The 55504-nt window shown below is 73.7% G+C and carries 53 protein-coding genes, 4 tRNA genes and 2 pseudogenes (1 of these 59 cut by a window edge); 11 read left to right on the forward strand and 48 right to left on the reverse strand.

Annotated features, from left to right (window positions below):
• The 3 genes from ACTWQH_RS15610 to pyrR all read right to left on the reverse strand — a co-directional run.
• The coding region (locus tag ACTWQH_RS15610) for a dihydroorotase (RefSeq protein ID WP_443287141.1) at nt 1-1241 on the reverse strand (1241 nt) is incomplete at its 3' end.
• Entirely contained in the window at nt 1238-2254 is a 1017-nt protein-coding gene (locus tag ACTWQH_RS15615) for an aspartate carbamoyltransferase catalytic subunit (protein WP_443287142.1), read from the reverse strand. The genes ACTWQH_RS15615 and ACTWQH_RS15610, both read right to left, overlap by 4 nt.
• A gap of 100 nt (nt 2255-2354) precedes the next feature.
• Nucleotides 2355-2942, reverse strand: a complete 588-nt coding sequence (gene pyrR / locus ACTWQH_RS15620; protein WP_443287143.1) for a bifunctional pyr operon transcriptional regulator/uracil phosphoribosyltransferase PyrR — start codon at nt 2940-2942, stop codon at nt 2355-2357.
• A gap of 197 nt (nt 2943-3139) precedes the next feature.
• Between pyrR and bldD the strand changes: the two genes are divergently transcribed.
• Nucleotides 3140-3640 (forward strand): transcriptional regulator BldD, encoded by a 501-nt coding sequence (bldD, locus tag ACTWQH_RS15625; RefSeq protein ID WP_443287144.1) that lies wholly within the window; start codon nt 3140-3142, stop codon nt 3638-3640.
• Nucleotides 3641-4451: 811 nt separating this feature from the next.
• Here bldD and nusB read toward each other — a convergent pair.
• The 14 genes from nusB to rpsD form a co-directional block, all read right to left on the reverse strand.
• Nucleotides 4452-4877, reverse strand: coding sequence for a transcription antitermination factor NusB (nusB, locus tag ACTWQH_RS15630; protein ID WP_443287145.1), 426 nt, complete (start codon nt 4875-4877; stop codon nt 4452-4454).
• A 2-nt stretch (nt 4878-4879) separates the two neighbouring features.
• A complete protein-coding gene (gene efp / locus ACTWQH_RS15635) occupies nt 4880-5446 on the reverse strand; it encodes an elongation factor P (protein ID WP_443287146.1) in 567 nt (188 codons plus the stop codon).
• Nucleotides 5447-5496: 50 nt separating this feature from the next.
• Nucleotides 5497-6621 carry an aminopeptidase P family protein gene (locus tag ACTWQH_RS15640; protein ID WP_443287147.1) on the reverse strand — a complete coding sequence of 375 codons (1125 nt, stop codon included), beginning with the start codon at nt 6619-6621 and terminating at the stop codon, nt 5497-5499.
• Nucleotides 6622-6713: 92 nt separating this feature from the next.
• Nucleotides 6714-7409: an AAA family ATPase gene (locus ACTWQH_RS15645; protein WP_443287148.1), complete on the reverse strand. Its 696-nt coding sequence runs from the start codon at nt 7407-7409 to the stop codon at nt 6714-6716.
• Nucleotides 7410-7592: 183 nt separating this feature from the next.
• Nucleotides 7593-8705 (reverse strand): 3-dehydroquinate synthase, encoded by a 1113-nt coding sequence (gene aroB / locus ACTWQH_RS15650; protein ID WP_443287149.1) that lies wholly within the window; start codon nt 8703-8705, stop codon nt 7593-7595.
• Nucleotides 8702-9226 carry a shikimate kinase gene (locus ACTWQH_RS15655; RefSeq protein ID WP_443287150.1) on the reverse strand — a complete coding sequence of 175 codons (525 nt, stop codon included), beginning with the start codon at nt 9224-9226 and terminating at the stop codon, nt 8702-8704. The genes aroB and ACTWQH_RS15655 overlap by 4 nt, the downstream gene beginning before the upstream one ends.
• A complete protein-coding gene (gene aroC / locus ACTWQH_RS15660; protein ID WP_443287151.1) occupies nt 9223-10407 on the reverse strand; it encodes a chorismate synthase in 1185 nt (394 codons plus the stop codon). Before aroC ends, ACTWQH_RS15655 begins: the two co-directional genes overlap by 4 nt.
• 130 nt (nt 10408-10537) lie before the next feature.
• Nucleotides 10538-11407, reverse strand: coding sequence for a shikimate dehydrogenase (locus tag ACTWQH_RS15665; protein ID WP_443287152.1), 870 nt, complete (start codon nt 11405-11407; stop codon nt 10538-10540).
• A complete protein-coding gene (gene mltG / locus ACTWQH_RS15670; protein ID WP_443287153.1) occupies nt 11407-13125 on the reverse strand; it encodes an endolytic transglycosylase MltG in 1719 nt (572 codons plus the stop codon). The genes ACTWQH_RS15665 and mltG overlap by 1 nt, the downstream gene beginning before the upstream one ends.
• Before the next feature lie 105 nt (nt 13126-13230).
• Nucleotides 13231-13695: a Holliday junction resolvase RuvX gene (gene ruvX, locus ACTWQH_RS15675; RefSeq protein WP_443287154.1), complete on the reverse strand. Its 465-nt coding sequence runs from the start codon at nt 13693-13695 to the stop codon at nt 13231-13233.
• Nucleotides 13696-13735: 40 nt separating this feature from the next.
• Nucleotides 13736-16402 carry an alanine--tRNA ligase gene (gene alaS / locus ACTWQH_RS15680; RefSeq protein WP_443287155.1) on the reverse strand — a complete coding sequence of 889 codons (2667 nt, stop codon included), beginning with the start codon at nt 16400-16402 and terminating at the stop codon, nt 13736-13738.
• On the reverse strand, nt 16402-16692 hold the full coding sequence (locus ACTWQH_RS15685) for a DUF6167 family protein (protein ID WP_443287156.1): 291 nt from the start codon (nt 16690-16692) through the stop codon (nt 16402-16404). The genes alaS and ACTWQH_RS15685 overlap by 1 nt, the downstream gene beginning before the upstream one ends.
• 7 nt (nt 16693-16699) lie before the next feature.
• Nucleotides 16700-17125 carry a DUF948 domain-containing protein gene (locus ACTWQH_RS15690; protein ID WP_443287157.1) on the reverse strand — a complete coding sequence of 142 codons (426 nt, stop codon included), beginning with the start codon at nt 17123-17125 and terminating at the stop codon, nt 16700-16702.
• Between the two features lie 193 nt (nt 17126-17318).
• Entirely contained in the window at nt 17319-17930 is a 612-nt protein-coding gene (gene rpsD / locus ACTWQH_RS15695; RefSeq protein ID WP_443287158.1) for a 30S ribosomal protein S4, read from the reverse strand.
• A 55-nt stretch (nt 17931-17985) separates the two neighbouring features.
• Between rpsD and ACTWQH_RS15700 the strand changes: the two genes are divergently transcribed.
• Complete coding sequence (locus tag ACTWQH_RS15700) at nt 17986-18843, forward strand: DUF2470 domain-containing protein (protein WP_443287159.1); 858 nt, start codon at nt 17986-17988, stop codon at nt 18841-18843.
• A 9-nt stretch (nt 18844-18852) separates the two neighbouring features.
• Here ACTWQH_RS15700 and ACTWQH_RS15705 read toward each other — a convergent pair whose 3' ends face one another.
• The 3 genes from ACTWQH_RS15705 to ACTWQH_RS15715 form a co-directional block, all read right to left on the reverse strand.
• Nucleotides 18853-20214 (reverse strand): replication-associated recombination protein A, encoded by a 1362-nt coding sequence (locus ACTWQH_RS15705; RefSeq protein WP_443287160.1) that lies wholly within the window; start codon nt 20212-20214, stop codon nt 18853-18855.
• A 43-nt stretch (nt 20215-20257) separates the two neighbouring features.
• Nucleotides 20258-20923, reverse strand: a complete 666-nt coding sequence (locus ACTWQH_RS15710; protein ID WP_443287161.1) for a vitamin K epoxide reductase family protein — start codon at nt 20921-20923, stop codon at nt 20258-20260.
• A 67-nt stretch (nt 20924-20990) separates the two neighbouring features.
• On the reverse strand, nt 20991-21704 hold the full coding sequence (locus ACTWQH_RS15715; RefSeq protein WP_443287162.1) for an MBL fold metallo-hydrolase: 714 nt from the start codon (nt 21702-21704) through the stop codon (nt 20991-20993).
• Between the two features lie 235 nt (nt 21705-21939).
• Here ACTWQH_RS15715 and ACTWQH_RS15720 point away from each other — a divergent pair, with 235 nt between their 5' ends.
• Together ACTWQH_RS15720 and ACTWQH_RS15725 are read left to right on the forward strand one after the other, a co-directional pair.
• Nucleotides 21940-22812, forward strand: coding sequence for a peptidylprolyl isomerase (locus ACTWQH_RS15720; protein WP_443287163.1), 873 nt, complete (start codon nt 21940-21942; stop codon nt 22810-22812).
• A 198-nt stretch (nt 22813-23010) separates the two neighbouring features.
• Nucleotides 23011-24240, forward strand: a complete 1230-nt coding sequence (locus tag ACTWQH_RS15725) for a DUF349 domain-containing protein (RefSeq protein WP_443287164.1) — start codon at nt 23011-23013, stop codon at nt 24238-24240.
• A gap of 52 nt (nt 24241-24292) precedes the next feature.
• Here ACTWQH_RS15725 and ACTWQH_RS15730 read toward each other — a convergent pair whose 3' ends face one another.
• From ACTWQH_RS15730 to pgsA, 15 genes and pseudogenes are all read right to left on the reverse strand, one after another.
• Nucleotides 24293-26758 carry a RelA/SpoT family protein gene (locus ACTWQH_RS15730; protein ID WP_443287165.1) on the reverse strand — a complete coding sequence of 822 codons (2466 nt, stop codon included), beginning with the start codon at nt 26756-26758 and terminating at the stop codon, nt 24293-24295.
• Between the two features lie 227 nt (nt 26759-26985).
• Entirely contained in the window at nt 26986-27537 is a 552-nt protein-coding gene (locus ACTWQH_RS15735) for an adenine phosphoribosyltransferase (protein ID WP_443287166.1), read from the reverse strand.
• A 9-nt stretch (nt 27538-27546) separates the two neighbouring features.
• The gene (gene secF, locus ACTWQH_RS15740) at nt 27547-28779 is read right to left on the reverse strand and encodes a protein translocase subunit SecF (protein ID WP_443287167.1); all 1233 of its coding nucleotides are present in this window, start codon (nt 28777-28779) and stop codon (nt 27547-27549) included.
• Between the two features lies 1 nt (nt 28780).
• Nucleotides 28781-30610, reverse strand: coding sequence for a protein translocase subunit SecD (secD, locus tag ACTWQH_RS15745; protein ID WP_443287237.1), 1830 nt, complete (start codon nt 30608-30610; stop codon nt 28781-28783).
• A gap of 124 nt (nt 30611-30734) precedes the next feature.
• Nucleotides 30735-31214 (reverse strand): preprotein translocase subunit YajC, encoded by a 480-nt coding sequence (gene yajC / locus ACTWQH_RS15750; RefSeq protein ID WP_443287168.1) that lies wholly within the window; start codon nt 31212-31214, stop codon nt 30735-30737.
• A gap of 161 nt (nt 31215-31375) precedes the next feature.
• Nucleotides 31376-32437 (reverse strand): Holliday junction branch migration DNA helicase RuvB, encoded by a 1062-nt coding sequence (gene ruvB, locus ACTWQH_RS15755; RefSeq protein WP_443287169.1) that lies wholly within the window; start codon nt 32435-32437, stop codon nt 31376-31378.
• A 294-nt stretch (nt 32438-32731) separates the two neighbouring features.
• Nucleotides 32732-33364 carry a Holliday junction branch migration protein RuvA gene (ruvA, locus tag ACTWQH_RS15760; RefSeq protein ID WP_443287170.1) on the reverse strand — a complete coding sequence of 211 codons (633 nt, stop codon included), beginning with the start codon at nt 33362-33364 and terminating at the stop codon, nt 32732-32734.
• Nucleotides 33361-33963 (reverse strand): crossover junction endodeoxyribonuclease RuvC, encoded by a 603-nt coding sequence (gene ruvC / locus ACTWQH_RS15765; protein ID WP_443287171.1) that lies wholly within the window; start codon nt 33961-33963, stop codon nt 33361-33363. Before ruvC ends, ruvA begins: the two co-directional genes overlap by 4 nt.
• Before the next feature lie 163 nt (nt 33964-34126).
• Nucleotides 34127-34879, reverse strand: coding sequence for a YebC/PmpR family DNA-binding transcriptional regulator (locus ACTWQH_RS15770; RefSeq protein WP_443287172.1), 753 nt, complete (start codon nt 34877-34879; stop codon nt 34127-34129).
• Between the two features lie 70 nt (nt 34880-34949).
• The gene (gene pdxT / locus ACTWQH_RS15775; protein ID WP_443287173.1) at nt 34950-35540 is read right to left on the reverse strand and encodes a pyridoxal 5'-phosphate synthase glutaminase subunit PdxT; all 591 of its coding nucleotides are present in this window, start codon (nt 35538-35540) and stop codon (nt 34950-34952) included.
• 32 nt (nt 35541-35572) lie between these two features.
• Nucleotides 35573-36487, reverse strand: coding sequence for a pyridoxal 5'-phosphate synthase lyase subunit PdxS (gene pdxS, locus ACTWQH_RS15780; protein ID WP_443287174.1), 915 nt, complete (start codon nt 36485-36487; stop codon nt 35573-35575).
• Between the two features lie 184 nt (nt 36488-36671).
• Nucleotides 36672-37223, reverse strand: a complete 552-nt coding sequence (locus ACTWQH_RS15785) for a hypothetical protein (protein WP_443287175.1) — start codon at nt 37221-37223, stop codon at nt 36672-36674.
• A gap of 72 nt (nt 37224-37295) precedes the next feature.
• Nucleotides 37296-38519 carry a glycosyltransferase family 4 protein gene (locus tag ACTWQH_RS15790; protein WP_443287176.1) on the reverse strand — a complete coding sequence of 408 codons (1224 nt, stop codon included), beginning with the start codon at nt 38517-38519 and terminating at the stop codon, nt 37296-37298.
• A complete protein-coding gene (locus tag ACTWQH_RS15795) occupies nt 38516-39424 on the reverse strand; it encodes a phosphatidylinositol mannoside acyltransferase (protein WP_443287177.1) in 909 nt (302 codons plus the stop codon). Before ACTWQH_RS15795 ends, ACTWQH_RS15790 begins: the two co-directional genes overlap by 4 nt.
• A gap of 163 nt (nt 39425-39587) precedes the next feature.
• Nucleotides 39588-40218, reverse strand: a pseudogene (pgsA, locus tag ACTWQH_RS15800) (phosphatidylinositol phosphate synthase); the annotation flags it as partial.
• A gap of 272 nt (nt 40219-40490) precedes the next feature.
• Between pgsA and ACTWQH_RS15805 the strand changes: the two are divergent.
• Nucleotides 40491-42143 (forward strand): hypothetical protein, encoded by a 1653-nt coding sequence (locus tag ACTWQH_RS15805; protein ID WP_443287178.1) that lies wholly within the window; start codon nt 40491-40493, stop codon nt 42141-42143.
• 24 nt (nt 42144-42167) lie between these two features.
• On the opposite strand, the gene ACTWQH_RS15810 is transcribed toward ACTWQH_RS15805, so the two are convergent.
• The 4 genes and pseudogenes from ACTWQH_RS15810 to ACTWQH_RS15825 all read right to left on the reverse strand — a co-directional run.
• On the reverse strand, nt 42168-42728 hold the full coding sequence (locus ACTWQH_RS15810; protein ID WP_443287179.1) for an HIT family protein: 561 nt from the start codon (nt 42726-42728) through the stop codon (nt 42168-42170).
• Between the two features lie 33 nt (nt 42729-42761).
• Entirely contained in the window at nt 42762-44741 is a 1980-nt protein-coding gene (gene thrS, locus ACTWQH_RS15815; RefSeq protein ID WP_443287180.1) for a threonine--tRNA ligase, read from the reverse strand.
• 180 nt (nt 44742-44921) lie between these two features.
• Nucleotides 44922-44996: transfer RNA gene (locus ACTWQH_RS15820), tRNA-Val, on the reverse strand.
• Nucleotides 44997-45045: 49 nt separating this feature from the next.
• Nucleotides 45046-45459: pseudogene (locus tag ACTWQH_RS15825) on the reverse strand (SRPBCC family protein); the annotation flags it as partial.
• Between the two features lie 283 nt (nt 45460-45742).
• Between ACTWQH_RS15825 and ACTWQH_RS15830 the strand changes: the two are divergent.
• A complete protein-coding gene (locus ACTWQH_RS15830) occupies nt 45743-46156 on the forward strand; it encodes an SsgA family sporulation/cell division regulator (RefSeq protein ID WP_003959770.1) in 414 nt (137 codons plus the stop codon).
• A gap of 168 nt (nt 46157-46324) precedes the next feature.
• Here the strand turns inward: ACTWQH_RS15830 and ACTWQH_RS15835 are convergent, their stop codons facing one another.
• Nucleotides 46325-46534, reverse strand: a complete 210-nt coding sequence (locus ACTWQH_RS15835; protein WP_443287238.1) for a hypothetical protein — start codon at nt 46532-46534, stop codon at nt 46325-46327.
• Nucleotides 46535-46671: 137 nt separating this feature from the next.
• Nucleotides 46672-47073, reverse strand: coding sequence for a hypothetical protein (locus tag ACTWQH_RS15840; RefSeq protein ID WP_443287181.1), 402 nt, complete (start codon nt 47071-47073; stop codon nt 46672-46674).
• A 92-nt stretch (nt 47074-47165) separates the two neighbouring features.
• On the opposite strand from ACTWQH_RS15840, the gene ACTWQH_RS15845 reads away from it, so the two are divergent.
• Entirely contained in the window at nt 47166-47690 is a 525-nt protein-coding gene (locus ACTWQH_RS15845; RefSeq protein WP_443287182.1) for a DsbA family protein, read from the forward strand.
• On the opposite strand, the gene ACTWQH_RS15850 is transcribed toward ACTWQH_RS15845, so the two are convergent.
• Genes ACTWQH_RS15850 through ACTWQH_RS15860 form a run of 3 tightly spaced genes read right to left on the reverse strand, consistent with a single transcriptional unit; the run spans nt 47666 to nt 50454 of the window.
• Nucleotides 47666-48508 carry a GNAT family N-acetyltransferase gene (locus ACTWQH_RS15850; RefSeq protein ID WP_443287183.1) on the reverse strand — a complete coding sequence of 281 codons (843 nt, stop codon included), beginning with the start codon at nt 48506-48508 and terminating at the stop codon, nt 47666-47668. The genes ACTWQH_RS15845 and ACTWQH_RS15850 overlap by 25 nt on opposite strands.
• 13 nt (nt 48509-48521) lie before the next feature.
• Nucleotides 48522-49346, reverse strand: coding sequence for an aminotransferase class IV (locus ACTWQH_RS15855; protein WP_443287184.1), 825 nt, complete (start codon nt 49344-49346; stop codon nt 48522-48524).
• Entirely contained in the window at nt 49321-50454 is a 1134-nt protein-coding gene (locus ACTWQH_RS15860) for a chorismate-binding protein (RefSeq protein WP_443287185.1), read from the reverse strand. Before ACTWQH_RS15860 ends, ACTWQH_RS15855 begins: the two co-directional genes overlap by 26 nt.
• Nucleotides 50455-50586: 132 nt before the next feature.
• Between ACTWQH_RS15860 and ACTWQH_RS15865 the strand changes: the two genes are divergently transcribed.
• From ACTWQH_RS15865 to ACTWQH_RS15875, 3 genes are all read left to right on the forward strand, one after another.
• Nucleotides 50587-50659: transfer RNA gene (locus ACTWQH_RS15865), tRNA-Gly, on the forward strand.
• A gap of 22 nt (nt 50660-50681) precedes the next feature.
• Nucleotides 50682-50752: transfer RNA gene (locus ACTWQH_RS15870), tRNA-Cys, on the forward strand.
• A gap of 1 nt (nt 50753) precedes the next feature.
• Nucleotides 50754-50828: transfer RNA gene (locus tag ACTWQH_RS15875), tRNA-Val, on the forward strand.
• Between the two features lie 211 nt (nt 50829-51039).
• Here the strand turns inward: ACTWQH_RS15875 and ACTWQH_RS15880 are convergent.
• The gene (locus tag ACTWQH_RS15880; RefSeq protein ID WP_443287186.1) at nt 51040-51213 is read right to left on the reverse strand and encodes a hypothetical protein; all 174 of its coding nucleotides are present in this window, start codon (nt 51211-51213) and stop codon (nt 51040-51042) included.
• A gap of 334 nt (nt 51214-51547) precedes the next feature.
• Here ACTWQH_RS15880 and ACTWQH_RS15885 point away from each other — a divergent pair, with 334 nt between their 5' ends.
• Nucleotides 51548-52678, forward strand: coding sequence for a serine/threonine-protein kinase (locus ACTWQH_RS15885; protein WP_443287239.1), 1131 nt, complete (start codon nt 51548-51550; stop codon nt 52676-52678).
• Here ACTWQH_RS15885 and ACTWQH_RS15890 read toward each other — a convergent pair.
• The 3 genes in view from ACTWQH_RS15890 to cobT are tightly spaced (at most 44 nt apart) and all read right to left on the reverse strand, a layout consistent with a single transcriptional unit that may run on beyond the window.
• Nucleotides 52675-53517, reverse strand: coding sequence for a TrmH family RNA methyltransferase (locus ACTWQH_RS15890; RefSeq protein WP_443287187.1), 843 nt, complete (start codon nt 53515-53517; stop codon nt 52675-52677). The genes ACTWQH_RS15885 and ACTWQH_RS15890 overlap by 4 nt on opposite strands.
• Nucleotides 53514-54758: a uroporphyrinogen-III C-methyltransferase gene (cobA, locus tag ACTWQH_RS15895; RefSeq protein WP_443287188.1), complete on the reverse strand. Its 1245-nt coding sequence runs from the start codon at nt 54756-54758 to the stop codon at nt 53514-53516. The genes ACTWQH_RS15890 and cobA overlap by 4 nt, the downstream gene beginning before the upstream one ends.
• 44 nt (nt 54759-54802) lie before the next feature.
• A protein-coding gene (gene cobT / locus ACTWQH_RS15900) for a nicotinate-nucleotide--dimethylbenzimidazole phosphoribosyltransferase (protein ID WP_443287189.1) crosses the window boundary here: on the reverse strand, nt 54803-55504 show its final stretch. It continues 1188 nt past the right edge of the window; 702 of the gene's 1890 nt are visible here — the last part of the coding sequence; its start codon lies beyond the right edge, outside the window — the gene reads right to left on this strand; its stop codon occupies nt 54803-54805.

Below are 55504 nucleotides of genomic sequence, written 5' to 3' on the forward strand. Positions count from 1 at the left end.
GTGTACGGGCTGTTGCGGCTGCGGGAGACGTGGGCGGCCGGGTCCACCGCGGCGCGGTGGGAGGGGTCGAGGAGGGTGAGGTTCGCGGGCTCGCCCGGGGCGATGGCGCGGCCCTGGCCGGCGACGCGGCCGATGGCGGCGGGCCGGCGCGACATCCGGTCGGCGACGCCGGCCCAGTCCAGCAGCCCGGTGTCGACCATGGTGTGCTGCACGACGCGCAGCGCCGTCTCCAGGCCCGTCATGCCCATGGCGGCGGCGCCCCACTCGCAGTCCTTGTCCTCGTGGGGGTGCGGGGCGTGGTCCGTGGCGACGCAGTCGATGGTGCCGTCGGCCAGCGCCTCGCGCAGCGCCAGCACGTCCTCCCGGGTGCGCAGCGGCGGGTTGACCTTGTAGACCGGGTCGTAGGAGCGGACCAGCTCGTCGGTGAGGAGCAGGTGGTGCGGGGTGACCTCGGCGGTGACCTGCCAGCCCTTGGACTTCGCCCAGCGGACCAGCTCCACGGACCCGGCGGTGGACAGGTGGCAGACGTGCAGGCGCGAGCCGACGTGGGCGGCGAGCAGCACGTCGCGGGCGATGATCGCCTCCTCGGCGACGGCGGGCCAGCCGCCCAGGCCGAGCTCGGCGGAGACCACGCCCTCGTTCATCTGGGCGCCCTCGGTGAGCCGCGGCTCCTGGGCGTGCTGGGCGATGACGCCGTCGAACGCCTTCACGTACTCCAGCGCGCGGCGCATGATCACCGCGTCGTCGACGCAGCGGCCGTCGTCGGAGAAGACGACGACGCCCGCGGCGGAGTCGTGCATGGCGCCCAGCTCGGCGAGCTGCTTGCCCTCCAGGCCGACGGTGACCGCGCCGACCGGCCGCACCTCGCAGTACCCGGACTCGGTGCCCAGCCGCCAGACCTGCTCGACGACGCCGGCGGTGTCGGCGACGGGGAAGGTGTTGGCCATGGCGTGCACGGCGGTGAAGCCGCCGGCGGCGGCGGCCCGGGTGCCGGTGAGGACGGTCTCGGAGTCCTCGCGGCCGGGCTCCCTGAGGTGGGTGTGGAGGTCGACGAGACCGGGCAGCAGCACCAGGCCCTCGGCGTCGACCACGGCGGCGCCGTCGGGGGTGGCGAGGCCGCTGCCGACCTCGGCGATGGCGCCGCCGTCGATCAGCACGTCGCGCGGCGGGCCGCCGAGGACGCTGGCGGCGCGGATCAGCGTCCGCGCCGGCCGGGCGGGCTTGGCCTGGGTGGTGGTCACGCGCTCTCCTCGGTGCGGGTGGTGGCGTTGGCGGCGTTGGCGGCGTTGTCCGCGCTGGCGACGGCGGGCTCGGCGCCGCCGAGCAGCAGGTACAGGACGGCCATGCGGACGCTGACGCCGCCGGCGACCTGCTCCACGGCCGTGCAGCGGGGCGAGTCGGCGACCTCGGCGGTGATCTCCATGCCGCGGTTCATCGGGCCGGGGTGCATGACGATCGCGTGCTCGGGCATCCGGGCCATGCGGGCGCCGTTCAGGCCGTAGCGGCGGGCGTACTCGCGCTCGGTCGGGAAGTAGGCGGCGTTCATCCGCTCGCGCTGCACCCGCAGCATCATCACGGCGTCGGACTTCGGCAGGACGGCGTCGAGGTGGTAGTCGACCTCGCAGGGCCAGCTCTCGACGCCGATGGGCAGCAGGGTCGGCGGCGCGACGACGGTGACCTCGGCGCCGAGGGTGGTGAAGAGGTGGACGCCCGAGCGGGCCACCCGGCTGTGGAGGATGTCGCCGACGATGGTGACGCGGCGGCCGGAGAGGTCGCCGCCGGTGCCGTCTCCGCCCCCGGCCGCCAGGCGGCGGCGGATGGTGAACGCGTCGAGCAGCGCCTGGGTGGGGTGCTCGTGGGTGCCGTCCCCGGCGTTGACGACGCTGCCGCCGATCCAGCCGGAGGTGGCCAGCCGGTGCGGGGCGCCCGAGTCGTGGTGCCGGATGACGACGGCGTCCGCGCCCATCGCCTCCAGCGTCATGGCGGTGTCCTTCAGCGACTCGCCCTTGGAGACCGAGGAGCCCTTGGCGGAGAAGTTGATGACGTCGGCGGACAGGCGTTTGGCCGCCGCCTCGAAGGAGATGCGGGTGCGGGTGGAGTCCTCGAAGAAGAGGTTGACGACGGTGCGGCCGCGCAGGGTGGGCAGCTTCTTGATCGGCCGGTCGGCGACGCGGGCGAGTTCCTCGGCGGTGTCGAGGATCAGCACGGCGTCATCGCGGGTGAGGTCGGTGGCCGAGATGAGATGACGCTTCATCTGGTGCCTTCCGTAGGTGCCTTGGTGGGTGTCAGGCGTGCTGGCATGGCGGGGCGAAGGTCCTTGGTGCGGTGAACGGGGGGAGGCGAGCGGGCGGTGGCTACCGCTCGCCGACCGGGGCGCGGTCGCGCACGCCCAGGAGCACGCCGTCGCGGCCGTCCTCCTCGGTGAGCAGGACCTTGACCGTCTCCCGCAGCGATGTGGGGATGTTCTTGCCGACGTAGTCGGCCCGGATCGGCAGCTCGCGGTGGCCGCGGTCGACCAGGACCGCGAGCTGCACGGCGCGCGGGCGGCCGATGTCGTTCAGGGCGTCCAGGGCGGCGCGGATGGTGCGGCCGGAGAAGAGCACGTCGTCGACGAGGACCACCAGCCGGCCGTCGATGCCGGCGCCGGGGATCTCGGTGCGGGCCAGCGCGCGGGCGGGGCGCAGCCGCAGGTCGTCCCGGTACATGGTGATGTCGAGCGAGCCGACGGGCACGGCGTGGCCGGTGATGTCCTCCAGCTTGGCGGCCAGCCGCCGGGCCAGGAAAACGCCTCGGGTGGGGATGCCGAGCAGCACCACGTCGTCGGCGCCCTTGGCGCGCTCGACGATCTCGTGGGCGATGCGGGTGAGGGCCCGCGCGATGTCGGGGGCCCTCAGCACGGGGCGGGGCGGTGCCGGGCCGTTGCTGTCCGGGCTTCCGTCCATGATGGGGTGGACCTCCTTCCCCGCCTCACGGGACGGGCCTTAAAGGATGTCGGGTGGATCGCCGCCCACCGTACCAGGTGTGTCCAGGCCCAATGCGTCACCGCAGGTCAGGGACATCTCTTGGCGTTCCGCTTGACGAGGCAAATTACGCTGCGTAATCTCACTTTGAGTTACGAAGATGCCGTCCGGGGAGACACATGTCCAGCGAATACGCGAAACAGCTCGGAACCAAGCTCCGCGCCATCCGGACCCAGCAGGGGCTGTCGCTCCACGGGGTCGAGGAGAAGTCCCAGGGCCGCTGGAAGGCGGTCGTGGTCGGATCCTACGAGCGCGGCGACCGCGCGGTGACCGTCCAGCGCCTCGCCGAGCTGGCCGATTTCTACGGCGTCCCGGTGCAGGAGCTCCTGCCGGGCTCGACGCCCGGAGGGGCCGCTGAGCCGCCGCCGAAGCTCGTGCTTGACCTGGAGCGGCTCGCGACCGTGCCGAGCGAGAAGGCCGGCCCGCTGCAGCGGTACACCGCGACGATCCAGAGCCAGCGCGGCGACTACAACGGCAAGGTGCTCTCGATCCGCCAGGACGACCTGCGCACTCTCGCCGTGATCTACGACCAGTCGCCCTCCGTGCTGACCGAGCAGCTGATCAGCTGGGGTGTGCTGGGCGCGGACGCACGCCGGGCGGTGCAGACCGAGGAAGCCTGACGCCTTCCTCGTCGGCCACCACGGCACGCGACGGCGATGGCGGGCCCCGCCCGCCACCCGTCGCGGCCGCACCGCGCGGCCGCTGCGCGGCGCGACGGGGCCGCCGCATCCCGCGGGCGCGAGCCACGACGCGCCGCGGCGAGCCCGCCCGTCCCCTCGTGACCGCCACGAGTGCGGCCACGCCGTCCACGCGGCGGGCCCGCCCCGACAGCGCGTCGGCCGCCCGCGAACGCCACGGCGCCGGAGCGCACATCAGCGCCGCTTCCGCAGGCGAGCCTCCGGCCAGCCAGGCCACTTACTGACTCCACGGCGCCGGGAACAGGCATCAACGCCGCACCCGTCGACAGTCCCCGGCCCCAGCCCCCCTTCCACCGGCGTGTCAGCCGGCTCGGAGGCAGGGCGCAGGAGGGGTGTCGGCGCCTGCATCTCATCGGCGCGAAGCCCATCTGACCGCGCCGCGCGGGCGGCGATCGCGTCCCGGCTCGTCCGCCCGTCAGTCCGCCGTCAGCCGGCAGCCAGGGCTTGGCTCCCCGCCTGCCCACCCGGGCAGCCGTCCGCCGCTGCGGAGGATCACGGCGCCGCACGCGGGGATCGCGCCCCGGCCGTGCCGCGCCGCGCCGGCCAGGCGTCGGTGCTGAACCGAACGAACCCGCCGCACGTCGGTGCCGCGCATCCCTGCCTGCCTGCCGCCACCGGGTCAGAGCGCGGCGTGCCGTCAGGCCTTCCCGCCGACGCGGGGCCCACAGGTTGGCCCGCCGCGTCCGGGCAGCGGCCGCGGCGGGGCGGCTGGCAGCCGCCGCGCGCGCAGCGCTCAGCGGCGGAGTGAGGGCTTGAGGTCCTTCAGGCGGCCGAGGAGGCCGTTGACGAAGGCCGGGGAGTCGTCGGTGGAGAACTCCTTGGCCAGGCCCACGGCCTCGTCGAGGACCACCGCGTCGGGGGTCTCGTCGTGCCAGATCAGCTCGAACGCGGCCAGCCGCAGGATGTTCCGGTCCACCACGGGCATCCTGTCCAGCGGCCAGCCGATGGTGTACTGCGCGAGCAGCTCGTCGATGCGCTCGGCCCGCTCCGCGTACCCCTCCACCAGCAGTCTGGTGTAGGCGCTGACGGGCGGCTGCTGGCTGTCCGCGACGGCATGCCTGACCCAGTCGGCGAGCACCTCGCCGGGGGAGATACCGCGCTGGTCGGCCTCGAAGAGGATCTGCAGGGCGCGTTGTCGTGCCTTGCTGCGGGCTGCCACGGCTAGCTGCTCACGCGGCTGAGGTACTCGCCGGAGCGGGTGTCCACCTTGATCTTCTCGCCGGTCGTGATGAAGAGCGGCACGCCGATCTCGTACCCGGTCTCCAGCGTGGCGGGCTTCGTGCCGCCGGTGGAGCGGTCGCCCTGGAGGCCCGGCTCGGTGTACTCCACCACCAGCTCGACGGCGGCGGGCATCTCGATGAAGAGCGGGTTGCCCTCGTGGATCGCCACCGTGCACTCCTGGCCCTCCAGGAGGTAGTTGGCGGTCTCGCCCACGGTCTCGGGCGTGAGCTGGAGCTGGTCGTAGGTCTCCATGTCCATGAAGACGAAGTCGGAGCCGTCCTTGTAGGAGAACTGCATCGCCCGCCGGTCGACGGTGGCCGTCTCGACCTTGGTTCCGGCGTTGAAGGTCTTGTCCACCACCTTGCCGGAGAGCACGTTCTTGAGCTTGGTGCGCACGAAGGCGCCGCCCTTGCCGGGCTTGACGTGCTGGAACTCGACGACGGACCACAGCTGGCCGCTGTCGAGCTTGAGCACCATGCCGTTCTTGAGGTCGTTCGTGGTGGCCACGGCCTGGAATCTCCTACAGACGCTGCGTGGGATGTGCGACCAGAAGCCCCCTACAGCGCGAGGAGCTCCTTGGTCGTGATGGTGAGTAGCTCTGGGCCGCCGTCCGCCGGTGAGCGGACGACGAGTGTGTCATCGATACGGACGCCGCCCCGGCCCGGAAGGTGCACCCCGGGTTCGACGGTGACCGGCACACAGGCGCCCAGTTTACCCATGGCCGCAGGTGACAGCCGAGGGTCCTCCCCGATTTCCAGCCCCACGCCCCGGCCGGTGACCGGGCCCAGCGACTGGGCGTGCCCGGCCGCCTCCAGCACCCCCCGCGCGGCGGCGTCGACCGCCCGGCACTCCGTCCCGGGGGCGAGGGCCTCGCGCGCCGCCCGCTGGGCGGAGAAGACCAGCTCGTAGAGCTCGATCTGCCAGTCCGCCGGGCTGGCGCCGATCACGAAGGTGCGGCCGATCTGGCAGCGGTAGCCCCGGAACCTGGCCCCGAGTCGCACGGTGAGGAAGTCGCCCTCCTCCACCCGCCGGTCCGTCGGCCGGTGCCCGGCCAGCCCCGAGTGGCTGCCGGTGGCGACGGAGGTGGGGAACGCCGGGCCGTCGGCGCCGTGGTCGATGAGGCGGCGTTCGAGCTCCAGGGCGAGGTGGCGTTCGGTGCGCCCGACGAGGATGGACTCCAGCAGCTCGCCCAGCGCCCGGTCGGTGATCTCGGCGGCGACGCGCAGCGCGGCGATCTCGTCCTCGTCCTTGACCAGGCGCTGGTGCTCGACCGCGCAGCCGAGGTCGGTGAAGCGCACCCCGGGGGCGGCGGCGGTCAGGGCGCGGTGGCGGGCGACGGTCAGGTGGTGCTCCTCCACGGCCACGGACTCCGCGCCCGCCTTGCGGGCGAGGTCCACGGCGGCCCGCGCCGGGTCGCCGTCACCGGCGCCGGCGCCGTCGAGGGCCGTCACGCGCAGGCCGTCGTCCGCGCCCACGGGCGGGCCGTCGGCATCGGCGGCCGGGTCGCGGAGGCAGAGCAGAACGTCCTCGCCGCCGTGGCCGACCAGCAGGACCGCGCCGGAGGGCGCGGCACCGGCCAGGTAGCGGACGTTGGCCGGCCGGGAGACGACTAGGGCGGTGCCGCCCGCTGACGCGCAGCGGGCACGCAGCCGTGAGCGGCGGGCCGCGTGTACCTCGGACATGGCTTGAGCGTACGCAGCCTGGCGGCCGGGTGCCGAGTCAACACGTCCGTACGAGCGGGCGAGCGCGCGAGCAGGCGGCGGCCCTGCACCACTCACCAGGCCGGAGGGCTCGCCAGGCTCTGCGCGACCGCGTTGTCGAGCATGCGGGCCGTGGTGGCCACGTCGTGCCCGGAGTTGTCGATGATGGGCAGGCCCGAGCCGTACCACCCGGCCATCCGGCCGTGGATGGTGGCCACCTCCTCGTCGGAGAGGCGGCGGGAGCCGGTGCGTGCGGCGTTGCGCTCCAGGACGACCTCCAGGCCGGGCAGCAGCACGATGGGGATGAGCCCGGGCCCGACGTGCCGCTTCCAGCCGCCCAGGCCCACGGCGGGCCGGTCGGGGAAGACCGCGTCGTCGAGGATGCAGGAGATGCCGTTGGCCAGGAAGTTCCGCGCGGCGAAGCCGCAGGTGCGGCGGGCCAGGCGGTACTGCGCCTCGGAGCGGTCGTCCCAGCCGGAGCGGGGGTCGGCGAAGCCCGAGCGGACCCACTCGCGCACGTCGTCGAGGCTGATGTGGGCGGTGGGCACCGGCCGGCGGTCCGCCCAGTACCGCGCGACGGTGGTCTTGCCCGCCCCGGCGGGGCCGATCAGCAGCACCGCGACGCCGGCGTGCGCGGCGTCCGGCGCGGCGCTTTCCGGCGCCGGGCGGGCGGTGGGCATGAGGCCGCCGGGCGGCAGCTGGATGAAGCCGGTCGTCGAGCCGTCGGGCGGCGCGGGGGGCCCGGGCGGCGCAGGGGGTGGCACTGGCATTCCACCGTGCTGTTGCATCCGCTCCCCACTCCGTCATCTCGCGCACGGCCACCCGGGCTCGTGCGTCCGTTCGGTCGGTGACATACCGTACCTGGCGGTCTCGTCTCACGGAGAACGTGCGAGTGACCGGCCAGGTGCCCGCACCCAGACTGCCATCCCGCCGCCGCGACCGCGAACGGGCCGTCAGGCGGCGATCTCGGCGTGCGCGGCGAGCAGCAGCGCGGGGTCGGGGCCCTCCAGGACCGCGGGCTTGGCCAGGCCGTCCAGGACGATGAAGCGCAGCCGGTCGCCCCGGGACTTCTTGTCGATCCGCATGGTCTCCAGCAGCCGCGGCCACTGGTCGCCGCGGTAGGTGACGGGCAGGCCCACGGAGGTCAGCACGGTGCGGTGGCGGTCGGCGGTGGCGTCGTCGAGGCGGCCGGCGAGGCGGCCCAGCTCGGCGGCGAAGACCATGCCGACGGCGACGGCCGCGCCGTGGCGCCAGGTGTAGCGCTCGTTCCGCTCGATGGCGTGGCCGAGGGTGTGGCCGTAGTTGAGGATCTCGCGGCGGCCGGACTCCTTCAGGTCGTCGGAGACCACCTCGGCCTTGACGCGGATGGAGCGCTCGACGAGCTCGGCGGTGTGCGGGCCGGCGGGGTCGCGGGCGGCCTCGGGGTCGGCCTCGATGAGCTCCAGGATCGCCGGGTCGGCGATGAAGCCCGCCTTGATGACCTCGGCGAGGCCGGAGACGTAGTCGTGGACGGGGAGGCTGTCCAGGGCCGCCAGGTCGCACAGCACCCCGGCGGGCGGGTGGAAGGCGCCGACGAGGTTCTTGCCCTCGGCGGTGTTGATGCCGGTCTTGCCGCCGACCGCGGCGTCGACCATGCCGAGCACGGTGGTGGGCACGGCGATCCAGCGCACCCCGCGCAGCCAGGTCGCGGCCACGAAGCCCGCGAGGTCGGTGGTGGCGCCGCCGCCGACGCCGACGACGACGTCGGTGCGGGTGAAGCCGGACCGGCCCAGCGCGGTCCAGCAGTACGCCGCGACCTCGGCCGTCTTGGCCGCCTCGGCGTTGGGGAGCTGGACGGTGATGGCCGTGTACCCGTGGGCGGCCAGGTCGGCGCGCAGCGCCTCGCCGGTCTCGGCCAGCGCCTCGGGGTGGAGCACGGCGACCCGCCTGGCGCGTTCGCCGATGAGGCCGGGGAGTTCGCCCAGCAGGCGGCGGCCGACCAGGACGTCGTACGGCTCGGTGCCCGCCGTGGCGCCGACGGTGATGCGGGTCGGCGCACCGGTGGGGTGGTGGTCGGTGCTGGTCATGCCGTCTTGAGCTCCAATGCGTCCAGGATGGCCTCGGCGACCTCCTCGGGGGTGCGCTCCTCGGTGTGCACCGTGGCGCGGGCGACCTCGGTGTACAGCGGCCGGCGGGCCTCCATCAGGGAACGCCACTGCTGGCGCGGGTTGACGGCGAGCAGCGGCCGGGCGGTGTCGAGTCCGACGCGCTTGATGGCCTCGCCGAGCGCCACGTCGAGGAAGACGACGGGCAGCCCGGTGAGCAGGGCGCGGGTCCCGGCGTTGGTGATGGCGCCGCCGCCGAGGGAGACCACGCCGTGGTGGGTGGTCACGGCCTCGCGCACGGCGGCCGCCTCCAGCTCGCGGAAGCGGGCCTCGCCGTCGTCGACGAAGATCTCGGGGATGGTCCTGCCGGTGGTGCGCTCGATGTCGGCGTCGGTGTCGCGCAGCGTGAGGCCGAGCCGCGCGGCCAGCAGCGCACCCACGGTCGACTTGCCGGAGCCGGGCGGCCCGACGAGGATCACGGCGGGGCCGGTGGCTCCCGTCACCGCACCTCCAGGTTGTCCATGTAGCCGCGGACGTTGCGCCGGGTCTCGGTGACGCTGTCGCCGCCGAACTTCTCCGCCACGGCGTCCGCCAGCACGAGCGCGACCATGGCCTCGGCGACGATGCCGGCCGCCGGGACCGCGCACACGTCGGAGCGCTGGTGGTGGGCCCGGGTCACCTCGCCGGTGGTGACGTCGACGGTGGCCAGGGCCCGGGGCACGGTGGAGATGGGCTTCATCGCGGCCCGCACGCGCAGGAGTTCACCCGTGGACAGGCCGCCCTCGGTGCCGCCCGAGCGGCCGGTGGCGCGCCTGAGGCCGGTGGGCGAGGGCACGATCTCGTCGTGGGCGCGGGAGCCGGGGACGCGGGCGAGGGCGAAGCCGTCGCCGAGTTCGACGCCCTTGATGGCCTGGATGCCCATCAGCGCGCCGGCCAGCCGGGCGTCGAGGCGGCGGTCCCAGTGGACGTGGGAGCCGAGGCCGACGGGCACGCCGTGGGCGACGACCTCGACGACGCCGCCGAGCGTGTCGCCGTCCTTGTGGGCCTGGTCGATCTCGGCGACCATCGCCTCGCTGGCGTCCGGGTCGAGGCAGCGCACCGGGTCGGCGTCGAGCCGTGCCACGTCGCCGGGCTCGGGGACGAGGCCGTGGGGCGCGCTGGCGCCGCCGAGCTCGACCACGTGCGAGACGATCTCGATGCCGGTGGTCTCCCGCAGGTAGGAGGAGGCGACCGCGCCGAGCGCCACCCGGGCGGCGGTCTCGCGGGCGGAGGCCCGCTCCAGCACCGGCCGGGCCTCGTCGAAGCCGTACTTCTGCATGCCGGCCAGGTCGGCGTGGCCGGGGCGGGGGCGGGTGAGCGGGGCGTTGCGGGCCACCCCCTCCAGCTCGGCCGGGTCGACCGGGTCGGCCGCCATGACCTTCTCCCACTTGGGCCACTCGGTGTTCCCGACCATGACCGCCACCGGGGAGCCGAGCGTCAGCCCGTGGCGTACGCCGCCGAGGAAGGTGACCTCGTCGCGCTCGAACGACATCCGGGCTCCCCGGCCGTAGCCGAGCCTCCGGCGGGCGAGGGCGTCGGCCACCATGGCGGTGGTGACGGGCACGCCCGCCGGGAGTCCCTCCACGGTCGCCACGAGAGCGGGGCCGTGCGACTCCCCCGCGGTCAACCAGCGCAGCCTGCTCAACGGCACTCCTTAGCGATACCTCGGCCTGGTGCGCCTCCGATCCTCCCATGCTCCGGGTCCGGGCCGAAGCCGGGTCCGCGCCGTGGTCAGGACGCGGTCAGGACGCGGTCAGGACCCGTTCGGGACCGGTTCAGGAGGGGACGTGGCCGGGGCGGGAGGCGATGGCGGCCTCCCCCGCCTCGCGCATGTCCTTGACCGGGGCCGGGGCGGTGCCGGTCATCAGCTCGACCTGGAGCACCGCCTGGTGCACCAGCAGGTCGAGCCCGCCGACGACCCGGCCGCCCCGGTCCTCCCAGGCGGCGGCGAGCGGCGTGGGCCAGGGGTCGTACAGCACGTCGAAGAGGGTGCCGGGCGCCGCGGGCGCGGCCGGCGCCAGGGAGTCGGTGGCGCCGGCGGGGGTGGTGGCGATGACCAGGGGCGCGTCCAGGGCACGGTGCGCCCCGGACCAGTCGGCCGTGCGCACGGCCACGCCGAGGCGTTCGCCCCAGGCGCGCATCTCGGCGGCGCGCGCCGGGGTGCGGACGTACGCCGTGACCTCGCCGTCGCACAGCTGGCCCAGGGCCGCGAGCGCGGAGGAGGCGGTGGCGCCGGCGCCGAGCACGGCGGCGGAGTCCACCCGGTCCACGCCGCGCTCCCGCAGGGCCGCGACCATGCCGGGGATGTCGGTGTTCTCGCCCAGGCGCCGCCCCTCGGCGGCGAAGACGACGGTGTTGACGGCCTCGACCGACGCCGCGGTGTCGCTGATCTCGTCGAGCAGCGGGATGACGGCGCGCTTGAGCGGCATGGTCAGGGACAGGCCCGCCCACTCCGGGCCGAGGCCGGAGAGGAACGCCGGCAGGCGCGCCTCGTCGACCTCGTAGCGGCCGTAGGTCCAGCCGCGCAGCCCGAGCGCGGCGTACGCGGCCCGGTGCAGGGCCGGGGAGAGCGAGTGGCCGATGGGCGAGCCGAGGACGGCGGCGCGGCGGGCCCGGGTCGGGGGTGGCGTCGCGGAGGAGGACATCAGCCGTCGCCCTCCTGCTGGGCCTGGTTGAACTCCTCCACGTTCTGCTGGTGCTCGTCGTAGCTGTCGGTGAACCGGGTGTCGCCCTCGGAGACGGTGACGAAGTACAGCCAGTTGCCCTCGGTGGGGTTCAGCGCCGCCTCGATGGCCTGGTGGCCGGGGTTGTCGATCGGGCCGGGCGGCAGCCCGAACTCGACGTAGGTGTTGTAGGGCGAGTCGAACTGCGTGTCCTCGATGGAGACGTCCAGCGTGGAGCGCCCCATCGCGTAGTTGAGGGTGGAGTCGAACTCCAGCTTCATGTCCTGTTCCAGGCGGTTGTAGATGACGCGGGAGACGCGGCCGAAGTCCTGCGGCTCCTGGGCCTCGGCCTGGATCAGCGAGGCGATGGTGAGGATCTCGCGGGGCGTCCTGCCGATCTCCTGGGCCTGGGCCTCGAGGTCGATGTCGGTGAACTCCTGCTCCGCGCGGTCCACCATGGCGGTCAGCAGGTCCTCGGGGGTGGTGTCGACGCCCACGTCGTAGCGGGCGGGGAAGAGGAAGCCCTCGATGTCGTCCCCGGCCCAGTCCGGCAGGCCCAGGTCGGCGTTCTCGGCGACCTGTTGGGTGGTGCCCTCGGGCTCGCCGAGCTTCTCGTCGATCGCGGCGTAGATCCTGGTGGCCCGCCATCCCTCGGGGAGGGTGAGGACGTTGAGCGCGGCGGGGTCGGTCAGCATCGCCAGGGCCGACTCGGCGGACATCTGGAGGCGGAGGCTGTAGACGCCGGGCTGGATGCTTCGCGCGGCATCGTCGTCGGCCGAGGCGGCGTCGACGAAGGCGTCGTGGCTCTTGACGACGCCGGCCTCCTTGAGGAGGTTGCCGATGTCGGAGGCGGTGGCGCCCTGGGGGATCTCGACCTGGACCCGGCCGGTGCCCTCGCCGGAGAAGTCGGGGGCGGGGCCGAAGCGGTCCTGGTAGACGCCGTAGCCGTAGATGCCGGCCGCGGTCACGCCGCCGACGAGGACGAGGGCCAGCATCAGGCAGCCGAGGGCGCCGCGTTTGCGCTTCGGCTCGCCGTTGCGGCCGTTGCGGCGGCCGGTGTGCCCGCCGTCGTCGTAGTCGTCGTCATCGTCGTCGTCGCGGCGGGCGAAGAAGTCGCTCTCGCCCTGGTCCGGGCCGGGATCCCAGCCGGTCTCGGGGTCGGGGCCCGCGTCCCGGACGGGGGCCGGCGCGGGACGGCCCGGCGCCTGGGCCCGCGTCTGGGCCTGTGCCTGGGCCTCTGCCTGGGCCTGGGCCTGCCGGTAGGGGTCGGGATGCCGCTGCTGCTGGTGCTGCGGCGGGTGCGGCTGCGCCTGCCCGGGTGCCCCGGGCTGCCCGGCGTAGGGATCGTGTCCGTAGCCGCCGGCGTCGTAACCGGTGGTGTCGTAGCCGGTCGAGCCGTAGGAGCCCGTGCCGTAGGACCCGGTGTCGTACGTGCCCGTGTCGTAGGGATTCTGGGGCTCGTACCGCCCGGTCGCGTCCCACCCCCCGGTCTGCGGCTCCTGGTAGTACCCCTGGTAGTTCTGCTGCTGCGGCCCGGCCTGCGGGGCACCGCCGCCGTACGTCTCCCAGGATGCGTCCCCCCCGACCTCCCCGCCGCCGACGGCGGGATCGTACGCCCCTGGCCACCCGCCCTGGTCCCCGTAGAGCGGGTCGTCCGGGTGCCATGGTTCGGAGCCGGAGCCCCGGCCATACTCAGTCATCGATCCCCTTGTGACGGGCGGTTCCACCACGCGTCGCGTCCCCCGCCGCGAGCGGCCGGGCAGCCGGGTGACTGCCATGTCGCGCCGAACGTTACCGTATCGCGATCAGACAACCACTTGGACGCATTCTCCGGGTGGACTTCCCGACGCCCGCTCGGCGTCCAGCGCGACCTGGAGGATGACCGCGGCCGCCGCCTGGTCGATGCGCGCGCGGCCCCGCTTCGCAGACACGCCGGAGGCGCGCATGCCGCGCGCGGCGGTGACGGTCGACATGCGCTCGTCGACGAGCCGGACCGGCACGGGCGCGATCCGGCGGGCGGTCTGCTCGGCGAACGCCCGCACCCGCCGGGCGGACGGCCCCTCGCCCCCGTGGAGGGAGCGCGGCAGCCCGACGACGACCTCGATCGGCTCGTACTCGGCGACGAGTTCGGCGAGCCGCCGCTGCGCGGCGGGGGCGTCGCGCGCGGGCACGGTCTCGACCGGCGTGGCCAGCAGCCCGTCGGGATCGCTCGCGGCGACGCCGATGCGGGCCTCGCCCGCGTCGATGCCGAGCCGCCGGCCGCGGCGCATCAGCGCACCCCGGGAGCGGAGCCCCGCAGCGGCCCGCGGCTCACGCGGCCTCCGCCACGAGGCGTTCGACGGCGGCGAGCGCGTCGTCGACGGCGGCCGGGTTCTGGCCGCCGCCCTGGGCGAGGTCGGGCTTGCCGCCACCGCCGCCGCCGAGGGCCTTGGCTGCGGCGCGGACCAGCTCGCCGGCCTTCAGGCCGCGCTCGCGGGCGGCCTCGTTCGTGGCGATAACGGTCAGCGGGCGGCCCTTGGTCACGGTGAACAGGGCCACCACGGCCGGGCGGTCGCCCGCGATGCGGCCGCGCACGTCGAGCACGAGGGTGCGCAGGTCGTCGGGCGCGGTGCCGTCGGGCACCCGGCCGCCGGCCAGCGCGACGCCCCCGATGTCCCGGGCGCCGGCGGCCAGGCCACCGGCGGCCTGGAGCACCTTCTCGGCGCGGAAGCGCTCGATCTCCTTCTCGGCGTCCTTGAGGCGGGTCAGCATCCCCGAGATGCGCTCCGGCAGCTCCTCGGGGCGGCCCTTGAGGAGCTCGGTCAGCTGCGCGACGACGGTGTGCTCCCGGGCGAGGAAGCGGTAGGCGTCGGTGCCGACGAGGGCCTCGACGCGGCGTACGCCGGAGCCGATCGAGGACTCGCCCAGCAGCTTGACCAGCCCCAGCTGGGCGGTGTTGTGCACGTGGGTGCCGCCGCACAGCTCCTTGGAGTAGTCCCCGATGGTGACCACGCGCACCCGGTCGCCGTACTTCTCGCCGAACTCGGCGATGGCGCCCTGTTTGCGGGCCTCGTCCATCGACATCACCTCGGCCATGACGTCGAGTTCACGACCGAGGACCTCGTTGATCTTCTGCTCGACGTCGGCGAGCACCGTGCCGGGCACGGCGGTCGGCGAGCCGAAGTCGAAGCGGAAGCGGCCCGGGGCGTTCTCCGATCCGGCCTGGGCGGCGGCCGGGCCCAGGGCGTCGCGCAGCGCCTGGTGGGTGAGGTGGGTGGCGCTGTGGGCGCGGGCGATGGCGCGGCGGCGGTGGACGTCGATCTGGCAGTGGGCGCCGGTGCCGACGGTGACCTCGCCGACCTGCACCACGCCCTTGTGCACGGTGACGCCCGGCACCGGCTGCTGCACGTCGCGCACCTCGACCACGGCGCCGCTGGCCAGCCGGATCCGGCCGGTGTCGGGCTGCTGGCCGCCGCCCTCGGCGTAGAACGGGGTGCGGTCCAGCACGACCTCGACCTCGTCGCCCTCGCTGGCGGCGGGCGAGGCCAGGCCGTCGACGAGCAGCCCGACGACCTTCGCCTCGCCGGAGGTGTCGGAGTAGCCGATGAACTCGGACGTGCCCGCGGCGTCGGCCACCTCGCGGTAGGCGGACAGGTCGGCGTGGCCCTGCTTCTTGGCGCGGGCGTCGGCCTTGGCGCGCTCCCGCTGCTCCTTCATCAGGCGGCGGAAGCCCGTCTCGTCGACCGTCAGGCCCTGCTCGGCGGCCATCTCCAGGGTGAGGTCGATCGGGAAGCCCCAGGTGTCGTGGAGCTGGAACGCCCGCTCGCCGGGGATCACGGTGCTGCCGGCGGCCCGGGTGTCGGCGACGGCGGCGTCGAGGATGTTGGTGCCGGCCTTGAGGGTCTTCAGGAAGGCGGACTCCTCGGCGAGGGCGACGGTCTCGATGCGCTTGCGCTCGGCGAGCAGCTCCGGGTACTGCTGGCCCATGGTCTTCAGCACGACGTCGAGGAGCTCGCCGACGACGGGGCCGCTCGAGCCGAGGATGCGCATGTTGCGGATGGCGCGGCGCATGATGCGGCGCAGCACGTAGCCGCGGCCCTCGTTGCCGGGGGTGACGCCGTCGCCGATGAGCATGGCGGAGGTGCGCATGTGGTCGGCGACCACGCGCAGGGCGACGTCGGAGTCGTGGCGTTCGCCGTAGCGGACGCCGGTGAGCTCGCCGGCCTTGTCGATGACCACGCGGAGGGTGTCGGTCTCGTACATGTTGTGGACGCCCTGGAGGATCATGGCCAGGCGTTCCATGCCGAGTCCGGTGTCGATGTTGCGGGCGGGCAGGTCGCCCAGGATCGGGTAGTCCTTGCCCTGGCCCGGGCCGCGCTCGTACTGCATGAAGACCAGGTTCCAGATCTCCACGTACCGCTCGTCGTTGACGGCGGGGCCGCCCTCGGGGCCGAACTCGGGGCCGCGGTCGTAGTTGATCTCGGAGCAGGGGCCGCAGGGGCCCGGGACGCCCATGTCCCAGTAGTTCTCCTCCTTGCCCAGGCGCTGGATGCGCCCGGGGGACACGCCGACGACCTCGCGCCAGATCCGCTCGGCCTCGTCGTCCTCCTCGTAGACGGTGATCCACAGCCGCTCGGGGTCCAGGCCGTACCCGCCCTCGGCGACGGGCGTGGTCATCAGCTCCCAGCCGAGGGTGATGGCGCCTTCCTTGAAGTAGTCGCCGAAGGAGAAGTTGCCGCACATCTGGAAGAAGGTGCCGTGGCGGGTGGTCTTCCCGACCTCCTCGATGTCCGGCGTGCGCACGCACTTCTGCACGCTGACGGCCCGGGCGTAGGGCGGGGCGGCCTCGCCCAGGAAGTACGGCTTGAACGGCACCATGCCAGCGGGAACCAGCAGCAGGTTGGGGTCGTCGGCGATCAGCGACGCCGACGGCACGACGGTGTGCCCACGCTTCTCGAAGAAGCTCAGCCAGCGACGGCGGATTTCGGCCGACTCCATCAATGGTCCTCTTTTCCGGTGCTTCCGGTCGTGATGTCCGGCGTGGTGGTTTTCTGGGTGGTCGTGGGGGCGAGGCCGAGGGCCTCGTTGAGCTCGTGCTCGCGCTGGGCCATGCCCGTCCGGACGTCGAGGGCGATGCCGCGCAGCCGCTGTCCGGCGGCGGCCGCGCGGCCGGTCGCCCGTGCCGTGAGGCTGTCGGGCTTGAGCTCACGCAGCGTGCGCTGCACCCGGGTGGTGGCCCAGACGCCGGCGGCGGCTCCGGTGGCGAACCAGAAGGCGCGGCGGATCATGGTCGCGTCAGTCCTTTCCCCTCCGGCGGGGCCGGGCGGTGGGGCGGGGTGCGGGGAGGGCCTGGCTTACGACGGTACGCCGGGCCGCGTCGCGTCGGCCCAGCGCCCGGCGAACGCCGTACCCGAAGGCCGCGACCTTGACCAGTGGGCCGCCGAGGGTGGCGGCGACGGTGCTGGAGAGGGCCGAGGCGTTGGCGGCCGCCTCCTCGACGTCGGCGGTGATGGTCTCGACGCGGTCGAGCTGGCCCTGGGCGGAGCGGACGGTGGCGGTGGCCTCGCCGAGCAGCGGCACGGCCTGCTCCGTCACGCTGTTGACCAGGGCGGTCGCGGCCTTGAGCGCCTGGGCGAGCCGCACCAGCGCGACGGCGAGGAACGAGACCAGGATGGCCCAGAAGACGGCCACCAGCAGGCCGGCCACCTCTCCACCGGACACGACGCGCCGCCTCCTCGCGCGATTGGCTTTGGCTTGGATCGCGCCGCCGCTCACCTGGTCCGGCGGCGCCGTGTCAGGGGCGGCGGCAGGGTATGACCCTATCGCGCCCGGGGGCCGCACCCGTAACGCATTAGCCGGTCCCGGACGCCCGGTGGCGGCGTCCGGCGGCGTCCCGCGGCGTACGGGCGGCGGCTCAGCGGGCGTAGAACTCGACGACGAGCGCCTCGTCGCAGATGACGGGGATCTCGGAGCGGTTGGGCTCGCGGTCGAGGCGGAAGGCGAGGGCCTCGAGATTGACCTGGAGGTAGCGGGGGGTCTCGCCGTCGGGGGCGTAGCCGCCCTCGCGGGCCACCAGGAACGGGTGCTTGCTCCGGCTGCGCTCGCGGACCGTGACGACGTCCTCGGGGCGGAGGCGGTAGGAGGGCTTGTCCACCTTGCGGTCGTTGACGGCGATGTGGCCGTGGACGACCATCTGCCGCGCCTGGTAGATGGTGCGGGCGAGCCCGGAGCGCAGCACGAGCGCGTCCAGCCGCCGCTCCAGCTCGACGATGAGGGCCTCGCCGGTCTTGCCCTGCACCTTGCGGGCGCGCTCGTAGGCGCGGACCATCTGGCGCTCGTTGATGTCGTACTGGGCGCGCAGGCGCTGCTTCTCCAGCAGCCGGACCTTGTAGTCGCTGGTCTGCTTCCTGCCGCGTCCGTGCTCGCCCGGCGGGTAGGGGCGCTTCTCGAAGTACTTCACAGCCTTCGGGGTGAGCGCCACGCCGAGAGCGCGGGACTTCTTGACCTTGGGACGCGACTGGTTCACGGTGAACAGACCTCCATGTAAGTTAGGTGAGCCTTACCTTAGCTGAGGAGAACGCATGATTCGACCAGGGAGTCCCGTGCGGCAGGAGAGCCAGCCACGGCCCGAGGGGCCCGAAGACCCCGCAGACGACGCCAGGGAGCCGACGGCGGCCGAGCGGGTACGCACCCTCGTCGAGTCCAACGCCTCGGCGACGCTCACCATTCCGGGCGCCGGGCCGGGGACCGGTCCCGGACCCCAGGACCAGCAGGAATCGTGCCACGGCGTGCCCGAGTCGCGGGCCGTGGCGCCGTCGGGGGACGTGTACCTGCTGCTCCCGGCGGACGCCCCGGCCGCCCGGGCGGCGGCGCACGCGCGGGGCGACGAGCTGACGGCGGTGATGGAGATCACGGACGTCGCCCCGGTCGCCGTGCCGCACCGCATCCGCGGCCGGGCCTGGGTGGCGGGCTGGCTGACGGCCCTCGCCGGAACCGAGCGGGCGGCCGCGCTGCGGCTGCTGGCGCGGCGGCACCCGACCGGCCCGGTGCCGGGCCCGCACTGGACGCCCCTGCGCCTGGAGGTCGGGGAGGCGTACGCCGACGACCTGTGGGGCGCCGACCACGTCGAGCCCGGCGACTTCGCCGCCGCCGCGGCGGACCCGCTGGCCCGGCACGAGGCCGAGCTGCTGCAGCACCTGGCCGCCGCGCACGAGGCGCAGCTGCGCTCGCTGTGCGCCCTGGTCGGGGACGGCGAGGACGGCTGCGAGGCGTGGCAGCGCGTGGTGCCCCTGGGCCTGGACCGCTTCGGGCTGAGGGTCCGCTTCTGCGCGGAGGGGCTGTGCCGCGACGCGCGGTTCGAGTTCCCCGAGCCGGTGGCGGACATCGCCGGGCTGCGCCGGGCCATGCGCCTCCTGTTCGAGGGGGCGGCCCGGCAGTAGCCACAGCCGTCAGCCGCCCTGAGGGCCGCCCGCCAGGCGTTCGCGGATGCGGTCGAGCACCTCGGCGTAGCGGGCCTCCGCGCCGTGCCGGGTCGGGGTGTAGTACCGCTTGCCGTGGACCGCGTCCGGGGCGTACTGCTGCGCGGCGATGCCGCCGGGCACGTCGTGCGGGTACTGGTACCCCTCGCCGTGGCCGAGCTTGGCGGCACCCCCGTAGTGGCTGTCCCGCAGGTGCGGCGGCACGGGGCCGGCGAGACCCGCCCGCACGTCGGCCTGGGCCGCGCCGATGGCGAGGACCGCGGCGTTCGACTTCGGCGCCAGGGCGAGCGCGATCGTGGCGTGGCCCAGCGTGATGGCCGCCTCGGGGAAACCGATCATCGCCACCGCCTGGGCCGCCGCCACCGCCGTCGGGAGGGCCGTCGGGTCGGCCATGCCGATGTCCTCGCTGGCGGAGATCATCAGCCGCCGCGCGATGAACCGCGGGTCCTCCCCCGCCTCGATCATCCGCGCCAGGTAGTGCAGGGCGGCGTCCACGTCCGAGCCGCGGATGGACTTGATCAGCGCGCTGGCCACGTCGTAGTGCTGGTCGCCGTCCCGGTCGTACGTCACCGCGGCCCGGTCCACGGCCTCCTCCAGGGTGGCCAGCGCCAGCTCCCGCTCCCCCTTGGCCAGCGCAGCCCCCGCCCCGGCCTCCAGCGCGGTCAGCGCCCGGCGGGCGTCTCCCCCGGCTATGCGCAGCAGGTGCGCCTCGGTCTCCTCCGGCACCGACACGGCCCCGCCGAGGCCCCGCTCGTCGGCGACCGCGCGGCGCAGCAGCCCCCGCACGTCCTCCTCGGTCAGCGGCTCCAGCGTCAGCAGCAGCGAGCGCGACAGCAGCGGGGAGATGACCGAGAAGTACGGGTTCTCCGTGGTGGCGGCGATCAGGGTGACCCAGCGGTTCTCCACCGCCGGCAGCAGCGAGTCCTGCTGGGCCTTGCTGAAGCGGTGGATCTCGTCCAGGAAGAGGACGGTGTCCTTGCCGTACGCCCCCGAGGAACGCCGGGCCCCGTCGATGACCGCGCGCACCTCCTTCACGCCCGCGGTGATGGCCGACAGCTCCACGAAGCGCTTGTCGGTCGCCTGGCTGACGACGTACGCCAGGGTGGTCTTGCCGGTGCCGGGCGGGCCCCACAGGATCACCGAGGACGGCCCCGCCGGGCCGCCGCCGCCCTCGCCGACCAGGCGGCGCAGCGGCGAGCCGGGCCGCAGCAGGTGCCCCTGGCCCACCACCTCGTCCAGGGTGCGCGGGCGCATGCGGACGGCGAGCGGCCGCGCGGCCGGGTCCTTCTCGGCGCGCTCCTCCGCCGCGGCGGTGAACAGATCGGCTTCCACGACACCCGACCCTAAGACACGCCACCGACAACGCGGCCGCGCGTCAGCTGGTCCAGAAATCCCACCAACGAGTGAGGATCAGCATGCCGATGACGGCGACGTGCACCACCGGGATCAGCCAGTGGAACTCCTCCATCAGCTGCCGGGCCCCGGCGGGCGCCGGGAGGAAGCCCTGCCTGACGTTGTGCAGCGTCGTGTACCAGAACATGAAGATCGTCGCGGCCCAGGCCAGGCAGCACCACAGGCACAGCGCGCCGATCTCGTACAGCGACTGGTACTGCAGCCAGGTGCAGAAGCCGACGCCGAAGAGTGTGCCGCCCTGCAGGCCGAGCCAGAACCAGCGCCGGTAGCGCGCCCCGGCCAGCAGCCCCATGCCGATGGCGATCACCGCCCCGTAGGCGACCAGCCCCAGCATGGGGTTGGGGAAGCCGAACACCTCGGCCTGGTCGCTCTCCATGATGCTGCCGCAGGAGACGACGGGGTTGAGGCTGCACCCCGGGGTGTAGGTCTCGCCCCGCGCCTTGGCCTGAAGGATGTGGTTCTTGTCGATGGTGATGACCCAGGCGGCCAGCAGCCCGGCGAAGCCGGTGATCACCAGCAGCAGGGAGAAGGCGCGCCCCGCGCCGGCCCCGCCATCGTCGCCGTCGGCGCGCCCGCGCCGGACCGGTCCGCCGCCCGCGCGCACCTCGTCCGCGACCGATGCCGTCATCTCACCTATCCGATCTGTCCGGGTTCGGCTCCCCATTGTGCACGAGATCGCACACGAGCCGTGCCGGTCAGATACCCCGTCGCGGAGCCGAGAGATCCCGGGCGCCGGGCTCGGCGGCGATCCCTCGCAGGAACGGGTTGACGGAGCGCTCGCGCCCGATCGTGGTCTGCGGTCCGTGCCCGGACAGCACCACGGTCGCGTCGTCCAGCGGCAGGCAGACGCGGGCCAGCGAGCGCAGGATCTCGGCGTGGTCGCCGCCGGGCAGGTCGGTGCGCCCGATGGCCCCGGCGAAGAGCAGGTCGCCGGAGAAGATCACCGGCGGGATGTCCTCCTGCTCCGGGAGCCGGAACGTCACCGAGCCCGGCGTGTGCCCGGGGGCGTGCGCCACGGTGAGGCTGAGCCCGGCGAGCTCGAGTTCCGCGCCGTCGGTGAGATCCCGGAGGTCGTCGGGCTCCCCCACGGTCAGCTCGCCCAGCAGCTGCGCCCCGATCTGACGCCCCAGCGCCTTCCCAGGGTCGGTGAGCATGTAGCGGTCCCCGGGGTGGAGCCACGCGGGAACGCCGTGGGCGCCGCAGACGGGCAGCACCGAGGCCGTGTGGTCGAAGTGGCCGTGGGTGAGAATGACGGCCACCGGCTTCAGGCGGTGCCTGGCGATGGTCTCCTCGACCCCGGCGGCGGCCTCGTGGCCAGGGTCGATGATCACGCACTCCTCGCCGGCAGCGGGCGCGACCAGATAACAGTTGGTGCCCCAGGCGCCGGCGGGGAACCCAGCAATGAGCACGGTCGTCCTTCGATCGTCACGGCTTGTGCACGGCTAGAGGGGTGGACGGCTGGCGGGCTGCCCGGTTTCGTAAGCCTACCGGCGGCCGAACCCCGCCCGCGAACCCCCGGACCGGCACGGCGTATACGGTGACCGCCAGCGGGTCCGGCGACCCGCGGAGAGGACCGGCTGCCAGACCTCGGACGTCAGGGGTCAGCGAACCAGGCTCCAGCAGGAATCAGGAGGAGATGCAGACGTGACCAGCAAGGAGCAGCGGCGCAAGGAGCTCGCCCGGGCGAAGTGGGAGCGGCAGCAACGACGCCGCGCGGACCGCGTACGCCGGGCCAGGCGGCGTAACGTCATCATCGCCGCGGCGCTCGTGGTGCTGGTGGCGGCGGGCACCTTCGGCCTCGTCGCGCTGCTGGGCGGGGACGACGACTCCAGCAACCAGGCGGGGGACGAGCAGGGCGCCGAGCCCACCGCCTCGGACAGCGCCGAGCCGTCCACGCCGCCGGAGGACCCCTGCGACAAGCCGGCGAAGGGCGACCCGGCCGGCGAGACGTGGAACGCCGAGCCGGAGATGACGATCGACACCTCGGCCGAGTACGTGATGGGCCTCCGGACCACCTGCGGTGACATCGAGATCACCATGGACGCGGAGGCCGCGCCCCACACCGTGAACTCCTTCGCCTTCCTCGCCGGTGAGGACTACTTCGACCACACCACGTGCCACCGCCTCACCACGGAGGGGATCTTCGTGCTGCAGTGCGGCGACCCGCAGGGCACCGGCTCGGGCGGCCCCGGCTACACCATCCCCGACGAGAACCTCGACGACCCGGACGTCGCGGGCGGCACCTACCCGGCCGGCACGGTCGCGATGGCCAACCAGTACAACGCCCAGGACGGCAGCGGGCGCGACTCCGGCGGCAGCCAGTTCTTCCTGGTGTACAAGGACAGCCCGCTGCCCCCGGACTACACCCCCTTCGGCACCATCACCGCGGGCACGGACGTGCTGCAGAAGATCGCGGACACCGGCAGCACCACGGATCCGGCCACCGGCACCACCGTGCCCAACGCGACGGTCGTGATCAACGAGGCGACGGTCGAGCGGCGGGACGGGGGGAGCTGAGGCGACTGAGGCGGCTGAGCCCGGTTCACGGGGAATTTACGGCGGGCAAGGTGCGGACAGCCGGGCGTGCGGTCGCCTATGTTGGCGTTGTGCAGGGTGCCTGCTCCGGCCGGCCGGGTGACCATCGGCCGGGCCGGAAGAGAACTGTGGACGATGCCGGGGGCGCGCGCCCCGTGGTGGGCATCAAAAGGAGGCGCTGTGAGCAGCGAGCCGTGGGGCCGTGTCGACGAGGCGGGAACCGTGTACGTGCGGACGGCCGACGGGGAGAGGGTCGTCGGCTCCTGGCAGGCGGGCTCCCCCGAGGAGGCCCTGGCCTACTTCGAGCGGAAGTACGACGGGCTGGTCGTCGAGATCGACCTGCTCGAGCGTCGGCTGCGGACCACCGACCTGTCGGCCAAGGACGCGGCGACGGCCGTCGGCCACCTGCGCGAGCAGGTCGCGCGGGCGAACGCCGTGGGCGACCTGGACGCGCTGAGCCGGCGCCTGGACGAGCTGGACGCGGAGGTCTCCTCACGCCGTGAGGAGCGCAAGGCCGCCCGCGCCCGGCAGCTGGAGGAGGCGCGGTCCGCGAAGGACGCCCTGGTCGCGGAGGCCGAGGAGCTGGCCGTCAGCGAGCAGTGGCGGTCCGCCGGGGAGCGGCTGCGCGCCCTGGTGGACACCTGGAAGGGGCTGCCCCGGCTGGAGCGCAAGACCGACGACGAGCTGTGGCACCGCTTCTCGCAGGCGCGCTCGGCGTTCTCCAAGCGGCGCAAGTCGCACTTCGCGGCGCTGGACAGTCAGCGGGAGGAGACCCGGCGGCGCAAGGAGAAGCTGATCGCCGAGGCCGAGGCGCTGTCGGAGTCGACCGACTGGGGGCCGACGGCGGCCCGGTACCGGGAGCTGATGCGGGAGTGGAAGGCGGCGGGCCGGGCGCACCGGGACGCCGAGGAGGGCCTGTGGACCCGCTTCCGCGCCGCGCAGGACGTCTTCTTCGCCGCACGCGGCGAGGCGTTCGCCGAGCGCGACGCCGAGCAGCGCGACAACCTCGCCCGCAAGGAGGAGCTGGCGGCGGAGGCCGAGAAGCTGCTGCCGGTCACGGATCTGCGGACGGCCAGGGCGGCGCTCCGGTCGATCGGGGAGCGGTGGGAGGCCGTCGGGCACGTGCCGCGCGAGGCGCGGGCGGCGATCGAGGGCCGGATCCACGCGGTGGAGCGGGCCGTCGCCGAGGCCGAGGAGGCCGAGTGGCGGCGTACCAACCCCGAGGCGCGGGCCCGGGCTGCCGGGCTGACGGGCCAGCTGCAGGACGCCGTGGAGCGGCTGCGGCAGCAGGCCGAGAAGGCGCGGGCGCAGGGCAACACGGCCAAGGCCGAGAAGCTGGAGCAGGAGCTGGCGGGGCGGCAGGCGCTGCTGGACCAGGCGCTGAAGGGACTTCAGGAGTTCGGCGGCTAGGCGGCGGCGCACGGCCACGGCCGGGCCGGGCCCGCCCGGCGTCGGGCGCGGCCTACGGCCGCCTCGGCGAGGTCACCCGGTAGACGTCGTAGACGCCCTCGACGCCCCGCACGGCCTTCAGCACGTGGCCCAGGTGCTTGGGGTCGCCCATCTCGAAGGTGAAGCGCGAGGTGGCGACCCGGTCCCGGGAGGTCTGCACCGCCGCCGAGAGGATGTTCACGTGCTGGTCGGACAGCACGCGGGTGACGTCCGACAGCAGGCGGGAGCGGTCGAGGGCCTCGACCTGGATGGCGACGAGGAAGACCGAGGACTGTGTCGGGGCCCACTCGACCTCCAGGATGCGCTCGGGCTCCTGGGAGAGGGAGTCGACGTTGACGCAGTCGGCGCGGTGCACCGAAACGCCGTTGCCGCGGGTGACGAAGCCGATGATGGGGTCGCCCGGCACGGGGGTGCAGCAGCGGGCGAGCTTGATCCACACGTCGTCGACGCCCTTGACCACCACGCCGGGGTCGGCGGTGGCCCGCCGCTTGCGGCGGGCGGGGACGGGCGGCGCGGACTCGGCGATGTCCTCGCCGGCGGCCTCCTCGCCGCCGACGGCCTGCACCAGCTTCTGCACCACGCTGTGCGCCGACACGTGGCCCTCGCCGATGGCGGCGTAGAGGGCGGAGATGTCGGGGTAGCGCATCTCGTGGGCGAGGGTGACCAGCGAGTCGCCGGTGAGGACCTGCTGCAGCGGCAGGTTCTGCTTGCGCATGGCGCGGGCGATGGAGTCCTTGCCCTGCTCGATCGCCTCGTCGCGCCGCTCGCGCGAGAACCAGCCGCGGATCTTGTTGCGCGCCCGGGGGGACTTCACGAAGCCCAGCCAGTCCCGCGACGGGCCCGCGCCGGCGGCCTTCGAGGTGAAGATCTCGACGGTGTCGCCGTTGTCGAGCGTGGACTCCAGCGGCACCAGGCGCCCGTTGACCTTGGCCCCTATGGTGCGGTGGCCGACCTCGGTGTGGACGGCGTAGGCGAAGTCGACGGGCGTGGCGCCGGCCGGCAGCGCGATCACGTCGCCCTTGGGCGTGAAGACGAAGACCTCGTTGCGGGAGAGGTCGAAGCGCAGCGACTCCAGGAACTCGCCCGGGTCCTCGGTCTCCTTCTGCCAGTCCAGGAGCTGCCGCAGCCACGCCATGTCGTTGACGGTGGCCTCGCCCCGCGTGCCCGCGGCCTTCTTCTCGCCCCGCTTCGGCGCGTCCGAGCGTGTCGCCTTGGACGACCCGGAGACGGCCTGCTGCTTGTACTTCCAGTGCGCGGCGATGCCGAACTCGGCGCGCCGGTGCATGTCGAAGGTGCGGATCTGCAGCTCCACGGGCTTGCCGCCGGGCCCGATGACCGTCGTGTGCAGCGACTGGTACATGTTGAACTTGGGCATGGCGATGTAGTCCTTGAACCGCCCGGGCACCGGGTTCCACCGCGCGTGCACCGTGCCCAGCGCGGCGTAGCAGTCGCGGACGGTGTCCACCAGGACGCGGATGCCGACCAGGTCGTAGATCTCCGCGAAGTCGCGGCCGCGGACGATCATCTTCTGGTACACGCTGTAGTAGTGCTTGGGCCGCCCGGTGACGGTGGCGCGGATGCGGGCGCCGCGCAGGTCGGCCTGGACCTCGTCGATGACGGTGTCGAGGTACTCGTCGCGCTTGGGCGCGCGCTCGGCCACCAGGCGCACGATCTCGTCGTACATCTTGGGGTAGAGGATCGCGAAGGCCAGGTCCTCCAGCTCCCACTTGATGGTGTTCATGCCGAGCCGGTGGGCCAGCGGCGCGTAGATCTCCAGCGTCTCGCGGGCCTTCTGCTCCTGCTTCTCGCGCTTGAGGAAGCGCATGGTGCGCATGTTGTGCAGCCGGTCCGCGAGCTTGATCACCAGCACGCGGGGGTCCCGGGCCATGGCGACGACCATCTTGCGCACCGTCTCGGCCTGCGCGGCCTCGCCGAACTTGACCTTGTCCAGCTTGGTCACGCCGTCCACGAGCTGGGCCACCTGGTCGCCGAAGTCGCGGCGCAGGCTCTCCAGGCCGTACTCGGTGTCCTCGACCGTGTCGTGCAGCAGCCCGGCCATCAGGGTGGCCGGATCCATGCCCAGCTCGGCCAGGATGGTGGTGACGGCCAGCGGGTGGGTGATGTAGGGGTCGCCGCTCTTGCGCTTCTGGCCGCGGTGCCAGCGCTCGGCGACCTGGTAGGCGTGCTCGATCTGCCGCAGCACGGCGGTGTCGGCCTTGGGGTCGTTGGCGCGGACGACGCGCAGCAGGGGCTCCAGCACCGGGTTGTACGGCGTGGAGCGCTGGACGCCCAGGCGGGCCAGACGGGCCCGCACGCGGTTGGACGAGCCGGAGCGGCCGGACACCCCGGAGACGGCCGAGGCCGGCTGGGCGGGGGGCGCCGGGGCGCGGCCGTCCGTGCCCTCGCGCCAGCCGAGAGCCGTGGAGGGCTTGGCGTTCTTCCGCTGGGCTGAGGTGAGCGGCTGGGCGTCGTCTGGCAAGGGCGCTCCTTTTCGGCCCGTCCCGGGCGTGGCGGCCTGGGAGGGGGGTGGTTCTCCGGGCCGCGGACGGCCTGGGAGTCTCCGGCCGGGAACCACATCGGACTGCCATGGTAACGAGCGCCGGTGAACCCCTCACGCGCGACGGCGCGCGACCGGCGCCCGGGACCCGGCTGACCGGGGGCGACCGAGCCTGGCCGATAGTGTCCGGTGCCGTCGGAGTGCGATCGTCAGAGGGTGATCAGCGCCTGGTACGGGGCGCCGTCGAGGGCGGCCACCACCCGGTCGCGCCCGGCGAGGAAGGCGAGCTCCATCAGCACCGCCAGGCCCGCGACCCGGGCGCCGGAACGCCGGATGAGCCGCAGCGAGGCCTCGGCGGTGCCGCCGGTCGCCAGCACGTCGTCGATCACCAGCACCCGGTCCGACGGCTCGAGGTCCTCGGCGTGTATCTCGATCTCGGCGCTGCCGTACTCCAGCTCGTACGCCTGCGAGAGCGTGGCTCCGGGCAGCTTGCCCGCCTTGCGGACCGGGACGAAGCCGATGCCCGCGCGGACGGCGACCGGCGCGGCCAGGATGAAACCGCGCGCCTCCAGGCCGACGACCTTGGTGGCGCCCTGCGCCAGGCAGAACCCGGCCAGCGCCTCGGTGAGGGCGGTGAACGCCTCGGGGTCGGCCAGCAGCGGCGTGATGTCCTTGAAGAGGATGCCCGGCTTCGGGTAGTCGGGGACGTCGCGGATGCGGCTGAGGAGGAGGTCGCGCAGCTCCTGGGAGGTCGTGGTCATGGCTGGCGCCTACCTGCGCTTGCCCGAGGGACGGCCGCGGCCTCGGCCGCGGGAGACCGGCTGGCGGCGCGGCCCGCGCGCGGCCGCGCCCTGGCCGGCGGCGACCGCCGCGGCGTCGCGCGACTGCGCCTGGGAGGGCGTCGTGGCGTCCTTCGCGGCGTCGGTGGCCGCCGCGGCCCCGCTGTCGTCGTCGGAGCCGTCCCGCTGGGCCGCCGCGTCGTCCGCCTCGGACCCGGCGGCGTCGCGCGGGTCGGCGGACCGGGCGTCGTCCTCGCGCTTGGCCCGCTTGGCCAGCACCCGCTTGTCGTGCGCCTTGATGGCGGGCTCGCGCATCTTGAAGTCGGCGACGAGCGGGGTGGCGATCATGATGGAGGAGTACGCGCCCGCGGTGAGGCCGACGAAGAGCGAGAGGGCGATGTCGTTCAGCATGCCGCCGCCGAGCACGCCGCCGCCGATGAACAGCAGCCCGGCCACCGGCAGGAGCGCCACCACCGAGGTGTTGATGGACCGCACCAGCGTGCCGTTGAGGCTGCGGTTGGCCAGCTCGGCGTAGGTGTAGCGGTTCTGCTTGGTGAAGTTCTTCGTGGTCTCCTTCAGACCGTCGAAGACCACGACCGTGTCGTACAGCGAGTACCCGAGGATCGTCAGCAGGCCGATCACGGTGCCCGGCGTGACCTCGAAGCCGACGAGGGCGTAGACGCCGACGGTGATGGTGATGTCATGCAGCAGGGCGATGAGCGCGGCCAGGGCCATGCGCCACTCGAAGGCGAGGGCGAGATAGACGACGACCAGCACCAGGAAGATGATCAGGCCTCGCCAGGCCTTCTCGGCGATCTGGTCTCCCCAGCTGGGGCCGATCACCTCGGCGTTCAGATCGTCGACGGGGATGCCCAGCTCGTCGGCGAGCGCCTCCCGGGTGGCGTTGGAGGTGTCGGTGTCCAGGCCGCTGACCTGGATCCGCATCTCGCCGTCGTCGCCGAGGGTCTGGACCAGCGCGCTGTGGCCCGAGGCCTCCTCGGCCACCTCCCGCGCCTCCTCCACCGAGACGCTGGTCGCGGGCGTGGTGAAGACCGCGCCGCCCTCGAACTCGACGCCCATCACCAGGCCGCGGGCCCACAGGCCCGTGAAGGCGAGGATGGTGATGAGGATCGAGACCCAGTACCAGATCTTCCGCCTGCCGACGAAGTCGACACCGACCTCGCCTCGGTAGAGCCGGGCACCGACATCACCGAGCCGCGACATCTCATGCCTCCTTTACGTCGCTGGGAACGGTGGCGGGACGACGGCCGCCGCGCGGCGAGCGCACGCCGAGTCGCCTCGGGTCCAGGCCGGACCAGGCGTGTCCGCTGGAGAAGAACCGCCTGCGGGCCATGAGGGTCATCAGCGGCTTGGTGAAGAGGAAGACCACCACCACGTCGAGGAGGGTGGTCAGCCCGAGGGTGAACGCGAAGCCCTGCACCTTTCCGACCGTGACGGCGAAGAGCACCGCCGCGGCGAGGAAGGAGACGAAGTCGGAGACCAGGATGGTGCGCCGGGCCCTGGGCCAGGCGCGCTCCACCGCGGGGCGCAGGGTACGGCCCTCCCTGATCTCGTCCCGGATCCGCTCGAAGTAGACGATGAACGAGTCGGCGGTGATGCCGATGGCGACGATCGCGCCGCAGACGGCCGGGAGGTTCAGCGCGAAGCCGATGGCCGGGCCGAGCAGCGACATGATCGTGTAGGTCAGGATCGCGGAGACAACCAGGCTGCTGAAGGCGATGAACGACAGGCCCCGGTAGTACAGCACCAGGTAGAGCACGACGAGGGCGAGGCCGATGGCGCCGGCGATCAGTCCGGCCCGCAGCTGCTCGCCGCCGAGAGTCGGGGAGACCGTGGAGACGCTGGCCTCCTCGAAGTTCAGCGGCAGGGCGCCGTACTTGAGGATGTTGGCGAGCTCCTCGGAGGAGTCCTGGTTGAAGTTGCCGGAGATCTCGGCCCTGCCGCCGCCGAGGCGCTCGGAGACGCTGGGCGCGGAGACGACCTCGCCGTCGAGGACGATGGCGAAGCGGTTCATGGGCTCGGCCTGGCCGGCGAGCTGCTCGGTGGTGTCGGCGAACTTGCCGGCGCCGGAGCTGTTGAACTCCATCTGCACGATCCAGCCCTTGCCGGTCTGCGAGTCGAAGACCGCGTCCGCGTCGCTGACGTCGGTGCCGGGGATGGCGACCGGGCCGAGGGCGAACTTCTCCACGCCCTCGGAGTCGCAGGTGACCACCTCGGCGTCGTCGGGGGCCTGCGCGGCGGCCTGGCTCGCCTCGAGCCGGGCCTTCTCGGTGGAGCAGTCGAGCTCGTTCAGCCGGGTGAAGACGTCGTTGGCCTGCTCCTGCTGGGAGCCCTCGCCGCTGCCCTCGCCACTGCCCGACCCGGTGTCCTCGCCACTGCCCGACCCGGTGTCCTCGCCACTGCCCGACCCGGTGTCCTCGCCGTCCTGCGTGGTGTAGGAGGCGGTGGTGGCGTTCGTGGTGCCGCCCGGGGCGGGCATGCTCTGGCTGTCCGTCCCGTCGCCGGACTGGTCGCCGCTGCCGGAGTCCTCGCCCGAGCCGTCCCCGGAGCCGCTGTCGCCGCTGTCGCTGTTCTGCCCGTTCCCCGAGCCCGAGTCGCCGGAGTCACCCGAACCGCTTGAGTCGCCGGAACCATCCGAATTATCGGAGTCGCCCGAGTTTCCGGAATCACCGGAGCCGCCCGACTGGTCCTGCGGAGCGGGCGTCGCCGCCGCCGCGGTGAGCACCGGCCGGAAGCCGAGCTCGGCGGTGGTGCCGACCTGCTCGCGGGCCTCCCGCTCGTCCGTGCCCTTCGGGATGTTGACGATGATGTTCTTGCCGCCCTGGGTCTGCACCTCTGCCTCGGAGACGCCGAGGCCGTTGACCCGGCGCTCGATGATGGAGACGGCGGTGTTCAGGTTGGTCGAGTTGATCGCGTCCTCGTGCCCCTTCTCCGCGACCGCCTCGAGCGTGATGCTCGTGCCCCCGGCCAGGTCGATGCCCAGCCTGGGCGTGGTGTGCCCGGACAGGAACATGCCGCCCGTGAGCGCCACCATGATGACCAGGATCAGCAGCAGCGGCCGGCCCGGCCTGCCGCCGGCGCCCGACCTGAGATCCCTCTTCGTCGAGGACCTGAGGTCCCTCTTCGTCGCCACCTTTGTCGTCTCTCTCCTCGGGACGTCAGGACTTGGAGCCGTTCTCGCCCTCGGCCTTCGCATTCCGCGGCGTGTCGGCGGGCTCGTCGTCCGCGCCCGGCTTGTCGAGCTTGATCACCGGGTCGTCGTCCTCGGCCCCCTCGGCGGCGTCCTGCTCGGCCTCGGTCAGGGAGGAGGCGTCGTCGGGCACGACGGGGGCGTCCTCGTCCGGGTCGGGCTCCGGCTCGCCGCTGATGATGCGGCGGTACTCGTCGGCGTCGAGGACGGCGCCCACGGCGTTCTTGGCGTACACGGCGTGCACGCCCGGCTCGATCTCCAGCACCACCGTGTCCTCACGCACCTCCTTGACCAGGCCGTAGAGGCCGCCGATGGTGCGGACGCCGGCGCCGGGCTCCATCGAATCCCGCATCTGCAAGGCCTGGCGCTGCCGGTTCTTGGCCGAGCGGGTCATGAGATACATGACGCCGATGAGGAGCAGGAAGGGGAAGAAAATCGCGATATCCACGGCGGGGGGAAGTCCTTATACGGGGCCGCTGACGCGACCCGTGCTGGGGTGGGCACGCCGCCCGTGAGCCGGCCGACGTCGGCGGAGTCTAAGCGAGGCTGCGCCTGGGGAACAACGTGCACGATGCTAGCGGAGTTCCGTCACAGTGGAATTCCGCACCATCACGTCCCGAACAGCCCTTCTTGTCCCTGACCCGTCCGGGGCGGCGGGGTGAGCCCGAGATGGTGCCAGGCCGCGGGGGTGGCGACACGCCCGCGCGGGGTGCGGGCGAGCAGCCCCTCGCGGACGAGGAACGGCTCCGCGACCTCCTCTACGGTCTCCCGCTCCTCCCCCACCGCCACGGCGAGGGTGGACAGGCCGACCGGGCCGCCGCCGAAGAGGCGCAGGAGGGCGCCCAGCACCGCGCGGTCCAGCCGGTCGAGCCCGCGTTCGTCCACCTCGTACACCGCGAGGGCGGCCCTGGCCGCCCCCCGGTTGACCACGCCGTCGGCCCGGACCTGGGCGTAGTCCCGCACGCGGCGCAGCAGCCGGTTCGCGATGCGCGGCGTGCCCCGGGAGCGGCCGGCGATCTCGGCGGCGCCGTCCTCGGTGACCTCCACGCCCAGCAGCCGCGCCGAGCGGTGCACCACCCGTTCGAGCTCGTCGGGGGCGTAGAACTCCATGTGGCCGGTGAAGCCGAAGCGGTCGCGGAGCGGGGGCGGCAGCAGGCCCGCCCGGGTGGTGGCGCCGACCAGGGTGAACGGCGGCAGCTCCAGCGGGATCGCGGTGGCCCCCGGCCCCTTGCCGACGATGACGTCGACGCGGAAGTCCTCCATCGCCATGTACAGCATCTCCTCGGCGGGACGGGCCATCCGGTGGATCTCGTCGAGGAAGAGCACCTCGCCCTCGGCGAGCGAGGACAGGATCGACGCGAGGTCACCGGCGTGCTGGATGGCGGGGCCGGAGGTGATGCGGATGGGCGCCCCCATCTCCGCGGCGATGATCATGGACAGGGTGGTCTTGCCGAGCCCGGGGGCGCCGGAGAGCAGCACGTGGTCGGCGGTGCCGCCGCGGGCGCGGGCGGCGCGCAGCACCAGGTCGAGCTGCTCGCGGACGCGGCTCTGCCCGACGAACTCGGCGAGGTCCTTCGGCCGCAGCGCCGCCTCCACGGCCAGGTCCTCGTTGTCCGCCGACGGGCCGACCAGGCGCGCGCCGCCCTCCGCGGAGGGCTCCTCCCAGCTCACGCGGCCTCCTTCCGGAGGGGGCGGGTACCACGGGCCGCGGGCGGGTGCGGGCCGGTGCCCGGCCACCGGCGTTCCGTGCGACCAGGGCGGCGTCCGCCGTCACCGGCGAGCCGTCCGGGCCCGGCGTCGCGCCGGCGCGCGCCGGGGGCGCTTCGCGCGGCCGGCCGGAACCGGGCGGCGCGACGGGCGGGCGTCCGCTCCCCGGTCGTCGTGCGGCTGGCCGCTGCGGGCGTCGGCATCGTCTCTCCTCTCGTGGTGGTCTCGTGGTCGTCGCGCTGTGCGCGGTCGCGCGGCTCAGCGGCCGCGGTTCAGGCTCTGCAGGGCGGCGCGCAGCAGGCCGGGGAGGGCGGGCGCGGCGCCGTCCGCGGCCCTGGCCTCGGCCTCGGGCGCGACGGCGAGGACCGCCTGCTCGGCCTCGCGGGGCGGGTACCCGAGCCCGACGAGGGCGTCGTGCAGCTGTTCGCGCCATCCGGCGGCGGGCCGCGCCGCGGCCTGCGCGGGAACGCCGCCGGGCCGCGCGCCGAGCGGCTCGCCGAGGCGGTCCTTCAGCTCCAGCAGCAGCTTCTGCGCCCCCTTCCTGCCGATGCCGGGCACGGCGGTGAGCGCCTTCTCGTCGCCGGTGGCCAGGGCGCGCCGCAGGGCGTCCGGGGTGTGCACCGCCAGCATGGCCTGGGCCAGCCGGGGGCCGACGCCGCTGGCGGTCTGGAGCAGCTCGAAGACCTGCCGCTCGTCCTCGTCGGCGAAGCCGTAGAGCGTCAGGGAGTCCTCGCGGACGACGAGCGAGGTGGCGAGCCTGGCGCGCTCCCCCACGCGCAGGCCGGCCAGGGTGCCGGGGGTGCACTGCACGGCGACGCCGATCCCGCCGACCTCCACGACGGCGGCGTCGGGGGCGAGGGCGGCGACCGGGCCGGAGACGAACGCGATCATGGGTCGGTGCGGTCCTTCGGGGATGCGGGACGGGAAGCGGCGCGACGGGCGGCAGCGGGGCGGGCGGCAGCGGGAGGGGACGCGGCCGGGCGCGCCGCGGCGTACGCCCGCAGCAGGCGGTCGGTGGCGGGGGCGCGCCAGATGTGGCAGATGGCCAGCGCCAGGGCGTCGGCGGCGTCGGCGGGCCGGGGCGGGGCGGGAAGCCGCAGCAGCCGGGTGACCATCGCGCCGACCTGTGCCTTGTCGGCCCGCCCGCTGCCGGTGACGGCGGCCTTGACCTCGCTGGGGGTGTGGAGCGCGACGGGCAGGCCCCGGCGGGCGGCGCAGAGCATGGCGACCGCGCTGGCCTGCGCGGTGCCCATGACGGTGCGCACGTTGTGCTGGCTGAAGACGCGCTCGACGGCCACGGCGTCGGGCCGGTGCTCGTCGAGCCACTCCTCCAGGCCGCGCTCGATGAGCAGCAGCCGCTGGGCGGTCCCGGCGTCGGCGGGCGTGCGCAGCACGCCGACGCCGGCCATGCGCAACGCGCGGCCGGGCACGCCGTCCACCACGCCGATGCCGCAGCGGGTGAGCCCCGGATCCACGCCCAGCACCCGCATGGCCCTCCTCAGCTTCGTCGTGGCCGACCGTGCTGGCAGGCTACCGGCCGCCTCTGACAGTCGGGGGCAGCGCTCGCACCGCGGCAGGCGCGCCGTGGCCGTCGGGCCGGTGGGCCGCGTCGGGCCGGAGCCAGCGCGCGGGGCCTGCGTCGCCGGCGAGGCGTCAGGCGTCGACCTTCGCCATGATCTCGTCGGGCACGTCGAAGTTGGCGAAGACGTTCTGCACGTCGTCGCTGTCCTCCAGGGCCTCGATGAGCCGGAAGATCTTGCGGGCGCCTTCCTCGTCCAACTCGACCTGCATGGTGGGCAGGAATCCGTTCTCCGCCGAGTCGTAGTCGATGCCCGCGTCCTGCAGCGCGGTGCGCACCCCGACCAGGTCGCTGGCCTCGCTGACCACCTCGAAGGACTCGCCCAGGTCGTTGACCTCCTCGGCGCCGGCGTCGAGGACCGCGCCGAGCACGTCGTCCTCGGACAGGCCGCTCTTCGGCACGATCACGACGCCCTTGCGCTGGAAGAGGTACGAGACCGAGCCCGGGTCGGCCATGGAGCCGCCGTTGCGGGTCATGGCGACGCGCACGTCGGAGGCGGCGCGGTTGCGGTTGTCGGTGAGGCACTCGATGAGCACCGCGACGCCGCCGGGGCCATACCCCTCGTACATGATCGTCTGGTAGTCGGCGCCGCCCGCCTCCAGTCCGGCGCCGCGCTTGACCGCGCGGTCGATGTTGTTGTTGGGGACCGAGCTCTTCTTCGCCTTCTGGATGGCGTCGTAGAGGGTGGGGTTGCCGTCCGGGTCACCGCCACCGACGCGGGCCGCGACCTCGATGTTCTTGATCAGCTTGGCGAAGAGCTTGCCCCGCTTGGCATCGATCACGGCCTTCTTGTGCTTGGTGGTTGCCCACTTGGAGTGGCCGGACACGCCCCTGCTCCTTCGCTGTCACCAACTTCTGCCGACACGGCGATCCTACCGGCAGCTTGCGGGACGGCCGTCAGGTGGCGTCCCGCACCATCTCGGCGAAGAGCCGGTGCACCCGGTGGTCGCCGGTCAGCTCCGGGTGGAACGCCGTGGCGAGCAGCCGCCCCTGGCGCACCGCGACGCTGTGCCCGTCGTACTCGGCGAGCGACTCGGCCCGCGCGCCGATGGACTCCACCCACGGCGCCCGGATGAACACCCCCGGCACCGGGCCGCCCGCCACCCCGTCGAGCTCGACGGCGGCCTCGAAGGACTCGTTCTGCCGGCCGAAGGCGTTGCGGCGCACGATCATGTCGATGCCGCCGATGGTCTCCTGCGCGGAGCGAGGATCGAGGATCTTGTCGGCGAGCATGATCATGCCCGCGCAGGAGCCGTAGGCGGGCATGCCGGACCGGACGCGCTCGCGCATCGGCTCGAGCAGGCCGAAGGCGGCGGCGAGCTTGGAGATGGTGGTGGACTCGCCGCCGGGGATCACCAGGCCCTGGACGCGGCCGAGCTCCTCGGGCCGGCGTACCGGGAGGGCGGTGGCGCCCGCCGCCTCCAGCGCGGCCAGGTGCTCGCGGACGTCCCCCTGGAGCGCGAGGACGCCGATGACGGGATGGGTCACTGCCGGATGCCTGCCTTCATCGCTCGCGCTCGCTACCAGCCACGGGCGGCGTAGCGCTCGGCCTCGGACAGCGAGTCCATGTTGATGCCGACCATGGCCTCGCCCAGGCCCCGCGAGACGTCCGCGACGATCTTGGGGTCGTCGTAGAAGGTGGTGGCCTTCACGATGGCCGCGGCGCGCTTGGCCGGGTCGCCGGACTTGAAGATCCCGGAGCCGACGAAGACGCCCTCGGCGCCGAGCTGGCGCATCAGGGCGGCGTCGGCGGGGGTGGCCACGCCGCCGGCGGAGAACAGCACCACGGGCAGCTTGCCGAGCTCGGCGACCTCCTTGACCAGCTCGTACGGCGCCGGCAGCTCCTTGGCGGCGGCGTACAGCTCGTGACGGTCCAGGCCCTTCAGGCGGGCGATCTCGCTGCGGATCTGCCGCATGTGGCGCACCGCCTCCACCACGTTGCCCGTGCCGGCCTCGCCCTTGGAGCGGATCATCGCCGCGCCTTCGGAGATGCGCCGCAGCGCCTCGCCGAGGTTGGTGGCGCCGCAGACGAAGGGCGTGGTGAAGGCCCACTTGTCGGTGTGGTTGGCCTCGTCGGCGGGCGTGAGGACCTCGGACTCGTCGATGTAGTCGACGCCGAGCGCCTGGAGGACCTGGGCCTCGACGAGGTGGCCGATGCGGGACTTGGCCATCACGGGGATGGAGACCGCCTCGATGATGCCGTCGATCATGTCGGGGTCGGACATGCGGGCCACGCCGCCGTCCTTGCGGATGTCGGCCGGGACGCGCTCCAGGGCCATGACCGCGACCGCGCCGGCGTCCTCGGCGATCTTCGCCTGCTCCGGCGTGACGACGTCCATGATCACGCCGCCCTTGAGCTGCTCGGCCATGCCCCGCTTGACCCGGGCGGTGCCGGTCTCGGGAGCCTGCGGGGTGCTGGTGGACGCGGTGGACACGGTGATCTGACCTCACTGACGACGAAGGCGGGAGACGGAAGCGGGAGAAGTGCGACATGACCATCGTAGGCCCGTTCGGGTGAGGGTCACGAGCACGGGCGGAACGCCAGGTCATGCCAACGGCACGATCTCACCGCGCGGTGGCCCGGCCCGGAAAGGGCCAATCGGTCCCGGGTGGCCTGCGTCAGCCGCTCTCGCTCGGGGAGTACCCGGCCAGTGCCGGGGGCGGTTCGTCGTCCATCTCGAACGCCAGCGGGAACGGCGCGTGGCCGGCCAGGCGGAACCAGCGCACCTTGCGGTGCCTGCGCAGGGCGCGGGCGGCCCGCACCGCGTCGTTGTGGAAGCGCCGTGCCATCGGCACCCGGCGCACCGCCGCGACCAGTTCCTCGGCGGTGGCCTCGCCGCCCGGCGCGTCGCGGACCGCCCGCACCTGGCCGGGCTCGGCGAAGACCGCGCGCAGCGCCTGGCTCAGCTCGCTCTCGGCGACCTCGCGCTGGTCCTCGGGCGCGAGGCGGGCGGCGTGCGCCGCCTGGTAGAGCACCATCGAGGCGGCCGGGTCGAGCACCCCGGCGGTGGCCAGCTCCTGGGCGATGGAGGCGCGGCGCAGCAGCTGCGCGTCGAGGGCGGCGCGGGCGGCGTCGAGGCGGGCGTGCAGGCGGTCGAGGCGCCCGGCGGTCCAGCTGAGGTAGACCGCGACGAGCAGCAGCACGACGGCGATCCAGATGACGGTCGTCACGGCGGGCCACCCTACCCGCGCCGCGCTCCGGTCCCGCGGGCCGCTCCCGGCGCCGGATCACTCGGCGCCGGATCAGTCCCGGGCGTCGCGCGCCTCGCGGGCGTCGCGCACCTCCCGGGCGTCGCGGGTCTCCCGCGCCTCGCGGGCGAAGCCGAGCCGGCCCAGCAGGCCGACGCGGTCGTCCGGGGCGACGGCCTCGGCGCCCGCGGTGACCGTCTCGTAGACGGCCAGGATGTCGGCGCCGACGGTGGACCAGTCGAAGCGGCGGACGTGGCGCCCGCCGCGCTCGCGCAGGCCGTCGCGCCGGGCGGGATCCGCCAGCAGCCGCACCGCGGCCCGGGCCAGCGCCTCGGCGTCCTCGTTGGGGTACAGCTCCCCCGCCGAGCCGTGGTCCAGCACCTGCGCGAAGGCGTCGAGGTCGCTGGCGAGCACGGGCGCGCCCGCGGACATCGCCTCGACGAGGATGATCCCGAAGCTCTCCCCGCCGGTGTTGGGGGCGACGTACAGGTCGACGCTGCGCAGCAGCTTGGCCTTGTCCTCGTCGCTGATCATGCCGAGGAACGTCACCTGGCGGCGTACGGCCTCCGGCAGCCTGGCGACCGCCTCGCGCTCGTCGCCGCGCCCGGCCACCAGCAGCCGGGTCTCGGGCCGCTCGGCGAGGATCCGCGGCAGCGCCTTCATCAGCACCGGCAGGCCCTTGCGGGGCTCGTCGATGCGGCCGATGAAGCCGATCGTCTGGCCCTGCCACTCGGCCTTGGGCTCGGCGTCGGCGAAGAAGGAGACGTCGACCCCGTTGGGGATCACCACGGCGTCGCCGCCCAGGTGCTCCACCAGGGTGCGGCGGGCGTACTCGCTGACCGCGATGCGGGCGCTGATCTTCTCCAGGGCGGGCTGGAGGATGGGGTAGGCGGCGATCATCGCGCGGGAGCGGGGGTTGGAGGTGTGGAAGGTGGCGACGATGGGCCCGCGCGCGGCCCAGCAGGTCAGCAGCCCGAGGGAGGGAACGACGGGCTCGTGGATGTGCAGCACCTCGAAGTCGCCCTCGTGCACCCACCGCCGGACCCGGGTGGCGGAGAGGAAACCGAGGTTGAGCCGGGCGACGGACCCGTTGTAGGGCACGGGGACGGCCCGGCCAGCGGAGACGACGTACGGCGGCAGCGGGGTGTCGTCGTCGGCGGGGGCGAGCACCGAGACGTCGTGGCCGCGCCGGAGGAGGTGCTCGGCGAGGTCGCGCACGTGGAACTGGACGCCGCCGGGGACGTCCCAGGAGTACGGGCAGACGATGCCGATCCTCACGTGCGCCGCTTCCCTTCTCCCGCCGGCAGGTCGGCGGTCCACAGCCGCTGGAGCATGTGCCAGTCCTGCGGGTGCTCGGCGATGCCGGCGGCGAAGTGGTCGGCCATGGTCTGCGTCATCGCCCTGGCCTTCTCCGCGCGGGTGCCGGTCTCGGGCGCCGGGACCGGCGGATGGATGCGGCCCTCCATGAACGGCGGGTCGCCGTACCACAGGGTGACCGGCAGCAGGGCGGCGCCCGTCTGCTGCGCCAGCATGGCAGGCCCGGCGGGCATCCGCGCGGCGTGGCCGAAGAAGCTCACCTCGACGCCGGAGGCGGACAGGTCCCGGTCGGCGACGAGGCAGACCATGCCGCCCTTGCGCAGCCGTCGTGCGAGGGCGCCGAAGGAGGCGGCGCCGGTGTGGGGCAGCACCTCCATGCCCAGGCCCTCGCGGTAGGCCACGAACCGGTCGTAGAGCCGCTCGGGCTTGAGGCGTTCGGCGACGGTGGCGAAGGGGATGTTCAGCTCGGTGGCCACCCAGGCGCCGGCCAGGTCCCAGTTGGCCATGTGGGGCAGGGCGACGACGGCGCCACGGCCGGAGTCGAGGGCGTCGGTCACGTGGTGGATGCCGTCGGGCCTGAAGCAGGTCCCGATCCGCTCCCGGGGCCAGGCCGGCAGCCGGAAGAACTCCATCCAGTAGCGCAGGTAGGACCGCATCCCGGCCCGGGACAGCTCGCGCAGCCGCCGCGGGTCCGCCTCGGGCACCACGCGCGCCAGGTTGGCCTCCAGGCGCCGGACGCCGGGGCCCTGCCGCCGCCAGGCCGCGTCGGCGACGCGGCGGCCCAGGGCGCGGGCGGCGGGCTCCGGCAGCCGCTTGACGCCGCCCCACGCCAGCCCGTACAGCACGTCTGTCGCCCGCTCGCTCATGCCCGGCGGCTCCTGTGGCCCCGGCCGTGGTGCCGCACCTCGGGCAGCGGCCCGGCCGGGGCGGCGGGGGGTGGGGACGGCGCGGCGGGGGACGCGGTCTCCGGGGACGGCTCGGCCGGCGTGTCCGGCGCGTCCACGGCATCCGGCACGTCCACCGCGTCCGGCGCGGCCTCGGCCGCCTCGCGGCGTACCGTGATCACCCGCTGGATCAGCGTGATGAGGCTGCCGACGGCCACCACCCACAGGGCGATCGGCAGCAGTACGCCGATGTGCGGCACACCGAAGGTGTCCTCGAAGCCGGCGAAGCCGGCCAGAACGAGCGTGATGACCAGCCGCTCCGCCCGCTCGACCAGCCCGTTGACCTTGACCGGCAGCCCGATGCTCTGCCCCCTGGCCTTGGTGTAGGACACCACCTGGCCGCTGGCGAGGCAGAAGAGCGCCACGGCGCACATCATCTCGTCGTCGCCCTTGCCCGCGTACCACAGGGCGAGCCCGGAGAAGATCGCGGCGTCGGCGAGCCGGTCGAGCGTGGAGTCCAGGAAGGCGCCCCACGGACTGGAGGAGCCGGCCTGGCGCGCCATGTTGCCGTCGACGAGGTCGGAGAAGACGAAGAGCGTGATGGTGAAGCTGCCCCAGAAGAACTCCCCGCGCGGGAAGAAGACCAGCGCCCCGGCCATCACTCCCGCCGTGCCGAAGAGCGTCACCGCGTCCGGGCTGACCTTCAGCCTCAGCAGCAGGGCGGCGAACGGCGTGAGGACACGCGTGAAGAAAGCACGCGCGTACTTGTTGAGCATGACCTTCCCAGGGGTCGCTGCGGGCCGCGCCCTCGGGCGGGCGGCCATCGACACGGCCCATCGTAGTCTCGCCGCCGGGTGTGGCCGCGCGGGGGCCGGAACCGGGCGCAGGGGGCCGGGATGTCCGGGATGTGACGCGGACGGACGTGAGGGGAGCGGCGCGCCGCTAGGCTGATCCCCGACACGGGGCGTCATCAGGTGTGTTCGGGCGCGGGGAAGGGAACGGGCCTGAGGGCGGCGCGATTCGAGAACCGATTCGACTGGGGGTTGCGATGGCGTTGGAGTTCGACTTCGCACCGGGCGCGCAGGTCCCGCTCTCGGGCGTGGGCGTGGGGCACACCGGCATCAGCCAGGCGATCGCGTCCGTCGCGTACCGGGAGGGCGTCAACCCCGAGGACATACGCGAGGCCAACGACGCGGCCGAGGTGAAGAAGGGCAAGTTCACTCTGCTGGAGCCGGACCTCGGCGAGGCGTTCACCCGGGCCATCGAGGTCCGGATGCTCGACGCCGGGCGCAAGCCGCTGATCCAGTCCTTCGGCGCCGAGCCGCAGACGGTGGTGGAGCAGTGCCTGGCGGCCAAGCGGATCCGGCGGCAGCGCGACCGGCGGCTGACGATGATCATGCTCATCTTCGGCGTGCTCTTTCTGCCCGGGGTGCTGATCTGGCTGGGGCTGTTCCAGCTGCGCCGCACCATCGCGGGCGCGCAGGACAGGCGGGCGGGTGCGTTCGGCATGGCGGCGCTGGCCGGCGTGGTGGTGCTGCTCGTGCTGATCCTCCTGCGGCTGCCGCTGACCGGGGTGTGGCGGATCTACGCCTGGAGCGTGCTGCCCGCGCCGATCATCGGGTGGTTCTGGGCCCGGGAGCTGTGCGAGCGCACCGCCAAGACGCTTCGGGAGCACTGGACGAACCTCGTCGGCGGCGGGGGCGGCGGCGCGCGCGTCCCGGAGGCGGTGCCGCAGAACCCGAACGACAAGGAGGCCGAGCGGCTGCGGGTGGCGCTGGCCAAGATAGCCGCCGAGCAGACCAGCAACCTCGTCTACTACGCCGGCCCCAACGGGATCCTCGGCATGGGCGTGCGCTGGTGCGCCTGGCAGCTCGCGGAGGATCTCCGGCCCCGGGACCCGGGCCGGGACATCGACCCCTTCCGCAGCTGGGACGTGGCCCGCGCCATCCATGACCAGCTGAGGCTGCTGGAGCGCGGACCGCTGCACACGGGCGGCTTCCCCGCCCCCTCGATAGTGCACTGGATAGTCCGCGACGTGGGCGCGGGCGCCAAGGAGGTGAGCCGGCCCGACGGGAACGCGGCGGACGGGTTCAGCTTCAGCGGCATCGAGGTGCAGCGGATCTGCAACGAGCAGCAGTTCGACAGCGACGATCGGCACTACCTGGGCGTTCAGTTCGTGCTCCGGGGCGGCTCGCTGGTGATCACGGTGATGATCACCGTGACGGTGCTGCACTACACGCTGCGGATCGAGGTGACCGGGTACTCACTCGGCCCGGTGCACGAGTTCTTCTACAAGAAGCCCGACGCGAAGAAGAAGTCGGTCCGGCACCCGGTGAAGTTCTGGAAGAAGGTGGACCGCCCGCTGCCGCTGGTCGAGGCGCGGGAGGTGGTGCGGCTGGCCGCCCGCGCGCCGCTGACCTGGTTCCCCAAGCTGCTGGAGGCCTGGGGCGGGAAGCTGGTCCTGCCCGAGCCCTTCGGGCTGCGCCACACATGGGCGACGGACAAGCACTGGGACCGCCGCTTCCAGGCGGACGACGCGCTGCGTTCGGTGACGCCGATCCTCCGTGTGGCGCACGCCGCGGCCTTCAAGGTGCTGGAGGAGAACGGCGTGGACATCTCGAACTTCGAGTCGCGTTCCCAGGCCCTCAGCGGCCTGGTGCAGGCGCCTTCCCCGGCGAAGGTGGACGAGTACAACATGTGACGCCGTCGGCGGGCCGCGCGGCCGTCAGGCCGGCGGCCACGCCTTGGCGAGCATCCGCCGGGTGTCGCCGAGGAGCTGGGGCAGCACCTTGGTGTGGCCGACGACCGGCATGAAGTTGGCGTCGCCGCCCCACCGCGGCACCACGTGCTGGTGGAGGTGGGCGGCGATGCCCGCGCCGGCGACCTGGCCCTGGTTCATCCCGATGTTGAAGCCGTGGGCGCCGGCCGCGGCGCGGATCGCCGCCATCGCCTGCTTGGTCAGCGCCGCCAGCTCGGCGGTCTCCCGTGCGGTCAGCTCGGTGTAGTCGGCGACGTGCCGGTAGGGGACGACCATCAGGTGGCCCGGGGTGTAGGGGTAGAGGTTCAGCACCGCGTAGACCTCCTCACCCCGGGTGACGATCAGCCCGTCCTCGTCGCTCTTGCCGGGGATGGTGCAGAACGGGCAGCCGTCGCCGGCGCCGGGGCCGCTGGGCTTGCCCTCGCCCTGGATGTACGCCATCCGGTGAGGGGTCCACAGGCGCTGGAAGGCGTCCGGCGTACCCACCCCGATCTGCTGTTCCGGCTCGCTGCTCATGCTCGCCAGCATATGGGGTGGCCCGTCACGGCCGTCACTCGCGGCTCACACCTGGATGCGGCGTTCCACGGCCTCGGCGATCTCGGCCAGCGCCTCGGCGCGGGGGATGCCGTTCTTCTGGGAGCCGTCGCGGTAGCGGAAGCTGACCGCGCCGTGCGCGACGTCCTCGTCGCCGGCGATCACCATGAAGGGCACCTTGGACCGCTGCGCGTTGCGGATCTTCTTCTGCATGCGGTCGCTGGAGGCGTCCACCTCCATCCGCAGCCTCGCCGCCCGCGCCTCGGCCGCGAACTCCCGCAGGTACGGCACGTGGGCGTCGCCGATCGGGATGCCCACGGCCTGGACCGGGGCGAGCCAGGGAGGGAAGGCGCCGGCGTAGTGCTCCAGCAGCACGGCGAAGAACCGCTCGATCGAGCCGAAGAGCGCGCGGTGGATCATGACCGGCTGCTGCCGGGAGCCGTCGGCGGCGGTGTACTCCAGGGCGAAGCGCTTGGGCTGCTGGAAGTCGACCTGGATCGTGGACATCTGCCAGCTCCGGCCGATGGCGTCGGTGGCCTGGACCGAGATCTTCGGGCCGTAGTACGCCGCGCCGCCCGGGTCCATGACGAGCTCGAGGCCCTGCTTTTCCGCCGCCTGCCGCAGCTGCTCGGTGGCCTCCTCCCACTCCTCCGGCTCGCCGATGAACTTGTCGGTGTCGCCCCGGGTGGAGAGCTCGAGATAGAAGTCGGACAGGCCGTAGTCGCGCAGCAGATTGAGCACGAAGGTGAGCAGGGAGTCCAGCTCGTCGGGCATCTGCTCCTTGGTGCAGTAGATGTGGGAGTCGTCCTGGGTGAAGCCGCGGGCCCGGGTGAGACCGTGGACGACGCCGGACTTTTCGTAGCGATAGACGGTGCCGAACTCGAAAAGCCGCAGTGGCAATTCCCGATAAGAACGCCCGCGCGCCCTGAAAATCAGGTTGTGCATCGGGCAGTTCATCGCCTTGAGGTAATAGTCGTGCCCCTCGAACTCCATGGGAGGGAACATCGACTCGGCATAGTTCGGCAGATGTCCGGAAACCTCGAAGAGCTTCGCCTTCGAGATGTGCGGGGTATTGACGAATTCGTAGCCCTCGTCCTCGTGCCGCCCGCGGGAGTAGTCCTCCATCACCTTGCGGACGACGCCGCCCCTGGGGTGGAAGACGGCCAGGCCCGAGCCGAGTTCCTCGGGGATGGAGAAGAGGTCGAGCTCGGCGCCGAGCCGCCGGTGGTCGCGCCGCTCGGCCTCGGCGAGGAACGCCAGGTGCGCCTTGAGCTGGTCCCTGGTCGGCCAGGCGGTGCCGTAGATCCGCTGGAGCTGCGGGTTCTTCTCGCTGCCGCGCCAGTACGCCGCCGCGCTGCGCATCAGCTTGAACGCCGGGACCAGGCGGGTGGTGGGCAGGTGCGGGCCGCGGCACAGGTCGCGCCAGCGCCGCTCGCCGGTGGCGGCGTCGAGGTTGTCGTAGATGGTCAGCTCGCCCGCGCCGACCTCGGCGTCGGCGCCCTCGGCCGCCTGCCCGGCGGCGCCCTTCAGCCCGATGAGCTCCAGCTTGTAGGGCTCGTCGGCGAGTTCCTCGCGGGCCGCGTCGTCGGTGACCGCGCGCCGGGAGAAGCGCTGCCCCTGCTTGACGATCTGCTGCATCCGCTTCTCGATACGCCCGAGGTCCTCGGGGTTGAAGGGCTGCGCGACGTCGAAGTCGTAGTAGAAGCCGTCCTTGATGGGCGGGCCGATGCCCAGCTTCGCCTCGGGGAAGAGTTCCTGCACGGCCTGGGCGAGGATGTGCGCGGTGGAGTGCCGCAGGATGTCCAGGCCGTCGGGCGAGGAGACGTCGACGGGCTCGACCGCGTCGCCGTCGGCGAGCGGGTGGGTCAGGTCCCGCAGCACGCCCGAGACGCGGGCGGCGATCACCGACCGCTCGCCCTCGAAGAGCGCGGCGGCCGTCGTGCCCGTGGTCACCACGCGTTCTTCCCTGTCGGAATCGCGTTGGATGATCACACGGACCTCAGACACCGGTCTCTCCTGACTCGTGATGTGACGGGCCGTCCCGGGCCCGTCGCGGCTGCTGCCGCGACGTGGCGATGGTACCGGGCCGCGCGGCGCGGTAGCGAAGCGATAAGCCCCGGAGCGCGGGCCGGCGGCCACAGAGCGCCGGAAGGCCGGTCCGCCGCGGCGGACCGGCCTGATGGATGGTGGTGGGCGATACTGGGATCGAACCAGTGACCTCTTCGGTGTGAACGAAGCGCTCTCCCGCTGAGCTAATCGCCCGGGAGTGGTGCCTGCGGCACGGACAGAACCATACAGTGCGGCTCGGCGCTCATCCAAACCACTTCCGGTCCCCGGCCCCCGAACTCCGCGCGGCGCGCCGCAATCCGCGCCGCCCGGCGCGCATCATCAGGGCATGGTTGACGCGCAGCACGGGCCGCAGCGCCCAGGACAGCCGGCGCGCCAGCGGGCGGTGCAGCTCGGTCTCCTGCTCGAAGCGGACCCGGGTGCCGCCGCGGTCGGGCGAGAGGGTCCAGCGGACCCAGCCGTCGAGGTCGCCGGCGAGCTCGGCCCGGAGCACGCCGGCGGCCGGGTCCTCGCGGGCGGCCCGCACGGTGACCGTCAGCTCGAGGGGCAGAACGGAGCGGAGGCGGCAGCGCCCGGTGCCCGGACCGGTGGGGACGGCCTCGCGGACCTGGGGCCACCACCGGGGGTAGTCCTCGCCGCGCGCGAGCACGGCGTGGACGTCCGGCGGCGGCGAGGGGTCCCACCACTCGCCGCGGAACCGGTACCGGTCCCGCCGGTTCGCCCGCCCCCTCGGCCGTCCGTCATCGGCCCTCCCTCCCTATTCGCCGGATTCGCCGTGGAACGATTCAGCCATCCTTATCGGATATAGACACTCGTCCATTGGAATGATGTTAATCGCCACAATTACCTCAGCGGTGTTTACACCCGCCCAGAATGTGGCATGTCGATTTCGCCGACGTGCGAATCCCCGAGCGCACACTGAGCGAAAGGCCCTGGCGCTTATGAACACCACGGTCAGCTGCGAGCTGCACCTGCGCCTCGTTGTATCGAGCGAGTCATCGCTACCTGTACCCGCGGGGCTGCGGTATGACACGGCGGACCCCTACGCCGTACACGCCACGTTCCACACCGGAGCCGAGGAAACCGTCGAGTGGGTTTTCGCCCGCGACCTGCTGGCCGAGGGGCTGCACCGCCCGACCGGCACCGGCGACGTCCGGGTGTGGCCCTCGCGCAGCCACGGGCAGGGAGTCGTCTGCATCGCCCTCAGTTCACCCGAGGGCGAAGCGCTGCTGGAGGCCCCCGCGCGAGCCCTGGAGTCGTTCCTGAAGAGAACCGATGCCGCGGTGCCGCCCGGCACGGAACACCGTCACTTCGACCTCGACACGGAGCTCTCCCACATCCTCGCGGAGAGCTGACAGACTCGCCGGTTCCCCGCGCCGTCTGGCTCGGGGCGATGGTGCGGGACCGGCGATGCCCGCCAGCGCTCGGCGCCGCAGCGCGGCACCGCGGCGGCGCCGCAGCGTGCGGCGGGACCCAGGGAACCCTGCGTGATCATGTGATCACCAAATCGAACGACCAGTCGATCAGAGCAGGAACGTGTCGTGCGCCCCCGCGATGAGCAGCAGGGCGCCGATGACCGTCAGGAAGAGGATCAGCGGGGGCTGGGAGAGCGCGAACAGGCATCCCCGGCTCTCGTCACGGGCGGGAGGGGCGGGGTATGCCGGTTCGGCAGGTCGGACCTGCTGGGGCCGGTTCGCTGGGTCGGGAGCGTGCTCCCTGGTGATGTACGCCATGTCGCGGGTGATCATGGCGCAGGCCGGGCCCTCTTCGCGATCAACACGCCTTCTTTGCCCAGCGATTCGAAGATATTCGCGCTTCTGCCACGTTGCCGCTATGCCGGATTGGTCCGAGGGCCTCCGCGCCCCGGACCTCAGAGGCCGTGCTTCTTCAGGATCGCCTCGATCTCGGAGAAGTCGTCGGCACCGCCCCGCGCCGCCTTGGGCACCGCGCCGCGCCGCTTGCCCGGGGGCAGGACCACGCCGCCGCCCGCGCCCGGCTCCGCGGCGGCCTGGCGGCGGCCGCGGCCCTCGGCCAGGCGGCCGGACAGGAACAGCAGCACGGCCAGGCCCAGCACACCGAAGCCCGCCCAGGCGACGGGGTTGAAGGTCATGTTGAGCACGAACCGCACCACGCCGGTCATGGCCAGACCCACGGGCAGCAACGCCACGGCGGCCGTCCGCAGCGCCAGGGCATATCTGCGGCGGCGGGCTATCGCGAAGGCCAGGCCCATGCCCGCGGCGGAGATGAGGGTGCAGACGGTGCCAATCAACATCTTTCCATCCTGCCGTGCCCGCTCCGCCGAGGCCATGGCCCGGGCGGGGGATCAGGGATATTTCGGGGGCGGGCGGTGGAAGACTGGGGGCCATGAGTCAACCGACCGGCCGCACCATCGTCCTGGACGTGTGGTGTGACCTGCAGTGTCCCGACTGCCACCGCGCGGAGGGCGACCTCGCGGCGCTCCGCGCGCGGTTCGGCGACGCCCTGGAGATCCGCCGCCGCCACTTCCCGCTCCCCCGCCACACGCATGCGTACGCCGCCGCCCAGGCCGCGGAGGAGGCGTACGCCCAGGGCCGTGGCGAGGAATACTGCGCGGCGCTGCTGGCGCGCACCGGGGAGCTGGGCGAGCGCGGCGAGCCGGTGCTGGCCGAGGTCGCCCGGGAGCTCGGCCTGGACGCCGAGGAGATCGAGACCGCGCTGATCGACGGCCGGCACCTGCTGGCGGTCGACGCCGACGAGGCCGAGGGCCGCGCGATCGGCGTCACCGGCACCCCGACGTACGTGATCGGCGGCCGGCGCCTGGACGGCGGCAGGAGCCAGGAAGGACTGCGGGAGCGGATCGAGGAGATCGCCGCGTCGCTGCTGGCTCAGGGCAGCGGCTTGGACAGGTAGACGTCGCGGACGCGGTAGCCGAGAAAGCGGTACAGCGACAGGGCGGGCTCGTTGCCGGCGTAGACCGTCAGGCCCAGCCGCCGCGCCCCGGCCTCGTGGCAGAGCCGGTCCGCCTCCCGCATGAGGGCCCGGCCGTGGCCGCGCCCGCGGTGCTCCTCCGTCACCTCCACGGCGTAGACGTACGCGTCCATGCCGCTCGGCAGCCGGTCGCCCCCCAGGCTCAGCCACAGCGAGCCGATCCGCGTCCCTGCGAGGACGAGGACCCGCAGGCGGAGGCCGGCGGTGCGCGGCCCGTCGGGCAGCAGGCGGCGGTAGGTGGCCTCGGCGCCCGCCACGGCCTCGTCGTCCGGCACGCCCTGGCTCGCGGCGCCGCGAAGGTACCAGGCGCGCTCGGCGGCGAACCAGGCCGCGTACTCCTCCTCCGTGGGCGCCCGCATCCGGCTCCCCTCCGGCGGCAGGGGGGCGGGGCCGGAAACGGTCTTGACCATCAGGCGGGTGCGCTCGGCGTAGCCGAGGGCGGCGCCCAGGCCGAGGGCGGCGTCCGACCCGGCCGGGACGCGGAGCTCGACGCGCCGGCAGCCCCAGTCACGCAGCACCTCCTCGGCCGCGAGAAGCGCGACGGTGGCCCGCCCGCGGCGGCGCTCCCCCTCGTCGACGCGCAGGCGGTCCACGCGGCCGGCGCGCCAGCCCAGGCTCGGGTCGGCCACCAGCCGCACCTCGCCGACGGGGCGGCCGTTGACGCAGATCTGGTACGCCCGCTCCCGGCCGCCGTCGGTGGTCTGCGCGAGAGGGCCGGTGGGGCGCAGGGTCGTCGTCATCGGTGCGGGCCGGTCAGGGGTCGATGTCCGCGGCGGAGCGCTCGGCGAAGATCCGCATGGCCCGCTCGGTCACCGGCCCGGGCGTGCCGGGCAGCTCCCGGCCGTCGACCCTGCGCACGGCCTGGACGTCGCGGGCGCTGGAGGTGAGGAAGACCTCGGTGGCGCGGTCCAGGCAGTCCATCGGCAGCTCGGTCTCCTTCGCGCCCACCCACTCGATCACCAGGGCGCGGGTGATCCCGGCCAGGCAGCCGGAGGCCAGCGGCGGGGTGTGGAGCTCGCCGTCGAGGACGACGAAGACGTTGCTGCCGGTGCCCTCGCAGAGCTGGCCCGTGGTGTTGGCGAACAACGCCTCGGTGGCGGCGTCCTGGCGGGCGCGGGCGAGGGCGATCACGTTCTCGGCGTAGGAGGTCGTCTTCAGGCCGGTCAGCGCGCCGCGCTCGTTGCGGGCCCACGGCACGGTGATGACGGCGGTGGTGTCGGGGCGGCGCGGCATGGGGGCCTGGGCGACGACGAGGGTCGGCGGCTCCTGGCCCCGGTCCGAGCCCAGCGGGGCGCGGCCGCCGGTGTAGGTGACGCGCAGCCGGCCCAGCGGGACGGGTTCGGCGTCGAGCACGGCCTGGCAGGCGCGGCGCACCGCGTCGCGGTCGGGCTCGGGCAGGCCGAGCCCGGCGGCGGAGGCGGCGAGCCGGTCCAGGTGCCGGCTCATGGCGAAGGCCCTGCCGTTGGCGGTCTTGAGCGTCTCGAAGATGCCGTCGCCGACGGTCAGCCCGTGGTCGAAGACGGAGACCCGCGCGGTCTCGGCGTCGCGCAGCTCACCGTCCAGCCAGATCAGCGCCATGGCGCACTCCCGTGGTCGTCCCCGTGGTGTCGGCGGGCGACCGCGTCGTCGCCGCCCGTCCTCTCCTAGACGCTACCCCGAGCAGGCGGGAGGCCTTGAGCTCGGTCTCGGCCCACTCGCGTGCGGGGTCCGATCCCCAGGTGATGCCGGCGCCGGTGCCGAAGCGCAGCAGCGGGCGTCCTTGGCTCCCCTCCTCACGGTCGATCCAGAAGGTGCGGATGCCGACGGCCAGTTCGCCGGTGCCGCGGTCGGCGTCGACCCAGCCGATGCCGCCGCAGTACGGGCCACGCGGCGCCGTCTCCAGGGCGTTGATGATGGTCAGCGCGCTGGACTTGGGGGCGCCGGTCACGGAGCCGGGCGGGAAGGTGGCGGCGATCAGCTCGGCCCAGCCGGTGCCGGGGGCGAGCTCGCCGCGGACGGTGGAGACGAGGTGGACGAGGCCGGGGTGCGGCTCGGTCACGCAGAGGTCGGGCACGGTCACGGACCCGGGGGCGCAGACGCGGCCGAGGTCGTTCCGGACGAGGTCGACGATCATGACGTTCTCGGCGTGGTCCTTCGCCGTGATGTCGGCGGCGGTCCGTCCGGTGCCCTTGATGGGCCCCGACTCCACGACGCGGCCCCGGCGGCGCAGGTACAGCTCGGGCGAGGCGGTGGCGATCTCGACGCCGTGCTCGGGCAGCCGGATCGCGCCCGCGAACGGCGCGGGGTTGTCGCGGGCGAGCAGCGCGGCGAGGGCGTCGATGTCCGGCGCGGGGGCGGGCGGGGGCGGGGCGGGCAGCGGCGCGGTGAGGACGCGGCAGAGGTTGGCCTGGTAGACCTCGCCGGCGGCGATGTGCTCGCGGATGCGGGCGACGCCGGCGGTGTACGCGGCCCGGTCCAGCGAGCTGCGCCAGGCGGCGGGGTCCGGGCCGCGCCACCGGCCGGGCACGGCGCGCGGCGGCGGCGCCGGGCGCACGTCCTCGAACCGGGCGCAGAGCAGCTCGCCCTCGAACCCGGCGACCACCGCCCACCACCCGGCGGAGTCCAGCGCCCCGGGGTCGGCGGTGACGTCGGCCAGGCCGGTGGCGAGGCGCCCGCCGAGCCGGGCCAGCGGAGCGAAGTCGTTCACGTGTGCGAGTCTAGGCGTCACGCCACGGAGGCGGCGGGCGGCGGCCGCGGATACGGAGTTTGAGCTGGCCCGCGAATCCGCTAGAGTTCATGACGTCCCCGGGACGCGGACCCGGTCCCGGAGGCGACAAGTGCGGACGTAGCTCAGTTGGTAGAGCATCACCTTGCCAAGGTGGGGGTCGCGAGTTCGAATCTCGTCGTCCGCTCGAAGGGGGCCAGCCCCCCTCCGGTGGAGTGGCCGAGAGGCGAGGCAACGGCCTGCAAAGCCGTCTACACGGGTTCAAATCCCGTCTCCACCTCGCGCGATTAGCTCAGCGGGAGAGCGCTTCCCTGACACGGAAGAGGTCACTGGTTCAATCCCAGTATCGCGCACCACACGGAAGGGCCGGAGGAGCGAGCGCTCCTCCGGCCCTTCCGCTGTTCGCTTGTTCGCCGCGTTACCAGTGCCGCGTCAAGAGTGCTCACGAGTACGGTGCCCGGGCAGCTCCCCAGCTGCCCGGGCACATGCCGTCCGCTACCCCCGTCCCCACGGGGTTGCCCGCCGGTGTCCCCGACCCGGGCCGCTCTCCCGGGCCTGGGGCGCCGCTCAGCGCCCCAGCGTGCCGGCGACGGACGACGCCTGTGTCACGACGGCTTCGACGCCGCCGAAGATGACAGCGAGGGCGATGGCCAGCGGCAGCACCATGGCCGTGGCGACCAGGGGATGACGCCGCCCGGCCGCGCTGCCCGTGGTGGGCCGCCCGGTCGCCGTGGATGCCATCGCTCTTCCCCTCCTGCCGGATCTCGCTCCGAAAGTCCTTTGGGGCGGCGGGCGGGTGACCTCGGGGGACGAGTGCTGCGCCCGCCGCTTGAGGACAACACTAGGTGCGCGGGGCACGCGAGACGTCAGCCCGGCGTACCGACCTCGGGGCCTCCCCCAGGATGAGACCGTGGCGACCCGGCTACTCCCCAGGGTGGATACGCGGTCGCGCGCGCCAGGGATATCCCCCAGGGGCGGTACGCGGTAGGGGCGTTAAGCTGCGCGGCCTTTCGGCGCTGGGGGCGGGCAGTCCGTAAGCTGTGGCCCAGTACAAGGACCGGGCAGCGAGGTGGACATGGCGATGATGCGGCTCCGGCGCGAGGATCCGCGCGTCGTCGGCGCCTTCAGGCTTCATCGCCGGCTCGGTGCCGGGGGGATGGGCGTGGTGTACCTCGGCTCCGACCGGCGGGGCCAGCGGGTCGCGCTGAAGGTGATCCGGCCGGAGCTCGCCGAGGACCAGGAGTTCCGCTCGCGGTTCGCGCGGGAGGTGTCGGCGGCGCGGCGTATCCGGGGCGGGTGCACGGCGCGGCTGGTCGCCGCCGATCTGGAGGCGGACCGGCCGTGGTTCGCCACGCAGTACGTGCCCGGGCCCTCGCTGCACGACCGGGTGATGGAGCGCGGGCCGCTGACGGCGGCCGAGTCCGCCGCCATCGGGGCGGCGCTCGCCGAAGGGCTGGTCGCGGTGCACGAGGCCGGCGTGGTGCACCGCGACCTGAAGCCGTCCAACATCCTGCTGTCGCCCAAGGGCCCGCGGATCATCGACTTCGGCATCGCCTGGTCGACGGGCGCGAGCACGCTGACGCACGTGGGCACGGCCGTGGGCTCGCCGGGCTTCCTCGCGCCGGAGCAGGTGCGCGGCCAGACGGTCACGCCGGCGACGGACGTGTTCTCGCTGGGGGCGACGCTGGCGTACGCGGCGCTCGGCGACTCGCCCTTCGGGCAGGGCAGTTCCGAGGTGATGCTCTACCGCGTGGTGCACGAGGAGCCGGAGCTGCGCGGCGTGCCCGCCGCCCTGGCGCCGCTGCTGCGCTCGTGCCTGGCGAAGTCGCCGCAGGAGCGTCCCACCACGCTGCAGCTGTCGCTGCGGCTGAAGGAGATCGCCGCCCGGGAGGCGCGCGGGGTCGGCGGGGCCGACGGCCAGGCGACCGGGGCGCGGCAGCGCCCGGCCTCGGCCGGGAGCGGGACCGGGACCGGGAACGCCGGGGTCGCGGGGCCCGACGGGCGCGCGTCCGCGCGGGCCGGTGTGGGCGCACGGCCCCGACCGGCGCCGCGGCCCGGGCCGGGGCGGCGTCCGGGGTCGAGGCCGGGGCCGGGGCGCGGGGTGGACCGGCGGCTCCTGCGGCAGCGGCTGATCATCTTCGTCACCGTGACGCTGCTGGTGGCGCTCGGCATCGCCGCCGCGCAGGGCTGCCAAGGGCCCGTCTAGGCCTGTGGCCAGCGCGGGCGCGTGGCGTAGCAGGCGACGGCGCAGGCGGCGGCCACGTTGAGCGAGTCCACCCCGGCGCTCATCGGGATCCGGACCCGCACGTCGGCGGCGGCCAGCGTGGCCCGGCTCAGGCCGGCGCCCTCCGTGCCGAAGACGAGGGCGAGCCTGGGGTGCCGGCGGGCGGCGAGCTCGTCAAGGGTGATGGCGTCGTCGGTGAGGGCGAGCGCGGCCGTGGCGTACCCGGCGTCGCGCAGCAGGCGCAGGCCCTCCTCGGGCCAGGGCTCGAGCCGGGTCCAGGGCACCTGGAGCACGGCGGCCATGGAGACCTTGACCGAACGCCGGTAGAGCGGGTCGGCGCAGCGCGGGGTGGTGAGCACGGCGTCGATGCCGAGCGCGGCGGCGCTGCGGAAGGCCGCGCCGACGTTGGCGTGGTCCACGATGTCCTCCAGCACCGCGACCCGCCGCGGCGGCGGTCCCGTCAGCAGGCGCGCGGGGTCCGGCAGCGGCTTGCGCGCCATCGCGGCCAGGGCGCCGCGGTGCACGTGGTAGCCCGTGAGGCGTTCGGCCACCTCCACGCTGACCAGGTACGCCGGGGCGCCGGTGGCGTCGATGACGTCCCGGAGCTGCCCGGCCCACTTCGGCGTCAGCAGCATCGAGCGCATCGGGTAGCCGGCGGCGAGCGCCCGGCGGATGACCTTCTCGCCCTCGGCCATGAACAGGCCCTCGGCGGGCTCGCGCACGGTGCGCAGGGCGACGTCGGTGAGCGCGGTGTAGTCGGCGAGGCGGGGGTCGGCCGGGTCGCCGACCTCGATCGGGCCGCCGCCAGGCCCGCCGGTCACGCCGGATCCGCCCCGGGCCGCACCACGTCGCCGACGACGATGACGGCGGGCGGGCGCACCTCCTCGGCTGCGATGCGTTCGGCGACGGTGCCGAGGGTGGCGTCCACGCGGCGCTGGGCGGCCGTGGTGCCCTCCTGGATGACGGCGGTGGGGGTGTCGGGCGACCGGCCGTGCCGGATGAGGGTGGCGGCGATGGCGCCCATCCGCTCAACCGCCATGAGCAGCACCAGCGTGCCGTGCAGGGCGGCCAGCGCCCGCCAGTCGACCAGGGAGGCGGGGTCGTCGGGCGCCAGGTGGCCGCTGACGACGGTGAACTCGTGGGCGACGCCCCGGTGGGTGACGGGGATGCCCACGGCGGACGGGACGCTGATGGCGCTGGTGATGCCGGGCACCACGGTGACGGGGATGCCGGCCGCCGTGAGGGCGTCGACCTCCTCCATGCCGCGCCCGAAGACGTACGGGTCGCCGCCCTTGAGGCGCACCACCGACCGGCCCGCCTTGGCGTGCTCGACGAGGGCGCTGTTGATGGCCTCCTGCTGCATGGCCCGGCCGTAGGGGATCTTGGCGGCGTCGATGACCTGGACGTGCGGCGGCAGCTCCGCAAGCAGCTCGCGGGGGCCGAGCCGGTCGGCGATGACGACGTCGGCCTCGGCCAGCAGGCGGCGGCCCCGGACCGTGATGAGATCCGGGTCGCCGGGGCCGCCGCCGACGAGGGCGACGCCCGGGGTGCGGTGGCGGTGGCGCGGCGCGGTGAGGGTGCCGTCGCGCAGGCCTTCGACGACGGCGTCGCGGACGGCGGCCGAGCGGCGCGGGTCGGTGCCGGTGAGCACGGCGACCGTGACGCCGTCGCTGCGGCCGGTGGCCGGGGTCCAGGCGGTGGCGGCCTCGGCGTCGTCGCTGCGCACGCACCACACGCGGCGTTCCTCGGCCTCGGCCGAGGCGGCGGCGTTGACGCCCGGGTCGTCGGTGGCGATCAGGCAGTACCAGGCGCCCTCGACGTCGCCGGGGCGGTAGCCGCGCCGCTGCCAGGTGATCTCACCCGCCTCGGCCATGGCCTGCACCGACGGGGTGACCTCGGGGGCGATCAGCAGGACGTCGGCCCCGGCGGCGAGCAGCGCGGGCAGCCGCCGCTGGGCGACGGTGCCGCCGCCGAGGACGAGGACGCGGCGTCCGGTCAGGCGCAGTCCGACGGGATATGCAGGATGTGCGGGGTTGTCGGGCGTGGCAGGCGTGGCGGGCATGACGGTGTTGCTCCTCGGCGCGGGCGCGGTTATCGGCGCGGGGGTCAATTCTTGTCGGTCACGCCCGCGGAGTCGAAGGTGGCGACCTCGCGCAGCGCGCGGGCCGCGCTCTGGACCACCGGGAGGGCGAGCAGCGCGCCGGTGCCCTCGCCGAGGCGCAGGTCGAGGTCGACCAGCGGGCGCAGGCCGAGGGAGGTGAGGGCGGCGAGGTGCCCCGGCTCGGCGCTGCGGTGGCCGGCGATGCAGACGGACACCGCCTCCGGGGAGATGGCGCGGGCGGCCAGGGCGGCGGCCCCGGCGCTGACGCCGTCCAGGATGACCGGCACGCGCAGCGCGGCGCTGCCGAGGACGAAGCCGGTGAGCGCCGCGTGCTCCAGGCCGCCGAGGGCGGCGAGCACGCCCAGCGGGTCGGTGGCGCTGGGCTGGTGGCGCTCCAGCGCGCGGCGTACCGCGTCGATCTTCCTGGCGTGCGTCTCGTCGTCGATGCCGGTGCCCCGGCCGGTGACCTCGGCGGGGTCCGAGTCGGTGAAGGCGGCGATGAGGGCGGCGGCGACCGTGGTGTTGGCGATGCCCATCTCGCCGGTGAGCAACGCCCGGTTGCCGGAGGCGACGAGGTCGCGGGCGGTCTCGATGCCGATCTCGACGGCGCGCAGCGCCTCCTCGGGGCTCATGGCGGGCCCGGCGGTGATGTCGTCGGTGCCGGACCTGACCTTGCGCGGCATCAGGCCCTGGACGCCGGGCAGTTC

This window comes from Streptomyces sp. 6N223 (assembly GCF_052246635.1).
Lineage (GTDB): Bacteria > Actinomycetota > Actinomycetes > Streptomycetales > Streptomycetaceae > Streptomyces.

Excerpts from the sequence above, each read along its gene's own strand:
- ACTWQH_RS15855 (WP_443287184.1), bottom strand. The coding sequence starts at position 49,346 with ATGGCGCTGATCTGGCTGGACGGTGAGCTGCGCGACGCCGAGACCGCG.
- ACTWQH_RS15840 (WP_443287181.1), bottom strand. The coding sequence starts at position 47,073 with ATGTTGATTGGCACCGTCTGCACCCTCATCTCCGCCGCGGGCATGGGC.
- ACTWQH_RS15885 (WP_443287239.1), top strand. The coding sequence starts at position 51,548 with ATGGCGATGATGCGGCTCCGGCGCGAGGATCCGCGCGTCGTCGGCGCC.
- ACTWQH_RS15810 (WP_443287179.1), bottom strand. The coding sequence starts at position 42,728 with ATGCTGGCGAGCATGAGCAGCGAGCCGGAACAGCAGATCGGGGTGGGT.
- alaS (WP_443287155.1), bottom strand. The coding sequence starts at position 16,402 with ATGGAGTCGGCCGAAATCCGCCGTCGCTGGCTGAGCTTCTTCGAGAAG.
- ACTWQH_RS15880 (WP_443287186.1), bottom strand. The coding sequence starts at position 51,213 with ATGGCATCCACGGCGACCGGGCGGCCCACCACGGGCAGCGCGGCCGGG.
- secF (WP_443287167.1), bottom strand. The coding sequence starts at position 28,779 with ATGTCGCGGCTCGGTGATGTCGGTGCCCGGCTCTACCGAGGCGAGGTC.
- ruvA (WP_443287170.1), bottom strand. The coding sequence starts at position 33,364 with ATGATCGCGTTCGTCTCCGGCCCGGTCGCCGCCCTCGCCCCCGACGCC.
- ACTWQH_RS15845 (WP_443287182.1), top strand. The coding sequence starts at position 47,166 with ATGAGTCAACCGACCGGCCGCACCATCGTCCTGGACGTGTGGTGTGAC.
- ACTWQH_RS15835 (WP_443287238.1), bottom strand. The coding sequence starts at position 46,534 with ATGGCGTACATCACCAGGGAGCACGCTCCCGACCCAGCGAACCGGCCC.
- ACTWQH_RS15735 (WP_443287166.1), bottom strand. The coding sequence starts at position 27,537 with ATGACCACGACCTCCCAGGAGCTGCGCGACCTCCTCCTCAGCCGCATC.
- ruvC (WP_443287171.1), bottom strand. The coding sequence starts at position 33,963 with ATGCGGGTGCTGGGCGTGGATCCGGGGCTCACCCGCTGCGGCATCGGC.
- bldD (WP_443287144.1), top strand. The coding sequence starts at position 3,140 with ATGTCCAGCGAATACGCGAAACAGCTCGGAACCAAGCTCCGCGCCATC.
- ACTWQH_RS15615 (WP_443287142.1), bottom strand. The coding sequence starts at position 2,254 with ATGAAGCGTCATCTCATCTCGGCCACCGACCTCACCCGCGATGACGCC.
- ACTWQH_RS15700 (WP_443287159.1), top strand. The coding sequence starts at position 17,986 with ATGATTCGACCAGGGAGTCCCGTGCGGCAGGAGAGCCAGCCACGGCCC.
- ACTWQH_RS15850 (WP_443287183.1), bottom strand. The coding sequence starts at position 48,508 with ATGACGACGACCCTGCGCCCCACCGGCCCTCTCGCGCAGACCACCGAC.
- ACTWQH_RS15830 (WP_003959770.1), top strand. The coding sequence starts at position 45,743 with ATGAACACCACGGTCAGCTGCGAGCTGCACCTGCGCCTCGTTGTATCG.
- ACTWQH_RS15645 (WP_443287148.1), bottom strand. The coding sequence starts at position 7,409 with ATGCCAGTGCCACCCCCTGCGCCGCCCGGGCCCCCCGCGCCGCCCGAC.
- aroB (WP_443287149.1), bottom strand. The coding sequence starts at position 8,705 with ATGACCAGCACCGACCACCACCCCACCGGTGCGCCGACCCGCATCACC.
- mltG (WP_443287153.1), bottom strand. The coding sequence starts at position 13,125 with ATGACTGAGTATGGCCGGGGCTCCGGCTCCGAACCATGGCACCCGGAC.
- secD (WP_443287237.1), bottom strand. The coding sequence starts at position 30,610 with ATGGTGGCGCTCACGGGCGGCATGTTCCTGTCCGGGCACACCACGCCC.
- ACTWQH_RS15665 (WP_443287152.1), bottom strand. The coding sequence starts at position 11,407 with ATGTCCTCCTCCGCGACGCCACCCCCGACCCGGGCCCGCCGCGCCGCC.
- ACTWQH_RS15640 (WP_443287147.1), bottom strand. The coding sequence starts at position 6,621 with ATGTCCGAGGTACACGCGGCCCGCCGCTCACGGCTGCGTGCCCGCTGC.
- cobA (WP_443287188.1), bottom strand. The coding sequence starts at position 54,758 with ATGCCCGCCACGCCTGCCACGCCCGACAACCCCGCACATCCTGCATAT.
- ACTWQH_RS15710 (WP_443287161.1), bottom strand. The coding sequence starts at position 20,923 with ATGACGGCATCGGTCGCGGACGAGGTGCGCGCGGGCGGCGGACCGGTC.
- ACTWQH_RS15685 (WP_443287156.1), bottom strand. The coding sequence starts at position 16,692 with ATGATCCGCCGCGCCTTCTGGTTCGCCACCGGAGCCGCCGCCGGCGTC.
- ACTWQH_RS15805 (WP_443287178.1), top strand. The coding sequence starts at position 40,491 with ATGGCGTTGGAGTTCGACTTCGCACCGGGCGCGCAGGTCCCGCTCTCG.
- ruvX (WP_443287154.1), bottom strand. The coding sequence starts at position 13,695 with ATGCGCCGCGGCCGGCGGCTCGGCATCGACGCGGGCGAGGCCCGCATC.
- pyrR (WP_443287143.1), bottom strand. The coding sequence starts at position 2,942 with ATGGACGGAAGCCCGGACAGCAACGGCCCGGCACCGCCCCGCCCCGTG.
- ACTWQH_RS15795 (WP_443287177.1), bottom strand. The coding sequence starts at position 39,424 with ATGAGCGAGCGGGCGACAGACGTGCTGTACGGGCTGGCGTGGGGCGGC.